This is a genomic window from Xylanibacter muris, from assembly GCF_013166605.1.
GTDB lineage: Bacteria > Bacteroidota > Bacteroidia > Bacteroidales > Bacteroidaceae > Prevotella > Prevotella muris.
In genome coordinates this window covers 1-57,671 of sequence record NZ_JABKKF010000003.1, presented here as the reverse complement: position 1 = coordinate 57,671, position 57,671 = coordinate 1, and the positions used below count along the sequence as shown (strand labels likewise).

Below are 57,671 nucleotides of genomic sequence, written 5' to 3'. Positions count from 1 at the left end.
ACAGCCAGCTACAATAAATTCCTTCATTTGGGGAAAAAGATAGACAGTTCGAATGAGGAAAGATACAAGCGGATATTCAAAAGCAGGAAAGACAGGTATCGCAGATGGCGTGACATGAGTTTCTTCTGTATGTTGGGAGTATATGCGTTGTCGGTGATAGATGCCTATGTAGATGCGGAACTATCCGAATTTGACATATCAAAAGACCTTAGCCTGAGAGTTGAGCCGGCGGTGATGACTGTTGACGGCCGGAAGTCGGTGACAAATATCGGGGCGGCGTCATTCGGATTGAACTGCAGCCTGCGGTTCTGACACCACCCTTATGCGGTATGATGGGAATCACCTTATTTTAATATAACACATACAATTCTTTAAAAAGACAATAGAGAATTTACAATGAATAAGAAAACAATCATTATAGCAGCGATGCTCTTTGTCGGAAACAGTGTCGTGCAGGCACAGACCGGCAATGATACAGATAAGGAAATAACGGTTAAAGACCAAAAGGGAAACGATGAGGTTATTGAGGTTCCCGAGGCAATGTCGTATGACCTTGACAGCCTGATGAACCTGTATATGTCCAAAACATATCTCAATGATGATAATGACTGTAATATGAAGGATGTGAATCCTGTGTTTGAGAAGGATGTGTATATAGACAGGCTAAGCCGGATTCCCGCGATAATGGAGATGCCTTATAACGATGTGGTGCAGAAGTTCATAGACCGCTACAGCGGCCGCCTGCGTCATTCTGTAAGCTATATGCTTGGCGCGTCAAACTTCTATATGCCTATTTTTGAAGAAGCCCTTGAGGCATACGGACTGCCGCTGGAGCTGAAGTATCTGCCTATAATAGAGTCGGCTCTTAATCCGAATGCCGTATCACGCGTGGGGGCGACAGGTCTGTGGCAGTTTATGCTGGCGACAGGCAAGCGCTACGGTCTGCAGGTGAACACGCTTGTGGATGAGAGACGCGACCCGATAAAGTCGTCTTATGCGGCGGCGCATTATCTCAGCGACTTGTATAAGATATTCGGTGACTGGAATCTGGTGATCGCGGCTTATAATTGCGGACCATCACAGATAAACAAGGCCATTCACCGCTCAAAGGGCGAGAAGGACTATTGGAAGATATATCCTTATCTTCCGAAAGAGACAAGGGGCTATGTGCCGGCGTTCATTGCCGCAAACTATATCATGACTTATTATTGTGAGCATAATATATGTCCGATGACTACACGTCTGCCGGATAAGGCCGATACGGTCATGGTCAGTAGGAACGTCCATCTGCAGCAGATTGCCGATGTTTGTAATATCGATATGGAACAGCTTAGGGCCTTGAATCCGTTATATAGAAAAGACATCGTTCCGGGAGCAACGGAAAAAGCATATATAAGGCTTCCTCAGACTGACGTGGGAAAGTTCATAGACCTTGAGGACTCTGTGTATAATTATAAGGCGGACATACTGCTTGGTGGCAAACGCGCGGTTGTAGAGGTCAGTGAAGATAATGTAAGCTCTACAAGAAGCTCTTCGGTGAAGAGCCGCAGGTCGCGTTCTTCCAGAAGCAGGACTTCCGGGGCGAAGACCATTACCATAAAGAGTGGAATGACATTGTCTGAAATAGCGAAGAAACATGGTACCACCGTAACCAAACTGAAAAAACTCAATGGCATAAAAGGTACAAGCATAAGGGCCGGGAAGAAACTTAGGGTAAGGTAGAAGACAAGCGTTAAATCATAAAAATCTTGAGACTATGGATGATGAGCAGAAAAAACGCGAAGAGGCGGACAATATTCTTATAAATGATGCTTTCCAACATCTTATAGATACATATTCGGCATCGAGGCACAGAAAGAAAGTAGATATAATAACCAAAGCTTTCAATTTTGCACGTCAGGCACATAAGGGTGTAAGACGATTGTCGGGAGAGCCATATATAATGCATCCCATCGCTGTGGCTCAGATAGCATGCGAGGAAGTGGGACTCGGTTCTACAAGCATTTGTGCGGCACTGCTTCACGATGTTGTGGAGGACACGGATTTCACAACGGAAGACATCGAGAACATCTTTGGCGCAAAGGTCGCCCAGATCGTTGACGGGCTGACAAAGATAAGCGGAGGTATTTTCGGAGACCAGGCATCCGCACAGGCCGAGAATTTCAAGAAGCTGCTGCTGACAATGAGTGACGACATACGTGTGATACTCATCAAGATTTGCGACCGTCTTCATAACATGCGTACCTTGGCGAGCCAGGCGGCAAACAAACAGTATAAGATTGCCGGAGAGACATTGTACATATATGCTCCGTTGGCAAACCGCCTCGGACTGAACAGGATAAAGACAGAACTGGAGAATCTCAGTTTCCGTTACGAACATCCTGACGAGTATTTGAGGATTGAGGAGAAACTCGCTTCCACACAGGCGTCAAGACACACACTTTTCGACCAGTTTACGGCACCGATAGAAAAAGTGCTGAAAAGCCAGGGGGTGGAGTATGTGATAAAGGAGCGTGTGAAAAGTCCTTATTCCATCTGGAACAAGATGCAGCGCAAGCATGTCACATTTGAAGAGATATACGACATTCTTGCCGTAAGGATTGTATTTACCCCGAAGGAACGTGACAATGAGATTAACGAATGTTTCAATATATATGTGGCAATAAGCAAGCTGTACAATATACATCCCAATCGTCTGCGTGACTGGCTTAACCATCCCAAGGCTAACGGCTATCAGGCCTTGCACGTGACATTGATGTCGAAGCAGGGCAAATGGATTGAGGTGCAGATAAGGTCTGACCGTATGGATGAGATTGCCGAGCAGGGCTTTGCCGCACATTGGAAATATAAGGAGGGTGGAGAGATTGAATTTACTGAAGACGAGAATGAACTTAATGAATGGCTTCATACAATAAAAGAGATACTCGATGATCCGCAGCCTGACGCAATGGATTTCCTTGATGCCATAAAGCTTAATCTTTTTGCTTCCGAAATATTCGTGTTTACTCCAAAGGGAGAAATAAAAACCATGCCGGCCGGTTCCACGGCACTTGACTTCGCGTTCTCTATACATACTTTTCTTGGCAGCCATTGTATAGGGGCGAAGGTGAACCACAAACTTGTGCCGTTGAGTCATAAGCTTCAGAGCGGTGATCAGGTGGAGATTCTTACCAGCAAGGCGCAACACGTGCAGCCGTCATGGATAAACTTTGTCAGTACGGCGAAGGCAAAGGCGAAGATACAGGCTATTCTGCGACGTGACGGCAGACAGATACAGAAGCAGGGAGAGGAAGTGCTGATGAGTTTTCTTAAGGCTAATGATATAGAATACAGCAATACCGTGGCAGGGGTCCTGGCTGCTTTCCATGATATTGACAAGCGTGACGACTTCTTTCAGGCTCTTGGCGAAAAAACGATATTGCTCGGCGAGAGTGATGTGAATGAGCTTAAGGGGAAGAAGAAAAGAAAAAAGGTGCCGAACCTTCAAAGCTGGAAGAAATATGTTCCTTTCCTTGGTAATTCCAAAAGCGGTAAGGATATTGGAGAAGAAAGACAGTTGTTTGTCGTGCCGGACAAGTTCAACAGGAAGAAGCCTATCTACATTACCGATGATAACATCACGCAATACAAGTTCATGCACTGTTGTCATCCCATTCCGGGTGATGATGTGCTTGGGTTTATTGACAACAAGAAACAGGTGGAGATACATAAAAGGTCGTGTCCTGTAGCAGCCAAGTTGAAATCCGGTTATGGCAACCGTATTCTTGATGCGAAGTGGGATATGCACAAAAAACTGTTTTTTGATGCGACGATACAGATACGCGGTATTGATCGCATAGGACTTCTGAACGAAGTGACGCAGGTTATTTCCCGTCAGCTCAATGTGAATATCCACAAGGTGAACATTGTATGCGACAATGAAATTTTTACCGGAGTGGTGGACTTGAGGGTGCATGACCGTGAAGACATGAAGAAAATCATTAACAACCTGAAGAAGGTGGATGGGGTTCAGGAAGCTGTGCAGATAATGTAGCAAATTATTTTTGAGGCCTCATGCGAGATATGGGATGCATGGGGATACTTTATGTAAATACCTAAAATAACCGAAACAATGAAAAGAAAATTATTACTGACATTTTTTGCTCTCATGACGATGCTCGCCGTCTCTGCGGCAAACAAGTATGACAACCCTGATACAATTGTCGTGGCGCGCGACGGAACGGGAGAGTTCCGCAACATCGCTGATGCAATAGAGGTATGCAGGGCATTTATGGACTACCATAAAGTGATATATGTGAAGAAAGGCACATATAAGGAAAAACTTGTAATCCCGCAGTGGCTGGATAATATTGAGATTCTTGGAGAGGACCGCGACAATACTGTCATAACATGGGACGACCATGCAAATATCAAGACAATGGAGAGACCGGGCGGTATAGGTACTTTCCGTACATACACATTAAAAATAGAAGGTAATGGCATAACCCTGAAGAATATCACGGTAGAGAACAACTCTCCCAGGATGGGACAGGCTGTGGCATTGCATACCGAAGGAGACCGTCTGGTGTTTATAAACTGCCGGTTTCTCGGGCATCAGGATACCGTATATACCGGTACGGCCGGTGCACGGCTGCTTTTCCACAGCTGTTATATCGAAGGGACAACAGACTTTATCTTCGGCCCTTCAACGGCATGGTTCGAGAATTGCACCATCTGCTGCAAGGCGAACTCTTATATTACGGCCGCGTCTACTCCAAAAGACATTCCATTCGGTTATGTGTTCAATAATTGCCGCATAACCGCAGACACCGGTGTGACGAAGGTTTATCTCGGACGTCCGTGGCGCGACTATGGCTATACGTTGTTCATGGATTGTGACATGGGGGGATTTATCCGTGCCGAAGGATGGCATCATTGGCAGAAGAACCGCGAGCAGACAGCGCGTTATATGGAATATAACAATAGGGGAGAGGGGGCGAATGCCGCTTCGCGTGTGGCATGGAGCCGTCAGCTCACTAAAAAGGAGGCCCGTAAAATAACGATGAAGGCTGTGTTCGCCAGAACAGACAATTGGGAACCTGTCGTTTCAACGAAGATAGGGAAGTAATTGGGGGATATAATAGATTCAAAATGAGGATACGTATATTATTTTGTTTGTTGGTATTTATTCTTCTTGATGCTGTATCTGTTTCTGCCCAGTCGGCTCAGCCTACAGATTATTATCTGTACAATATAATAACATTAGACTGTAATTTGAAGCAGGAACGGATAACGGTTACTGTAGATGACGGAGTGTCGATAGAAAAGTTGCATGATTCCTCCGGAGATATAGTTGTTTTTAAGACTCCTGCTGCGGCACTGATGTTTATTATGTATAATGGATGGGAGTTGTATAAAGAATTTTCTTCTGTCGGTGGTGCCGGCAATTCTTATTCAGGTACAGGAAGTGTTGATATTGATACAGTATATCATTGGATAATAAGGAAACCATGTACTAAGGATGATTTTGTTAATGCCGTAGCAAATGGAATTAAAGGAGTGAAATAACATAATAATACGACTAAAGTAAAAAGCGTCAAACCCAATTCAAATGAGTTTGACGCTTTTTATACTATATCCTATGAGCAGGATTTTTATATGTATTGTGTATAATATGTTTGATTACAACTGTGCGAGTTCAATCACTTTGTCGATGGCTGCGCTGAGGCCGTCGGCATTCTTGCCTCCGGCTGTTGCATAATGAGGCTGTCCGCCGCCACCGCCCTGGATGAGTCTGGCTGCTTCACGCACCATATTCCCGGCATTGAGATTATGGTTTTCCACCATGTCCTCACTTAGCATAATGCTAAGCATCGGTTTGCCGTGATCTATCGAGCCTATTATGCACAAGAGATTCTCTGCTACAGCCTGGCGGATTTTGAATACAAGGTCTTTAGCTCCTTGCGCCGACATTGGAAGTACGGCGGTTATGACTGTTGTTCCGTTGATGTTTCTTGCTTTTTCCAAAAGAGATGTCTTTGTGCGTTCTATCGTCTGCGCGTGGAACTGGTCAATCTCTTTTTTCATTGTGTCGTGTTCCTCGATATATTTGCTTATAACCCCCTGCAGGTCTTTTGCATTGTTGAATAATGAGCGTATTGCTTTCAGACCGTCCTCAATATTATACATGAGTTCCTCACATTCCTTGCCGGTTTTGGCCTCGATACGGCGGATGCCGGCTGCAACGCTGCTTTCGCTTATTATTTTGAACATGCCGATGTGGCCTGTTGCCTGGGCGTGTATACCTCCGCAGAACTCACAACTCGGACCGAAACGCACTACACGTACCTTGTCACCGTATTTCTCACCGAACAGTGCTATTGCACCGAGCTTCTTTGCTTCTTCCAAAGGAGTGTCACGGTGTTCGTCGAGCGGAATGTTCTGACGTATCATGTCATTCACAATACGTTCGACCTTGCGCAAGTCCTCATCGCCTACTTTCTCAAAGTGAGAGAAGTCGAACCTTAGTGTGTCCGCGCTCACATAAGAGCCTTTCTGCTCTACATGATCACCGAGCACCTGTTTCAAGGCATAGTCGAGCAAATGGGTTGCTGTATGGTTGGCTGCGCTTCCGGCGCGCTTGTCAATGTCCACGCATGCCATGAAATCGGCTGTGGGGTCTTTGGGAAGTTCCTTTACGATGTGTATGCTTTGGTTGTTTTCACGCTTTGTGTCTATTATCTCAACAGTTTCGTTCTCGCTTACGAGCACACCGCTGTCACCTACCTGTCCGCCCATCTCACCGTAGAAGGGAGTGTTGTCAAGAACAAGCTCATAATAAGTGTTCTTCTTCTGTGTGACCTTGCGGTAACGCATGATGTGGCATTCGTATTCGGTGAAGTCGTAGCCTACAAACTTCTGTTCACCCTGCAATATTTCGACCCAATCGCTGTTTTCCACTGCAGCGGCATTTCTTGCGCGTGCCTTCTGTTTCTGCATTTCCTCATCGAACTGCTTCTCGTCTACAGAGAAACCGTTTTCACGGCATATCAGCTCAGTGAGGTCAAGTGGAAAACCGTATGTGTCGAACAGGCGGAAAGCCTGCACACCGTCAAGTTCGGTCTTGCCGTTTTCCTTCATATCGTCCATTGCGGCATTCAGCAAGCCTATACCTTTCTCAAGTGTACGCAGGAAAGAATCCTCTTCCTCTTTGATTACGCGTGTGATGAGTTCTCTTTGTGCCGTCAGTTCAGGATAAGCGGCTCCCATCTCGTTTATGAATATGGGTAGCAGTTTATATATAAATGCCTCTTTCTGTTCAAGGAACGTGTATGCGTATCGTACCGCACGGCGAAGAATACGTCTGATGACGTATCCGGCCTTGGCGTTTCCGGGGAGCTGTCCGTCAGCGATAGAGAACGATACTGCACGCAGATGATCGGCAATCACGCGCATCGCCACATCAGTATTCTCGTCCTTACCGTATTCCATACCGGAAAGGCGTGAGATTTCTTTTATTATAGGCTGGAAGATGTCGGTATCATAGTTAGAGTGTTTGCCCTGCATGGCACGTACCAGACGTTCGAATCCCATACCGGTATCAATCACATGCATAGGCAGTGGTTCAAGGCTTCCGTCAGCCTTGCGGTTGAACTGCATGAACACAATGTTCCATATTTCGATAACCTGAGGGTTGTCCTTGTTCACCAGTTCACGTCCCGGTACGAGTGCCTTTTCTTCCGGTGTACGTGAGTCGAGATGTATTTCAGAGCAAGGTCCGCAAGGTCCTGTATCACCCATTTCCCAGAAATTATCGTGTTTGTTGCCATTAATGATATGGTCGGCCGGGACATGCTTTGCCCAGTAGGATGCCGCCTCATCGTCACGTGTGAGGTTTTCTTCCTCCGAGCCTTCAAAAACAGTGACATATAAATCTTCGGGATTGAGATGCAGCACATCCACCAGATATTCCCATGCATAGTCTATGGCCCCCTCCTTGAAATAGTCTCCGAAGCTCCAGTTGCCGAGCATTTCAAACATTGTGTGGTGATATGTATCGTGTCCTACTTCTTCCAGGTCGTTGTGTTTTCCGCTTACACGCAGGCATTTCTGTGAATCGGCGCGCCGGCGCGGCTCCGGTTCGCGTGTACCGAGAATGATATCTTTCCATTGATTCATGCCGGCATTGGTAAACATAAGTGTTGGATCGTCTTTTATTACCATTGGTGCAGACGGCACAATGGCGTGTCCTTTCGACTCAAAATACTTCTTGAATGAGTCGCGGATTTCATTTGCAGTCATCATAAGTTATTTATCTAATATTCAAAAAATCCTTTTAAAAGTTTTGCAAAGATACTTTGTTTTAGTTATATTTGCAAATGTTTTAATAACAGATTTGATAAAACAGAGGAAAACATGGCGCTTAATCATGATAAAAACTTTAAGCTTTACTTTTCCATAAGTGAGGTGGCCAAAATGTTTGATGTAAATGAAAGCACACTCAGATATTGGGAGCAGGAGTTTCCTTATCTGAAACCCAAGACAAAAGGTGCAAGCAAGGTAAGGCAGTATTCGGAAAAGGATATTGAACAGATAAGACTTATACATAATCTGGTTAAAGTGCGTGGGTTCAAGCTTGCTGCGGCAAAGAAGATAATAAACTCCAACCGTGACGGGGCAGACAAGACAGCAATGGTGCTTGAGCGTCTCAATTCAATAAAGGAAGAGTTGGCGGCAATGAGAAAGCAGCTTGATTTACTGACATGAGCATTCCCGTGTCCTGACAGAATAGTTTTCCGTTGATATACAGATAAAAACGGCTTGTTAATACATCCTGACATCATCCATTTGTATTAATAAGCCATTTTTTATTGTAACCGTGACATTTGATGTCCTGTCGTATATGTCCCTAATATATAAGGATTGTTTATTCCTCAAGATATACCATTATGCTTCCGCTGAGCTGGCGCAATGATATTTCGCATAGTTTTGTATTATACTCAGCCTCAAGAATGCGTTCCTCTGTGTCGAGCAGGCTCTGTTGCGCCTCGCGCATTTCAATGCCGGAGAGGTCGCCGAGCATATAGCGTTCGTATGCTATGTAGTGGTTTTCCTGTGCAGTGAGAAGGTTTTGGCGTTCGAGTGCCAGCAGCCTAAGATTGTTTTGATATGCCTGCCACAGGTCGGCAAGGTCGGCTTTCAGCGATTGCTCGAGGCTTTGTTGTGCGAGTTCGGCATTTTCTATGTTTATTTTAGCATTGCGGCGTTCGCTGCGCTTGTTTCCGTCGAAAATATTCAGTCCAATCTTCACTCCGAAGTCTGCTCCCCAGTTGTCTCTTGTCTTTGTGCTTCCCGTGCCGTAGATGTTGTGTGAGTAGTTGTATCCCGCTCCTAACTTTATATACGGGAAGTCGCGGCTGCGTATGCTTTTGAGATCAAGTTCTGCCAATGTCCTGTTCTGTGCGGCCTTTATAAGTGATGCGTTGTTGCGCAGGGTGGTGCTCCAAAGGGTGTCGAACGTAAGATCTGTAGTTACGTTTATTGCGGTGTCGCGTACTGTAAGACGGCTTTCAAGGTCTTTTACAGCCATCAGGCTATATAGTCTGATGCGTGATGAGGCAAGGAGCTCATGCTGCTTCACGCTCTGTGCGCTGTCTGCGTTGAAGTCTACCTGTGCCTGTTGCATGTCAAGGCGCGACGCACTGCCTATGCTGTATCGTTCGAGCACTATGCGCAGCCGTTCCTTCGACAGGGCTACGGCATGGTTGAGGTTGCGCATTCTTATATGCTGCTGTATGAAATTGTAGTATTCGGCTGTAAGGTCGGCAACATAGTCTTCGATGGCGATGCGAGTCTGTGTGGCACTTTGCCTGCGAAGCTCTTGAAGCCTTTTATAGTTTGTCTGAATCTTAAAACCGTCAAATACAGTCCATTCGGCATTCAGACCGGCCGACAGCGTATGGTCGATGGTATTGCGGTTTTTGGTGACATCGCCTGTCCCGCGTGCAGTAGTGTTGCGGTTATATGCCGAACCGTCGTATCCGGTGTTTGCTGTTATTGTCGGAAGATATCCGGCATTGGCCCGTGTCGCGCTGTTCTCCGCCATGCGTTCCTCATTCCTTACTATACGCAGGTCATAGTTATTCTTTAATCCTGTTGTTATGAACAACGGGAGTGAGGCCACTTCCGGTTTCACAGGTGTGTCTTGTGCGTATAAGGAGTTGGCTGGAGCCAATACTGCAAGTATTGACATTATATATGATATTGTCAGTATGATAAATCTCATTTGCTGTCTTTTTTAGATTGGTTCGTTGAGATGTATGAGTATATTGCCGGCACGATGAACATTGTGAGAAGCGTTGATATGAGCATTCCGCCTACTACGGCCGTGCCCATTGCAATGCGTCCGTTGCAGCCTTCACCTGATGCAAACATCAGCGGAAGCAGGCCGAGGATGGTTGATACGCTTGTCATGAGGATAGGGCGTAGACGCTGTGTGGCCGCTTCGCGTATGGCTGTAATCTTATCCTCGCCGGCTTTTTGTCGCTGATTTGCAAACTCTACTATTAAAATACCGTTTTTGGCCACAAGCCCGATGAGCATAATGATTCCTATCTGGCTGAAAATGTTCATTGTCTGTCCGCCGACAGACATGAATATTAGTGCTCCGCAGATTGCCAAAGGCACGGTGAGCATTATGATGAACGGATCCTTGAAACTTTCAAACTGTGCCGCAAGAATAAGATATATGAGCAGCAAGGCAAGGCCGAATGCGAAAAGCAGGCTTGATGAACTTTCGCGGAACTCTTTGGAGTCGCCTGCAAGTGCCGTACGGAAAGTGTCGTCGAGTGTTTCTTTGGCAATCTTGTCCATGGCGTCAAGTCCTTCGCCGATGGTCTTGCCGTCAGCCAGACCTGCAGATATTGTGGCAGACACGAAACGGTTGTAGCGGTATAGTTTCGGAGGCGCCACATCTTCTGTAAGCTCAACAAGGTTTTCCATCTGTATCATCTTTCCGTCTGAAGACCTCATGTATATGGCTTTAAGATTGTTCGGGTCGTTTCTCTGCTGTCTGTTTATCTCCCCTACAATCTCATATTGCTTACCGTTCATGTACAGGTATCCCATCCGTTGGCCGCTCAAACCATATTGCAGTGTCTGTGCTATATCCTTGGTGCTGACGCCCATCATGTTTGCCTTTTCCCTGTTTACGCTGAGCCGTACTTCCGGTTTTGAGAATTTAAGGTCTACGTCTGCCATCTGGAATGTCGGGTCATCGTAAACCTTCGCCATAAATTCAGGCAATACTTTTTGCAGTTTTTCAATGTTTGTGGCCTGAAGCACATATTGTACGGGCATAGACCCGCGTCGGCCTCCAAACGTACTTTGCTGCTGTACAAATGCGCGTGCGTCGGTCTTTTTGCGCACTGCCTTTGACAGTTTTTCCGCCACTTCCATCTGGGTGTAGTCGCGGTCTGTAATGTTTTTGAGGGTGATTTGTATGTTGCCGGTGCCTTCTCCCACACGTGCTGTTATAAACTCTGCATCGGGCATGATTGAATCTGCCAGGCGGTTTATGTCTTCAGTATAGTCGCGCATGTATTCGTATGTGACACCTTCCGGTCCGGATGTTCTTATTGTAATGCTTGAGCGGTCTTCAAGTGGCGCCATCTCAGCTGGTATGCTTGTCCACATAAGCACGCATGCGGCAAGTGCGACGCCCATTATTGCCACAGCGGTCCATCTGTGTTTAAGGAATGATGTAAGCCATTTGGAGTATATCCGGTTCATTCCGTCGAAGAACGGCTCTGACTTGCGGTAGAGCCAGTTCTTTTTCTCACGCCTTACAAGAAGCTTTGTTGCGAGCATGGGAGTGAATGTAAGTGCGGCAAACGATGAAATGATGACAGAGCCTGCTACCACAAAGCTGAATTCGCGGAAAAGCCTTCCGGTGGTTCCTTCCATGAAAACTATAGGGAAGAACACAGCCACCAGTGTTATGGTTGTTGATATGACGGCGAAGAAAATCTCTTTGGCACCTTCGATACCGGCCTCAAACGGTTTCATTCCGCGTTCAATACGTATGTATATGTTTTCAGTCATCACTATGGCATCGTCGACCACAAGACCTACGGAAAGAACGACTGCCAGCATTGACAGTACGTTTATGGAGAATCCGCATACGTACATGATGAAGAATGCACCGATGAGTGATACAGGTATCACTATGCAGGGTATGAGTGTGACGCGCCAGTCGCGCAGGAAGAGGAAAATGATGATAATCACCAGAATGAAGGCTTCATACACCGTGGATTCAACTTCGCTGATGGATGCGCGTATGAATTTTGTGTTGTCAAATCCGTAATCGAAATGCACGTCTTCGGGAAGATCTTTCTTCATCTGTTCCATGCGTTTGTGTACGGCATCGGCAATGTTGATATGGTTGGCTCCTGGTTGCGGAACCACTACCACTCCGACCATTGGCACACCGTTCATTTTCATATAGCTCTTTATGTCGCGCGGAGCCAGTTCCGCACGTCCTATGTCGCTAAACCTGACGATGCGTCCGTCTTGTTCCTTGACAACAAGATTGTTGAATTCCTCTGTGGTGTGCATTTGCCCCATTGTCCTGATGCTGAGCTCTGTTGTGTTTCCCTCTATGGAACCTGACGGCAGCTCCACATTCTCCTTATCGAGGGCGCTCTTCACGTCCATGGGTGTTATTCCATAGCCCGACATTCTTACAGGGTCGAGCCATAGTCTCATGCAGTATCGTTTTTCTCCCCATATTGATACGCTCGACACTTCCGGGATTGTCTGTAGTTGTTCCTTCACAGTCAGGTCTGCAATCTCACTCAGTTCCAGTAACGACCGTTTGTCGCTCTGTAATGCAACCATAAGAATAGGCCGTGCGTCAGCATCGGCTTTTGACACTGTTGGCGGGTCGCAGTCGCGTGGCAGCCATCTTTGTGCACGTGACACCTTGTCACGGACGTCGTTGGCTGCTGTTTCGAGGTCGACGGAAAGTTCAAACTCTACTGTTATGCGGCACGACCCCTGCTGGCTGACGCTTGTGAGTGAGCGTATGCCAGGTATGCCGTTGATGTTTTGCTCCAGAGGTTCGGTTATCTGGCTTTCGATAACGTCCGCATTGGCACCCGGATAAGAGCATGATACAGATATGATAGGATTGTCTACAGACGGGTATTCACGTACTCCGAGGGTGGTATATCCGATAAATCCGAACAGGAGGATTATCAGTGTGAGTACGGTGGCCAGTACCGGCCGGCGTATTGACAGCTCAGATATGTTCATGGTTTATTTCTTTATGGATACGATTACTTTCTGGCCCTGCCGCAGCTGCATCGTACCGCTTGTTATCACGGTGTCGCCGATGCTAAGGCCTCGCAGTACCTGCACCTGTGCGTCTGTGCGCAGTCCTTTGGTTATTTTAGCCGGTTCCGCCACTCCGTTTTTATATATGAATACCTTGTCGATGCCCATTTCCGATACAATGGCTTCGCTTGGCACTGCAAGAGTACGGTCGTATTTTTTGGTCGTAAGGTTTACGTTTACATATCGTCCCGGTACGAGTTTTCCGTCCTTGTTTGCATATATAGCCCTGATGGTGTATGTTCTTGTTTCCGGATCAACCCTTGAATCTGAGGCATATACTTCAGCCATGCGCGGTGTGAGGTCGCCCTCGGCTGTAAATGTCAGCGGTGTGCCTTGTGCCAGTGTTCCTGCATATCGCTCCGGCACGCTGAACTCAACTTTCAGCGGGCTTGTCTTGGTAAGTGTGGCTATGGTAGTTGCTGTTGTTGCGAATGCTCCGGCACTTACCTGTCTGAGACCTATTGTGCCGGCAAATGGCGCGCGCAGTTCGGTCTGTGCTATTTGTGCCTTTACTCCGTCTATTTCTGCTTTCAGGGCCGCAAGGTTTGCTTCGGCCTCCTGAAAGGATTCCTTGCTTACGGCCTCTTTTGCCAGAAGGGCTTTGGCACGGTATAGTCTGTCGTTCATAAGTTTCAGCTGTGCTTGTTTCTTGCGCAACTCAGCCTGTAGCGGAGCATCGTTTATTTTGGCAAGAAGCTGTCCTTTTGCCACGTGTGTGCCTTCTCTGAAAAAAATGTCTGTTATTTTGCCGGATGTTTCGAATGACAGGCCTACTTCTTCATCGGGTACAAGACTTCCGCTGACAAATATTCCGTCTGTGAGAGACTGCTCGCTGAGGATGACAGCCCTGACATTTAATGCCTTACCCTGGTCTTTTTTGCCTTTGGCATTTTGTGAGGTGTCTTTCAACTCCGGGTTTTCGTGAGGCATGAATGTTTTTATTCCCAGACCGGCCAGTCCTAATACTACAACGCCGACTATTCCTAATCTTACATATTTATTCATATTTTATTTTTTGACGTGTTATGAAGCGTTTTTATAAAGTATTGTAATATCTTTATTTTGACACATTTTTTATAAGAAGGCTTAATGATACGCCTTTATTAAAAGATTCTTTAACATAAGGATGATGTCAAAAAGGCAATGACGGATGTTTAATCAGTCGTAAAATAAAGTTTTGCCGGTTTCTTAATCTGTACTGCTCCGTTGGTCCTTTGGGCCACAAAGATATTATGACGTAAGACGAAGGTAGTATTCCATAAGAATAAGAAATGGCGGATGACTTCAGGAGAATAATAGATGTTAAAAGTGTATTTGGGCCAAATACACTGTGTATATATGCTGGATACACTGTGTATATATGCTGAATACACTCTGTATTCAGGCCAAATACACTTTTAACATTTGCTGTCTGTCAGATGCGAACCTGTAATCCGTGGCTGTCAGGCTTTGCTTCTGCTTTTAGTGACCATCCATACTCCCGTGAAAACAAGAATGACGGCAAACAGATGAGACAGCTTAAGTGTTCCTATTCCCGTAAGGACGCTTACCGCCACAGCCACTGCCGGCTGTACATAATTATATGTGCTTACCACTGTCGGGCGCAAAGTGTGCTGTCCTATCATGGTGAGGATATATGCGGCGTATGTGCCAATAAGCACAACATAACCCGTCTCGAGCCATGTTTTTACCGGCACCTCGGACCATTCGATAGCGGCTACATGTCTGAACGATAGCGGTAGAATTATGATGGTGGCGTAGGTGAACATCCATTTGTTTATCGTGAACACCGAGTACTTCCGTATCAGAGGGTTGAACAGCGACAAATAGAGTGCGAAGGAAAATTGTGCGAAAAGGCAAAGCAAGTCTCCGCGTATGTCACCGATTTTTGAGCTTGCGGCTGCTGCACTTGTGAGTATAAGTATAAGTGCACCGCTACACCCCATGAGTACCCCGGCAGCTTTCTTGCCGGTTATAGGCTCATGAAGGATTATGGCTGCAAGAATCATTGCGAATATAGGCATTGAGGTCGTCACAATGCTTGCGTTGATGGGTGATGTAATGCTGAGACCTATGGTATAGCAACACTGGTTGAGCACAAGTCCGAACAGTCCGGCCGGGGCGAACATAAGTATGTCGCGCAGGGGGACGTGTTCCTTGGGTGTAAACAGCGATGTTATCCAAAAGAGCGTTGCGGCTCCTGTAACCCGGAATGTGACCATGTCTATTCCTGTGATACCGTGTGTCATGGCATCTTTTCCAAGTGGAGCCATAAGCCCCCAGAATGCGCATGCTAAAAACATGCTGATGTGTGCTTTCAACTGTTGTCTGTCATCCATATCATGCTATTATTAAAAACAATCCTGAATACGTTTATATCTGTTGTGGAATGCTGTGCAAAATTAATTATAAAAAAGTGGTTTGCGGATTCTTTTCTGTTGTTTTTTTATAAAAAACATTTCCATTGGTCTGCATACTGGAAAAAAACACTATCTTTGTATATCTTTGCTTATTCATTGATACATAACTAAAAAACCTACATATATGCAGAAATATGCTGATTATATAGAGCAGATAGAGATAGAGTCGCTGTGGAGCGGCATACGTCATATAGTATGGAATCTTGATCCTAAGGTAAACATTCTCAGTGGTGTGAACGGAGTGGGAAAGAGCACAATACTGAATAAGGTCGTAAAAGGACTTATGCAGGGAGGTGAGTTCCCGAGTCATTTGCTTAAGGGGGTGCATATAAAGGTTGTGCCTGAGGATGCAAAATGGATAAGGTATGACGTGATACGCAGCATTGACCGTCCGCTTATGTCGGGTGATTCTATGAAAAAGATTGTCGATGTGACTGTTGCCACAGAGCTTGACTGGCAGTTGTATATGCTTCAGCGCAAATATCTGGACTATCAGGTGAATATCGGCAACAGGATAATATCCGTGCTCCAGGGCGGCAGCACGGATGCGGCCATAAAGGCCCAGGAACTGTCAAGGCCGAAGTTGTTGTTTCAGAATCTTATAGACGAATTGTTTGCGGAGACAGGCAAGAGGCTTATACGTACGAAAAATGAGATTGCCTTCACGCAGATAGGAGAGGAGCTTCTTCCGTATCAGCTGTCGAGCGGGGAGAAGCAGATGCTTGTCATTTTGCTTACTGTGCTGATAGAGGACAACCTGCCATACGTGCTGTTTATGGATGAGCCGGAAATAAGTCTGCATATTGATTGGCAGCAAAAACTGATAGACATGATTCTGCAGCTAAATCCCAATGTTCAGATTGTGCTTACAACCCATTCTCCTGCCGTGATAATGGGAGGATGGATAGACAAGGTGACTGAAGTGAGTGACATAACTCTATAAGGTTTATGGGCAGAAGGCTTAGGGATAATATCTCGTCGCAGTATGTAGAGGCGGCAAACAGGCTCAGGTCTAAGAAGGCAAGGCGGAAGATTGTGGCATACGTTGAAAGCTATGAAGACATTTTCTTCTGGCGCACGGTGTTGGGCAGATTCGAGGACAGCACCCGTTATTTTGAGGTTATGCTCCCCTCTCACGGAAAATTAAAGCGTGGCAAGAAGTCTGTGCTGATGAATCTTGTGGGAAATATGGTTGGTGAGAATATCCTCGCCTGTGTCGATGCAGACTATGATTATATGTTGCAGGGAAAAACCGAAGGATCGTCACAGATTCTTAACAATCCGTATGTTCTCCATACATACGTTTATGCCATTGAGAACTATCAGTGTTATGCTCCCGGGCTGCATAACGTTGCCGTGATGGTGACACTGAACGATCATGATATATTTGATTTCGGGGAATATCTTGCACTGTATTCCGAAGCATTCTTTCCTTTGTTTGTATGGTCGGTATGGATGTACCGTACCGGATATCATGGCAGTTTCTCCATTTCCGATTTCTGTCATGTGATAGATCCCGGCAGTTTTAGTATAGACAATCCATACGTTTCAATACAAAATGTGAGACGTAAGGTAAACCGGAGAATCGCCCAGCTCAAGAGTGCCTTTCCGCTTGCAAAAGAATCTTATTTAAGTCTTAAGGCAGAGATTCTAAGCCTTGGGGTGAAGCCTGAGACTGCATATCTTTATATCCAGGGGCATCATCTTTTCGATGTTGTTGTGGTTCCTATAATGAATAAGGTTTGCAGCCGTCTGCGTCAGGAGCGTGAGAATGAGATTCACCGTACGGCCACTCATAATACCCAGATGCGTAACGAATTGTCGTGTTACGAGAAAAGCATAGAAGACATACGCTCAATGTTGAAAAGAAATACCGGCTATACGGACGCTCCGGAATTTAAGAAACTTCTTGAGGATGTCGGGCGGGCGATAGGCGATGTGAAGGCGCACACCGGTGAGACAAGGGAATGATTCTTGCTGTCCCACCGGTATGTGTATGTTCAATGATGTTTATTTTATATCAAACGTATGTCTCAATGAATTTCACATTGCCGCTTATATGTACAGTGTTGTCCCATGCCGGCAGCAAAACAGTTTCCCCCTCATTGAACGTATATACGTTTCCTTTCTCGTCTGTTATAGTTCCGTCTCCGTTTATACATATTAATATGACAAAGCTGTCGAGCTCGGAATAGTCGAGTGTCATTGCCTCTTTCATGTCGTATACGGATGTGGTGAAATGTTTGCACGAAATAAGTGTCACACCCTCATTCTCTTTTGCTTTATAATGTGTGCGGTAGTCAGACTCTACATTGTAGTCGATGCATTCGGCCGCCTCAGCGGTGTGGAGTTGTCGCAGGCATCCGTTGCTGTCTTTTCTGTTGAAATCGTATATACGGTAGGTTATGTCGCTTGTCTGCTGGATTTCCAGGAGAAAGCATCCTGCACCTATACTGTGGATGCGTCCGGCAGGGATGAAGAAACAGTCGCCTTCTGCAACGTCATATTCACTTATTACATCACAGATAGAATTGTCTTTTACATGTTTCCGATACAGTTCCGGAGTAATCCCGTGCGACAGGCCGCTCCGGAGCTTTGCATTGACAGTGGATTTAAGTATATACCACATTTCTGTCTTTCCATGTTCCTTTCCATGTTTTCTTGCCGTTTCGTCATCTGGATGAACCTGTATGGACAGGTCTTTCCTTGCGTCGATGAATTTTATGAGTAGGGGAAATTCATTTCCAAAGCATTCGTAGTTATCTTTTCCTATCAGTTCGCCTTTAAGCTCGGACACCAGTTCGTTCAGCTTTCTTCCTTTATATTCCCCATCGTGGACAACAGACTCATTATCCTTAACTCCGGAAATCTCCCAGCTTTCGCCCACATTATCGATGTCGTATGTAATGTGTTTGATTTCCTTGATCCTGTTTCCTCCCCATATTGTCTGCTTAAGCAGTGGTTCGAATTTAATCACATGCATCTTTTCCATTTTTCTTCTTTTCCTTTTCTTATGTAGTAAAATCTTCTTCAGTTGTCTTTCCAGAAACTCCTTGTGAACAGTACGAGAACTGTCATTATTTCAAGTCGTCCCATTAGCATGAGCAGTGAGCATACCCAGGTGACGCTGTCGGGCAGTGAACTCCACGACATGACCGGCCCTATCTGTGTACCCAGTGTCGGGCCTACATTGCTCATGCAACTTAACGATATTGTTATTGCGTTGGTATTGTCAATTCCTATCACAATCATTATTGTTGCTGCAATCAGCGACATTAAAACATATAAGGCAAAGAACGCGAACAGCGATGTAATGTTTGATTGCGGTACGCTCAGCCCGTTTACCTTTACCGGCAGTACTGCGTTCGGATGGAGTATGTGCTTGAATTCGTTTATCATGATTTTCAGTGTCATTACTCCGCGTATACATTTGAATCCTCCACTTGTAGATCCGGCGCATGAGCCGATGAACATACATACACCGAGAATCACCCATGTTATATGAGGCCATGCACCGGCATCATCGTTGAACAGTCCTGTGGTTGTGATAAAGGATACCACTTGGAACAATGCGCTTCGGAAGGCACGCTCGAGGTCATAGCCGAGGTTGGAAATAAGCAGATACATTATCCATACAGTTGCCACGGTTATTATTATGCAGTACATGCGGAATTCGGAGTTTGCGGCAATTTCTCTTAGTTTCAGCTTGAATACGCAAGTATACAGCAATACGAAATTTATTCCGGAAAGGAATTGAAACAATATTCCGAGGTATTCAATAAGTGGTGTCTGGAAATATGCCGTGCTGTCGTTGTGAGTTGAGAACCCTCCTGTGGCTGTAGTTGACATTGAGTAGTTCACACTGTCGAACAGACTCATGCCCGCAAGCCAGAAAGCCAGCATGCATGCAAGTGTGAGAAACAGATATATGGACCATATCCATTTCGCGCTTGTGCTTAGTCTGGGATGCATTTTTGATTTTATAGGCCCTGTGGTCTCAGCCGCAAATACCTTCATGCTTCCTCCCACCATCGACGGGAGTACGGCAATGGTGAAGAATACTATTCCAAGTCCGCCTATCCATTGTGTAAGCGAACGCCAGAAAAGTATGCCGTGAGGCAGTGCTTCCACATCGTCTATGATGCTTGCGCCTGTGGTGGTGAATCCAGACATTGTCTCGAAATAGGCATCTGCAATGTTTGTAATATATCCTCCGGTTACAAACGGCAGCATGCCGAAGAAACTGAATACTACCCATGTGGCTGTCACTACAAGATAGGCGTCGCGCCGGCTCAGGTTGTTGTCTGCGTTACGTCCGAAGTAGCGGCATACGAGTCCTGCGGATATTGTAAATGTCATGGAAATGAGAAAAGCCATGATGTCATCTTCCTTATAGTATAAGGACACCATTACACAACTCAGCATGAATATGCTTTCAAGGTGAAGAAGCTGGCCTATGATTTTCCAGATGATTTTAAAGTTCAGCATTTCTGACGTTTTTGTTTTGTATGGGGGCAGGCTGTTCCCGTTTGTTCATGTTTAAAGGAATTTCCTCGGCTTGAAGAATTTCTCGACCTTTTTCAGGTTATGCTTATGGCAGAACACCATTACCGAGTCACCTGCCTGTATCTGTGAATTGCCGTTGACAAGCATTCCCACATCGTTTCTTACAAGTCCGCCTATAGTCATGCCAAATGGCAGTCCGAGATTTTTTACAGGCTTTTTGGTGACGGGTGAATTTTCTGCGGCTGTGAATTCGGCCACATCGGAATCTGCGGTCATGAGTGAGCGCATGTTTGTCACGTTTGCATCTATCATCATCTGATATATGTGTGCCGCGGCCACTGTCTTTTTGTTTATTATAGTACCGATGTCGAGGCTTTCTGCCATGCTTACATAGTCGAGGTTTTCAACCATTGCTATGGTTTTCCCCACTCCCATTCGCTTTGCCGACAGGCATGCCAGAATGTTTGTCTCTGCATTGCCGGTAAGTGCCACGAAGGCCTGGGTGTTTTTTATTCCTTCTTCCGTGAGCAGTTCAATGTCGCGCCCGTCACCGTGTATCACCATCGTGTCGTTGTCGCTTAATAGCAGGTTGAGTTTCTCACAGCGTTTTTCATCTTTCTCTATTATCTTCACGTTCATGTAATCGGGGGTGATAAGCGCTGCCCTTACGGCTGTTTTCCCTCCGCCCATGATTATTACGTTTTTCACATCAGCATAATGCTCCTTTCCCGATATTTTTCGTATGTATGGAATATAATCGACTGTTGTCATGAAATACGCCATATCAAGATTTTTGAGCACATCATTTCCCCCTGGAATAATGGTGTCGTTTTCACGTTTTATGGCCACTATGTGGTAGGGGTCGTCCGGTCCGCACAGTTCGCGTAATGGTTTGTTGAGAATTTCGCACGTTTCCCTGAGCTTTACGCCCAACATTACCAACTCACCGTTGTGCACATCCCATCGCTGCCGTACCCAGCTCATCTTAAGACCGTTGTTTATGTCTTGAGCTGCAAGCACTTCCGGATAGATGAGTGAGTCTATCCCTATATTCTTGAAAAATGGAATAAGCTTTTTGGAAAGATATTCGTAGTTGTCTATTCTTGCTACGGTTTTCTTTGCCCCGATGTTGTGGGCAATGATGCATGCGTTCATGTTCCGGCTTTCGTCCGGTGTGACGGCAACGAACAGTGCGGCATTTCCCACACCGGCATCCTCAAGCACCTTTATGCTTGTCGGTGAGCCTTGCATGGTCATTATGTCATAGTCGCTTGCCATGGTTCCGAGCCGTTCAGGGTGTTCGTCAATGAGTGTACAGTCCTGATGGTCTCTTGACAGGAGTTTTGCAAGGTGTGTTCCGGTGGCACCTGCTCCGGCTATAATAATCTTCATGTCAGTTTCTTTAATTCTGTCTTTATGCTTTCCTTGTCTATTCCCGCTATTTTCCAGAGTTCCTCCACAGTTCCGTGCTCGATGAAACTGTCGGGAAGTCCCATTCGCACAATTCTTGTCTGATGGCCGTGGTCGGCCATCCATTCAAGTATGGCAGAGCCGAAGCCTCCGTTTCTCACACCGTCTTCCACTACGATTATAGCGGGGAACTTTTTTGCCGCCTCTTCCAATAGGTTGTTGTCGAGCGGTTTTACAAACCTCATGTCGTAGTGGGCGGCAGTGAATCCAGTATACTCGCGTTCGGTTTCAGATATGGCTTCCGCCACGGTGTTTCCTATAGGTCCGAGTGACATTACAGCCACGTTGTTGCCGTCTTTAAGGCGGCGTCCGGTTCCGACGGTGATTTCCTCAAGCGGACAGTGCCAGTCTGCAAGCACTCCGCATCCGCGCGGGTATCGTATGACGAACGGTCCTTTTCCCGGAAGTTGTGCCGTGTACATCATGCGGCGCAATTCATGTTCATCCATAGGCGATGCAATGGTCATGTTCGGCACAGGGCGTAATGAGGCAATGTCGAATGCCCCATGGTGGGTGGGACCGTCCTGTCCGACTATTCCTGCACGGTCGAGACATAACACTACCGGCAGTTTGAGTATGGCCACATCGTGTATCACGTTGTCGTATGCCCGTTGGGCAAATGCACTGTAGATATTGCAGAAAGGTTGCAGTCCCTCCTTTGCCATTCCTCCTGAGAAGGTTACGGCATGGCCTTCGGCTATACCCACATCGAACACTCTGTCCGGCATTTCTCCGGCCATTATGTTCATTGAGCATCCGGTTGGCATTGCAGGAGTGACACCGACAATTCTTGGGTTTGTACGTGCCAGTTCAAGCAATGTGTGTCCGAATACATCCTGATATTTTGCTGGCTTTCCATTGTTGTCTTCCTTTATCCGTTCTCCTGTGTCGACATCAAACTTTCCCGGGGCATGCCATATTGTGGCCGCCTTTTCCGCCGGTTCGTATCCTTTTCCTTTGACGGTATGTATGTGAAGCATCTTCGGTCCGCTCATGTTTTTGAGTTGTCGCAATATTCTGACCAGTTCTTTCACGTTGTGGCCGTCAAATGGTCCGAAATATCTGATATTCAGGCCTTCAAAGATGTTCTGCTGATGACTGAAAGCCGACTTCAGGGCGTTTCCGAGGCGTATCAGACCTTTCTTGCGGTCGTCCTCGAGATAACCTTTTGAGTGGAGCCATTTCGACAGTTTGAAACGCATGTCGTTGTATGTCTCATTGGTGTTCAGCCCGATGAGATACTGTTTCAGCCCGCCTACGCTTCTGTCTATGCTCATGTTATTGTCGTTGAGAATTATGAGCATGTCGTTGGGTGTGGATGAGACGTTGTTAAGCCCCTCGAAGGCCAAACCTCCGCTCATTGCCCCGTCACCGATGACTGCCACAACATGTCTTTTCCCGTTGTTTTTCTTTTCAGCCACGGCCATGCCTAAAGCGGCAGAAATGGAGTTGCTTGCATGGCCGCATACAAAGGTGTCGTATTCGCTTTCGTTTGGTGAGGGGAATGGCATTATTCCGTGCAGTTTCCTGTTGGTGCAGAAACGCTTGCGTCTGCCTGTAAGTATCTTATGTCCGTAAGCCTGATGCCCTACATCCCATACAATTCTGTCATTGGGAGTGTCGTATACATAATGAATAGCCACCGTCAGTTCCACAGCGCCAAGGCTCGATGCCAGATGGCCGGGATTTACTGACAGTTCGTTTACAATGTTCTCGCGCAGCTGTCTGCATAGTTCCGGCAGCTGGTCAACACCCAGTTTACGAAGGTCGCTGGGGTATTCTATTTTGTTAAGAAGGCTCAAATCCTCGTGTTTCACCATCTGTATTTATTGAATAACACGGCAAAGTTAAGCAAAATAAATTGATTTTCCTGTTTTTATGTCAGATAAATTGCTACTTTTGTATATGCAATGAATTTAGCTATATATGCTGGGATTGTTGTGGAGATTATTTTGTAAGGATTGTTTGAATTTAAATTGTTACTGTAATGAGATATGGAATTGTAGGTACGGGTGCTGTAGGAGGCTATTTCGGAGGACTGTTGGCAAAAGCCGGTCGGGATGTTCATTTTCTGTTGCACAGTGATTATCACTATGTAAGGCAAAATGGCCTGAGGGTGGATTCCGTTGACGGTGATTTTATTCTTGATAATATCAATGTATACGACAGCACGTCAGCCATGCCGGAGTGTGATGTGGTGTTTGTGGCGATGAAGACGACATCAAACGGTATGTTGGCCGCGATGCTGCCTCCTCTGTTGCATGACAATACCCTCGTCATATTGATACAAAACGGTATTGGTGTTGAGGAGGATGTACAGGCGTTACTTCCCGGAGTGCGTCTGGCCGCAGGACTGGCGTATATCTGTACAACGAAAGTAGGGCCGGGGCATATATGGCACCAAAGCAACGGAAGATTGAGCATTGGGGATTACTCTTGTGGCGATGAGGCTTTCATGGATGCCGTTGTGGCAGATATGACGGATGCCGGTTTGAGAGTGAACCGTGTTGGGTATAATGAGGCCAGATGGAAGAAAGCAGTATGGAACATGCCCTTCAACGGCATGACTGTCGTGATGAATACCGACTGTGCCGGACTTATAGACTGCCGTGCCACAGAGAGGCTTATCCGCATGATGATGCTTGAGGTGGTCGGTGCTGCCCGTGCCTGCGGAGTGGAAGGAGTTGACGAAAGCTATGCCATGAGGATGATAGACATGACACGGCACATGCCATCTTATTCTTCAAGTATGAAGGCCGATTATGACAATGGACGTCCGATGGAAATTCGTTATCTTTATGCCAGGCCTATAGAGATTGCCGCCGGACATGGTTTCAAAATGCCGATGCTGAGTATGCTTGCGGCCCAGCTTGAATTTATGGACGGCCGGAAGTGAGCTTAACATAATGTCGTGTTTCGAGACGTTATATATAAAAACAGGCGGGTACGACAGCCCGCCTGTTTTTTATCCGTTTGTTGTTAATTCTTCGCGATAAAAGCCTGTTAGGCTTTGTAGTGTTCAAGGTCTTCTGTCTTGAAATTCTTGATGAAGCCGTAGTGTCCGTTTACCTCTTCTTCCGCATGGCGCACGAACACGTTTGCACTCTTCTCGAAAAGTTCCGGTGCACGGGTAGCATCCTCTATGATGAGCAGCGACATGATTATGTCGGCTGTCATTTCATATAGACGTCGTGCAAGGAAGTCTTGTTTGCACTGGTCAGCATCGTTCTTTACAATGTTGACAGCCTCTTCGTATTTTGCAACGAGCGTCTCTGTCCTTGCCTTCAAGTCTGTCATGCTGTCGCTTACTTCACGCTCAAGCATTTCCTTGATGATGCCGAGATATGTGCCGTTGGTGATATAGCGTATGGCAGCCACAACCTGCAGCTGTGTTGTACCCTCGTAGATAGAGAATATGCGTGCATCGCGGTACAGACGCTGGCTCTTGTATTCCATGATGAAGCCGGAACCGCCGTGTATCTGTATTGCATCGTATGCATTCTGGTTGGCATATTCGGAGTTCATGCCTTTTGCCAGCGGAGTGAAGGCATCCGCAAGGCGTGTGTATTTCTTCTGCTCCTGACGCTCTTCCGGAGTAAGCTTGCGTTCACGTGCGATATCATCGAGAGCTTTGTATATATCGACGTAGCGTGCTGTCTGGTACAGTATGCTGCGACCTGCGTCAAGCTTGGCCTTCATGCGTGCAAGCATGTCGTATACTGCCGGGAAGTTTATTATGGCTGTATCAAACTGCTTGCGGTCTTTTGCGTATGCCAGTCCTTCATTGTATGCAGCCTGGCTCACACCGACGCTCTGTGCGGCAATGCCGAGGCGCGCACCGTTCATAAGGGCCATGACATATTTGATAAGTCCCATGCGTGTGCTTCCGCAAAGTTCCGCCTTTGCATTCTTGTATACAAGCTCGCATGTAGGAGAACCGTGTATGCCGAGCTTGTGTTCTATGTGGCGCACTGTTACGCCTCCGTCTCTCTTGTCGTAGATGAACATAGAAAGTCCGCGGCCGTCGTGTGTCCCCTCTTCGGAACGTGCCAGCACAAGATGGATGTCTGAGTCACCGTTTGTGATAAAACGCTTGACACCGTTAAGATACCAGCATTTATCCTCTTCGCTGTATGTGGCTTTCAGCATTACCCGCTGGAGGTCGGAGCCTGCATCCGGCTCTGTGAGGTCCATACTCATTGTCTCACCGGCGCATACGCGGGGGATATACTTCTTGCGCTGTTCCTCATCACCGAATTCATATAAGGTCTCGATACAGTCCTGGAGCGACCATATATTCTGGAAACCTGCATCAGCGGCTGAAACAATCTCTGAAGCCATGGAGTATGGGGTTATTGGCATGTTGAGCCCGCCGTAGCGCCTTGGCATGGAGATACCCCAAAGGCCGGCCTTGCGTGTGGCTTCAAGATTTTCGTATGTCTTTGAAGCATAGTGCATGCGTCCGTCAATGAGGTGCGGGCCTTCGAGGTCTACGTCCTCTGAGTTTGGCTCGATGATATTGGCTGCAATGTCGCCTGTTATGTCGAGCACGCGTCTGTAGTTCTCGATAGCGTCTTCAAAGTCTACCGGAGCATCGTCGTAAGTATCTTTGTCTGCAAAGTTGCGTTCCTTGAGTTCAACGATTCGTTTCATCTCAGGATGATTAAGATAGAAATCAAACTCAGGATGATCGCTATAGTAATTTGCCATATTCTTTATTTCTTTATTGAAAAACTATTTACTGTTCTGTTTGTAGTATTTGATGAGTTTCGGTACGACCTCTTCTACTGTTCCCGTGATTACATAGTCGGCAATCTTGTTGATTGGTGCTTCCGGATCATTGTTTATAGAGATGATGATGCCGGAATCCTGCATACCTGCGATATGCTGTATCTGTCCGGATATGCCGCATGCAATATATACTTTAGGATGTACGGTCACGCCAGTCTGTCCGATCTGCCTGTCGTGGTCAGCCCATCCTGCATCCACGGCTGCGCGGCTTGCTCCCACTTCTCCGTGAAGCTCTTTTGCCAATTGGAACAGCATGTCGAAGCCTTCCTTGCTGCCTACACCGTAGCCACCGGCCACGACGATGGGCGCGCCTTTCAGATTGTGCTTTGCTGCCTCTACATGACGGTCGAGCACTTTCACGATATAGTCTTCTGCCGGCACATATTTTGTTACATCAGGATATACGGTCTCATTTTTTGCCTCACCCTCATAAACGGCTTTCTGCATCACACCGCTTCTTACCGTAGCCATTTGCGGCCGGTGGTCGGGGTTGACGATTGTCGCTACGATATTACCTCCGAATGCCGGACGTATCTGATAGAGAAGGTTTGTATAGTGTGTGCCGCTCTTCTTGTCGTCGTAGTCACCGATTTCAAGTTCGGTACAGTCCGCTGTGAGTCCGCTTGTGAGTGATGACGATACTCTTGGTCCTAAGTCGCGTCCTATTACTGTTGCTCCCATAAGACAAATCTGGGGCTGTTCTTCCTTAAACAGGTTTACAAGTATGTCTGTGTGCGGTGCCGATGTATATGGGAATAGTCCTTCTGCATCGAAAACAAAAAGCTTGTCCACACCGTATGGCAGTATCTGTGTTTCCACATTACCCTTAATGCCTGTTCCGGCCACTACTGCATGAAGCTCGACATTTAGCTGATTGGCCAGCTTGCGGCCTTTGGTGAGGAGCTCTTGGGAAACCTCGGCAACGGTTGTGCCTTCAATCTCGCAATATACGAATACGTTATTCATTGTTTATCCAATAATCTTTTCATTCAACAATTCAGTTATCAGATCCTCTATGTCGGTGTCGCTGCCGGTGAGGGTCTTGCTCTCCTTTGCCTGGAATACAATATTCTTCACAGCCTTGACCTTGGTCGGCGAGCCGCTCAGTCCGCACTGTTGCGGATCCCCGTTGACATCGGCCACAGACCACTGTGTAAGTGTGAGATAAGGACGTTCTTCGTAAAGATTCGCATACGGCATATCCGTAGTACGTTCAAGCGGAGCTGTGGCTCTCTTGTATTTCATAACCAGTTTTGCATTACACGGGCGGCATGGAGCGGCGCTTCCGTTAACGGTAACTACCACTGGCATCGGTGTCTCAACAGTTTCCACACCTCCGTCTATATGGCGGCGTATGGTCAGTCTGTTGTTCTCGCATTTCATTATTTCCTCTGCGTATGTTACCTGTGACAGACCCAGCTTCTGTGCTACCTGAGGTCCAACCTGAGCCGTATCACCGTCGATAGCCTGGCGTCCTCCTATGATAACGTCTACATCGCCAATCTTTTTAATGGCAGTGGCGAGTGCGTAGGATGTGGCGAGTGTGTCAGCGCCTGCGAACAGACGGTCGGTAAGGAGCCATCCTGTGTCTGCTCCACGGTATAATCCCTGGCGGATTACTTCTGCTGCACGGGGAGGTCCCATGGTAAGAATGCCTACGGTAGAACCAGGGTTCTGCTCTTTAAGACGCAGAGCCTGTTCGAGTGCATTCATATCTTCGGGATTGAAGATTGCAGGCAGTGCGGCACGGTTTACGGTGCCTTCTGCCGTCATGGCATCCTTGCCTACGTTTCTTGTGTCTGGTACTTGCTTTGCAAGCACAACAATTTTCAAACTCATATTTGTTTCCTCTGTTATTAAGTTTTTATTGTCTTTTTATTATTATGTTTTAGGTGTGAAATGCACAACTATATATACTAATGTGCAAAAGTACCGTTTTTTTGTTATACTGCAAAGAAAAAGGCACTAAAATGTTGGTTTCTTGCATTCCTCCCCTGTGTTAATCCTTGTCTTTGACATGTGTTATATGTATTTCAAAGACCGGACATTGTACATATTGCAAAGCGATGTCCATGCACAGTATAAGATACGATATGTCACATTGCTCATTTGACTTGACGAAAACGTTCTTTTAGTGCCTTTGACTGTTTTGTTTTTCCTGATTTATGTATTGAATATATATAAAATACGTATTACATATTTATTATGTCTTTTTTTGTCAGTATTTTCACTTCTCCGTAATTCTTCAGTTTTTCAATATCTTCCTTATTTAGTTTGCCTACAATGAATATGGCGCGGTTTGCAGGTTTTACATTGTTTACATAGAAATTATATACGTCATCTGTTGAGACTTTGCGTATGCTTTCCGCAAATTCCTTGTTTGTGTCGTATTTATAGCCTTTGAATATGTCTTCCGCCACATAGTCTGCCTTGCCGCGGAATGACGGGTAATTGTTGTTCATGTTGTTCAGGTATGACTGCTTTGCTATTTCTATCTGTTTTTCTTTGACAGGCATATTGTTCATGAGGCTGTCTAATACAGATAATGCGGCAAAGGTCTTGTCGGCCTGTGTCCCCATTTTTGTTATGAATGCGGTATGCTCTTGCGGATGTGTATTCTTTGGAGTCAGTTGTACTTCTCCGCCTGCATAGTAGGCGTATGAGCGGATTTCCCTTATTTCCTGAAACATCAGCGATGACATGTCTTTACCGAAATAGTTTCCCCAAATTATCATTGGCGCTCTTTTGTCCCATGTATCGGCCTTGGGCAATTGTGTGTATGTGCCTATGATATTCTGTCGGGCTTTAGGTGTAAGATATACATATACTGTCGGTTTATCCACGGAAATATATTTTCTGAACGTGTCTTTATGTCTGTTCATGGCTTTTCCGGGATTAAGATATTTGCGTATAAGTCTTTCTACGGTGCTGTCCTCTGTGCGTCCGGTGTATGTTATGTCACATTCGTAGTTCTGCAGCTCCTTATAGGTGTTGATGAGTTTCTCGCCTGTGAGATTATTTATTTCGGATGATGTCGGTGAATATTTCAGATATGACGACTCGTTGCCGAACATCACTTTTTCCATCATCGCATCGGCAACGTTTGTATAGTCCTTATCGAAAGACTTTATTGCGATTTTATAGCTTTTCTTTTCATCGTCAAGCTTTTTCTTTTCCGGTTTCACGTTGTTCATGAAATGACGGAGCAGTTTAAGGGTGTTTTCGAGCTGTGATTCGAATCCGCTCAGACTTATTGTGAAAGTCCCGTTGCCGGCATACTGCTCCATTGTCGTTCCTATTTTCTGCAGTGACTTGCCGAATTCTGTCTTCGACAGCGAATCTGTTCCTAATGTTTTTATGAAGCTTTCCGCTGTTTCAAGAATAGGCTTGTCTATTGTGCCACAGCGATATTTTATGTTCATTGTGAATATGTTGTTCATCGGGTTGTGAGCGGTGTACAGTGTGGCAAGCGGGCCGAGTTCTATTCTGTTGACATCTTTTTGAAAATCAATAGTCCTTATTTCTATAGGCTTCACCGGTATGCTGTCGAGAGCTTTGGCATATTCGGATTCTACATCGGTGTTCTTCGGTTTAACGGGCTTGTATCCCGGTTGGGTAAGTCTGTCTTTTGAGTAAATACCGAATTTCTTGACCATTCTTATGTAGTTGTCGTTGATGTATTTTCTGGCAACTCTGACGATGTCTTCCTTTGTTATACGGTTGATTTGTTCTTCAAGCGCAAGATAATCGTTCCAAGTGTCCAGTTGGGTGAATACCGATACCATCATGTTTGCTCTCTTGTTCATATTCTCAAGATTGGTGTGGAAGTTTCTTATGCTTTCCATCTTCAGATGGTTGAGTGTTGTTTCAGAGAAATCACCGTTTTTCAGTCTTTCTATCTGTTTGAGCAGGAGTCGTTCCGCTTTTTTCTTGGAACCGAACGGGATATTCGGGATGACACCGAGTATTACCGCTCCCGCGTCTTTTTGTGGCATTGCCATGGCGGTGGCTCCAAGCCATTTTCCTGCATCAGCAAGTGAGTCGAGCATGCCGGTTTCCTGTTCGTTTGCAAGAAGCTGAAGTGCAAATGTCATCACCACATCGTCCTTGTCCATCGCCTTTGGACCACGATAGCAAAGGCCGGTGGCTTTAATAATAGGTATTGGAAGTTTCAGACCAATGGTGGTTTTGCCGTCGAAAGGTTTGGGTTCTGCTGTCTGTCTTTGCGGTGCGTTGCCCGGTTTTATGTGCCCGAAAGTCTTTTCAAGCAGCGGTTTGATTGTTTTGGTATCAATGTCGCCACACAGTATAAGTCCCATGTTGCCTGCCACATAATACTTGTCGTAGAATTCCTGCATCTCGCTTAGTTTGGGATTTTTCAGGTTGTCCGTGCTGCCGATAATCGGGTATTCGTAAGGTGTGCCGGAATATACAGCAGACATGAATTTTTCGATAACAGGCATGACCACGTTGTCCGAATACATGTTCTTTTCCTCATATACCGTTTCCAGTTCCCCCTGGAATAGCCTGAAGACAGGTGATATCAGGCGTTCGCTGTTCAGTTTGCACCATTGTTCTATGAATTGCGGCACGAACGTGTTGTAGTAAAAAGTGTGGTCGTATGATGTTCCGGCATTCAGTCCTGAGCCTCCGTATTTTGCTATGAGATTGCTGAATTCGTTGGGAATGGCGTATTCGGAAGCTTTTATGCTCAGCTCGTTTATATGTTTTTGTATTTTTATGCGTTCAGTATTGTCGTTTGTCCGTGATAATATGTCATATTGTGCTGATATGGAATCGAGCCATGGTTTTTCTGCCTTATAGTCCGTGGTGCCTATTTTGTCTGTTCCTTTAAATAGTATGTGTTCAAAGTAGTGTGCCATGCCTGTATTGGGACAGTCGTTGGACCCTACTTTCACTACTACTGCTCCGAACACCTTAGGTTGGGAGTGGTCTTCGTTAAGCCATACAGTCATGCCGTTGGTCAGTTTCAGCTCCTTTACTTCCAAAGCAGATGATGTCTGCGGATTGAACTGCAGGTCTGTGGTTTCTGTTGTGGATGAAAGAACGTTTCCTGTAATAATCAATGCTGCGGCAAGAAGTGTTGTCTTTTTACCGTTGTTATGCCTTTTTGTTATTGTCATATTAAATGTTTATGTTTAGTCTGTTGCAAAGGTAATGTTTTTTAAGAATATATGTATGGCTAAAGGTGTTTTTTGTACAAAATGTTTTTGTAATGAACCGTCATACTGCCATGATTGTATGGTAAATTCATAGGTTCCACGCTGATTATGGTTTTATCATTGTTTTGCGCGGTTTGCGATAATATATACCATGGTATGATGGCTGGTGTGTGTGAGTATGCGATTGCGTGATTGTATTACATGTGAAAGGCGGATGAATGATAAATGTTTTTGGGAAAAATGCTTGCTGTTTCATCTGAATGGTTTATCTTTGCAAAGTACATAAAAAACTATATATTATGGTTCATCGACAGATTCTAAAGGAGAAAGCTGCAAAGTATTTGGTTTGTTTTAATGAAAATTGTCCGCTGCATGCTCATTGTCTGCGTTGGCAGGTCAGCCGTTTTGTCTCAGATTCACGGCTTGTTATTTCTTGTATAAATCCCAACCTGTCACAGGCGGTGGAAGGGAAATGCCCTGCATACCGTAATGACACGCCACAACCTGTTGCAAGGGGTATGGTTCATTTTTATGATGATATGCCCCGTAAAACTGAAGTTGAGATAAAGACTAAACTGATAAGCCGCTATGGCCGGACCGGTTATTATGATATGCGTAGGGGGACGCGCCAGATTACAGCGGAGATTCAGGAGGAAATAAGGCAGGTATGCTGTAGCTGCGGCTGGACTGTGAAACTGCGGTTTGACGGCTATTCGGAAGAACTTGTCTGGTAAATGTTAATTGCCATTATTATGAGTTTTGTTTTATTTTCCTGATACATGTTGTAGTTTCACTGATTCTCAGTATCTTTGCATTATGGATTTAAAAGATAAGCGTATAGCCGTTTTGCTTTCCGGTGGTGTAGACAGTTCTGTTGTGGTATATGAACTGGCGCGGAAAGGCCTGCATCCGGACTGTTTTTATATAAAGATAGGTCCTGAGGAGGATGAGGAGTGGGATTGCTCCTCGGAAGAAGACCTTGAGATGGCCACAGCTGTGGCCGCCCGTTATGGGTGCAGGTTACAGGTGGTTGACTGCCATAAGGAATACTGGGAAAAGGTGACAAGTTATACAATGGATAAGGTAAGGGCAGGATTTACCCCTAATCCCGATGTTATGTGTAACAGACTGATAAAGTTTGGCGCTTTTGACGAGAAGATAGGCCATGGCTACGATCTGATAGCCACCGGGCATTATGCGTGTACCGAGATTATCGACGGGCATAAATGGCTTGTGACGAGTCCGGATCCCGTTAAGGATCAGACCGATTTCCTTGCCCAGATATATGACTGGCAGTTGCGCAAGGCGTTTTTCCCGATTGGACATTATATGAAGGACGAGGTGAGGGATATTGCCGTGCGTGAGCATCTTATCAACGCAAAACGAAAGGATTCTCAGGGTATATGCTTTCTTGGAAAGGTAAACTATAATGACTATATACGCCGTTATCTTGGAGAGAATCCCGGTGATGTGGTGGATTTTGAGACAGGAAAGAAGTTGGGGCGTCATAAAGGGTTATGGTTTCATACCATAGGGCAGCGTCACGGACTTGGTTTCGGAGGAGGTCCCTGGTATGTTGTAAGAAAGGATGTTGAAAGAAATATCCTGTATGCCAGTAGGGGGTATGAGCCAAGCACTGCCTATAAACAGGATTTCTCCATACATGACTTTCACTTCCTTACAGTGAATGAATTGCCGGAGAATGTCACTTTCAAAATACGCCATACACCTGAATATCATCCGGCTGTATTGGAGAAAACATCATCCGGCTGTTATATCATACATTCGTCAGAACCCATTCAAGGGGTGGCTCCAGGTCAGTTCTGTGTAATCTATGATGAACGGCATCATTGTTGTTTCGGTTCGGGCGAGATTGTGTTTTAGACCTTATATATAAAGACAATTCTTCCTATATGTATGGATGTGCCTTCAGTGCGTGTCATGCGTAAAATAAAATAGCCCCTCCGACTCCCCTAAGGGGAGAGAATGGAAGAGTCGGAGGGGCTGAGGGGCTCTTAAACATCGCAAAACGATGTCCTTATTCGTAGGTAAGCGTTTTATTTATTTCTGACTCTTGCTGACCTTTACAATCTTAGTCGGTGCCTGTTCCTTGTTGCGGCGGTTTGTCACTGTGATTACGGCCTGTGCAAGGTTGATGAATGCCTGTCCTGTCGCGGTTTCAATGTCGCAGGCCGCAGGTTCTCCTGCATCTCCGCTTTCGCAGATGCTCTGCACAAGCGGAATTTGTGCAAGCAGCGGTGTTCCCATTTCCTCGGCCAGTCTCTTGCATCCTTCCTTTCCGAAAATATAATATTTGTTCTCAGGTAGTTCTGCCGGTGTAAACCATGCCATGTTTTCCACAAGTCCGAGAATAGGAACGTTCACCTTTTCATTGCGGTACATATCGATGCCCTTGCGTGCATCGGCGAGCGCAACTTTTTGCGGAGTGCTCACAATCACCGCTCCTGTGATGGCCAGTGTCTGCAACAGCGTGAGATGAATGTCACTTGTTCCGGGTGGTGTGTCAAGTATGAAGTAGTCCAGTTCTCCCCAGTCTGCGTCGGCAATAAGCTGCTTCAGGGCATTCGATGCCATGCCACCCCGCCAGAGTGTTGCCGTGTCGGGATTTACGAAGAAACCGATGCTGAGAAGTTTCACTCCATATTTCTCTATAGGCTCTATAAGGCTGCGCCCGTCTTTCTCTACCGCGTATGGACGTTCTTCCTCGACATGAAACATTTTCGGCATCGACGGGCCGAAGATGTCTGCGTCAAGCAGACCCACTTTGTAGCCGAGTCGGGCGAGGGATATTGCCAGATTGGCAGAAACAGTGCTTTTGCCGACACCTCCCTTTCCGGAGCTCACTGCAATCACGTTCTTCACCTGTGGCAGTAGTTTTCCTACTTCCGGACGTGGCTTTGACGTGTATTCCAAGCCTATTGTCACTTCCACCTCTTTACCTATATGGTAGTGTATTGCAGCTTCGGCCGCTTTGACAGTCGATTTGAGAAACGGGTCGGTCTCCCTTGGGAAGATAAGTGAGAATTCCACTTTCATTCCGTCGATGTGCATGTTGTCGGCCACCATCCCGCTTTCCACAAGATTCTTTTTTGTGCCGGGATACGTTACTGTGGCAAGCGCATCGAGAATAAGTTTCGGATATAAAGTCATATTATATTATTATTTTTATATTGTGCCGGTAATATTGTAATACCGGTAATGCAGTTGCAAATATCGTGCCTGAAAGCTTATTGTCCATTGTGTTTTTGTCTGCGTGTGTGGATAATATCTACAAATCTTTGTTTTTCATGGTGTTTTGTTTGTTCTCCATAATCTTTTTGCATACCTTTGTTCTGTGATAACGATTTTATATTTATATATGAAGAATATGATTATGTATTTTATTAAGAGATCCGGTATTGTTTCCGCAGCCTTGCTTTTGTGCATGTCAGCCAATGCTGCGGCGATATCCGATTCGACAGGAGTGGACAATGATGAGCCTGTAGCGGTTTTGAATAATACGACCAGAAGCACGACCACATATATAGGCTTTGATAACGGTTACAGCCAAAAGGTTACCGATAAGATAACTTCACGGTTGAGGATTACAAAAATCAGCACACAGGGCCAGGAGGCTGAATATGTCTTGGATATAGCCTTGATTTCGTATAAGCGTATGCCTGTGAAAAGCAAAGGTAAGGCCGTGTTTTATGTAGGCGGAAAACCTCTCGATATATATAATGTGGGAATGTATCAGGATAAGGCTGATATGAATAAATACCGTCGTTTTCCAAACAGGGTCAGTTTCCGTATGCCGGAGTCACAGATGAAGCGGCTTGCTTCCGGGTCGATCACAAAGATAGGCTTTGCCAATAACTCGGGAAAGATATGGAATCTGACAATAAGAAACAATGGATTTACTCAGGCCCTTGTGCGTGCCTTGGGCATGGTGGGAGGCTTTGATAGTGCGGTGATCTGACAGATAATATGTAAAACACCGTTGTGCCTCAGGAAATTTCCTTGCGGATTTCCTGAGGCACAACGATTTTTACCGGCTGCGGTTTCCGATACTTTTCCGGTTTTATTCCACTGTCTGTCATTCATGTTTCTGCAGACCGCTTCTTTTGTTGCGTTTATAGCTCCTGTAGTCGTCTAATGGTATTTCGATATCAGGTTCGGTAAGCTCTCCGTTGTGTGGCAAGCTGAATTTCATGTATCTGATGTTCAGGCCGCGCTCGATCCACTGTGCTTCATAATATGTCTGTATTGAGAGGATGGTGCGTGTCTGTTCATCGAAGCCGTCGGTGTGATAGAGGTCTTCTGTTCTGAAGAGTATCGGAAGATTGTTTCTGTTCACCATGTGGGTGGTGTAGGTGAAGAGAAAATTCGAGTCGGTCTTGATGTGTATTGTTCCGTTGTCTGCGAGGAAACGGCGGTAACGTTCCATGAAGAACGTGCTGCTCAGGCGTTTTCTCGGGTTTTTCATTTGCGGGTCGCTGAAGGTGAGCCATATTTCCTGCACTTCGTTCTGAGAGAAGAAGCGGTCGATTACTTCTATGTTGGTGCGCAGGAAAGCCACGTTGTCCAGTTTTTCGGCTAAGGCCTGTTTTGCTCCGGTATGCATGCGTGCCCCTTTTATGTCGACTCCGATGAAGTTTACGTCGGGAAAAAGTTTTGCAAGTCCCACGGTATATTCTCCTTTTCCGCAGCCCAGCTCAAGCACTATAGGATTGTTGTTGTGGAAATACTGTTCATGCCAGTGGCCTTTCATTTCAAACGGTATGTTTTCAATGACAGAATACGGATATTGAAATACATTGTCGAATGTTTCCATCTCTGCGAATTTCTGTAGTTTTCCTTTGCTCATTGCTTATCTTTATATGTTTCGGGTGTTTTGCTAAAAATAACGGGCCGATAAGGAGTAAAGCTTCTCATCAACCCGTTAAAGATATTGTGTAATCACAAGACACAAGATGGATTGTGCCGTTGCGGGTACTACGTCATTCTTATTTGCCGGCAAGCGGTGATGCCTGTGTGTATGTGCGTGCGCCAAGTTCCTTGTCGAGCATGTACAGACCGTAGCCGTTGTCCTTAATCATCCTGAGGTTGTCGATGATGTTCTGGGCGGTTTCCTCTTCTTCCACCTGCTCGTCGATGAACCATTTCAGCATGCTCTGTGTGGCATAGTCTTTTTCTTCTGTCGACAACGCGTAAAGCTCGTTTATCAGTGATGTGACTTTTTGTTCGTGTTTAAGTGTGCTTTCGAATACGTCGAGCAGGTTTTCCCATGTTGTAGGAACCTCGTCAATGGCCTTCAGGGTTACGTTGCCACCGCGCTGGATAACGTAGTTGAAGAAAATCTTTGCATGGTCCTGTTCTTCCTGAAACTGTACTTCAAACCATTTCCCCATACCGGGGTTACCGTTGGCGTGGCAGTATGATGCCATTGACAGGTACAGATATGCAGACCAAAGCTCTGCGTTGATTTGACTGTTGATAGCGTTTTCTATATTCTTTGCTAACATAATAGTGTTGTTTGTTTATTGTTATATTGGTTATTCCTGTTATTGCATTTTAAGTTTTTCCATCTGCTCACACTCTTCATTATATTTGAGTTCGGCCATAAGGTCTTCATAGAACTCCATACGTGCCGCATACCAGTAGGGAATCACGAAGAAAAGTCCCAGACCGCAGGGAATGAGTCCGAGTATGAACCATCCGAGGTAGCTGAGGTCGAGAAGGAACAGTCTCATCTTGTTGCCTTCCATAATCATCATGCTTCGTTCTATGGCCTCATTGTAGTTCGCCTCTTGAGGATCTTCTTTCATGCAGAATATGGTCATTGCATACGAATAAGACTTTATGATTCCTGGAATGACAAGAAGTAGTGTCCAAAGAATAGTGTAGATGCCCTGAAGCAGCAGTGTTCCGTATACAGGAACGATCCTTTTGCCGTAGCCTTCAAACAGATTCGAGAATTTTGTCCCCCATTCTCTTTTCAGGTCGAAGAACATTCCCATGAATCCGTATCCGAGAGGGAGAATCAGTAAGGTGGCAATTATGCTTGCAAGGTTTCCTTTTATCTGATAGGTAGCCATTGCTTCCTGGTCTGTAATGTCCGAAGGGGCGGAACCGGCAATCAGATGTAGGGTAATCAATTGTACGATTAGCCCGATAAGAATGTATACAACACAGGCTCCTATCATGAGACCCCATTTATTGTCGAGTGTTTTCCACGCTCTGTCTCTGTACTCCTTGCTTGTGGCAAATTTAAATTTTGAAAATTCTGTCATGTTGGTAATGTGTTAAATTGTTATTAAAAATTTTTTAGTTCAGTCTATGACAACGGTAGTCCATCCGTGCTTGTCTTCTGCCGTGCCATACTGTATGGCGCGCAGCAGATTATACAGGCGTGTCGATACCGGTCCCGGCTTTCCGTCTTCGCTGAATGTGAAACGTCTGCCGGTGTCAAGGTCGTCTATATATGAGATAGGTGATATGACGGCTGCTGTTCCGCATGCACCCGCCTCTTCGAAGGTGTCAAGTTCATCTTCGGGTATCGGCCTTCGCTCCACTTTCATTCCAAGGTCTTCCGCCAGTTGCATCAGACTCTTGTTGGTGATGCTTGGCAGGATGCTTGTCGACTTAGGTGTTACGTATGTGTTGTCTTTTATTCCGAAGAAATTGGCGGCTCCGCACTCATCCATATATCTCTTTTCTTTCGCGTCAAGGTAGAACTCGCAGGCGTAACCTTTCTCGTGTGCGAGGGCATTGGCCTTCAGTGATGCGGCATAGTTGCCACCGACCTTATACATACCGGTGCCGAGCGGGGCGGAACGGTCGTAGTCGCGGATGATCACGTATGGGTTTGTTGAGAATCCGCCTTTGAAGTATGGGCCTACGGGAGTGACAAAAATGATGAACAGGTATTCCGTGGCAGGGTGTACTCCCACTTGCGGACTCATGCCTATGAGCAGAGGGCGTATATATAATGTGGCCCCGCTTTCGTATGTCGGAATATATTCCTGATTGAGCCTTACGACCTTCTTCACCATATCACAGAACAGGTCTGTCGGCACTTCGGGCATAAGTATTCCGCGGCATGTCGACTGCAGGCGTGCTGCATTTTCATCCATGCGGAATACACGGACTTTCCCGTCGGGACATCGGAACGCCTTCAGTCCTTCGAAAGCTTCCTGTCCATAGTGAAGACATGTTGCCGCCATGTGCATGTTGATATACTCTTCGGAGCTTACTTCTATTTCGCCCCATTTTCCGTCACGATAGTAGCAACGTACGTTGTAGTCTGTCGGCCTATAGCCGAAAGACAGGTTTGCCCAGTCTAAATTTTTCATATATTAGTATATTTATATGTATTGCAAAAGTAATGAAAATATTTTAATTCATGGCAGTTTATTGAATAAAATAAAGATAAAATGGAAATATATTGGGAATTATAATATTTTTATATATATTATTGAGTTATGGAGAATTCAGGATTGTTTATCATTAGCCCGTTTTATTTTTGAATCAGTAGAAAACCTGTGGGGATTTTCTATTTTTGGATTTTCTCCTGCATTTTCTCGCCATGGTAATGTCTAAGCATGTTTTGCATTGCCCATTAGGCTGTTGTTTTCCGCCTGACACATGCCAAAGGCATGTCCCTACTTTGGGCAGGGTCCTGCATACCCATCTTATGCTTCCACATATCTTTCCTTTCTCTTCCCTTTGGGGAATCGGATGGGCTCTTCCAGTCGAGTATGTAAGAAGAGTAAAGAAAATGCCGGAGGACCAAATGCATTCATATAATTCGTTGAGTGTATTTAGGCTACATACACAGTGTATGTAGCCTATGTACACTGTGTATGTAGCCTAAATACACTTTTAACATCTGCAGTTCATTTTTGAGTTGTTGTATATTCTTATGGACTTGAGTTTTTGTTTGTCTGTCGTCAGGCACATTTTCAGGAATGAAAATGTAATATCAGCCTTTTTTGTTTCCTTCGAGAATCTTTTTTATTTCTTTGTCGGTCTTTGTCAGTTTGTCTTTGCATAGCTTTATGAGCTTTTGCGCCCTTGCGAGTTTCTCACCGAGAGAGTCTATGCTGAGAGTGTTGTTTTCCATTTGCCTTACGATGCTTTCTATTTCGGCCATGGCCTCTTCGTATTTCATTTCTTCTTTCATGATAATTGTATTTTGTGTGATGAAACAATTGTATGCTATATTATTTCCGATTTTATCGTACCCTTTTCGAGTCTTGTCTCAATGACGTTTCCCTGTTTCAGTATAGCAGGATCTCTCACCGGCATGCCGTTTAGCGTGGTGATGCTGTACCCCCGTTCGAGCATGCGTTGCGGGTTCAGCAGTTCCAGACGCTGGCTGAGAATGTTCAGTGAGTGCATCCGGTTTGCCGTTATTTGTCCTGCGGCGGGAACGAGACTGTTTGCCAGAGTATCCAGACGGTGGCGTTCGGTGTTTATAATCATTCCCGTTGCGGACAGAATCCGTGTATACAGCAGTTCCGTTCTTGATTCGTTACGTGTCTTTATTACAGAGTATAGTGCTGGAATTCTTTCTTTAAAGCCTTCGAGCCTGTGCTGTTCGGTGTCTGTCATTGCTGTGGCATATCGGGTGAGTCTCTCGCTGTATGCCGTTATGCGGTCGTCAACGTTTTTAAGTCTGTCTATCAGCAGGGCGGCTGCGGCCGTTGGGGTCTTCACTCGCGTGTGAGAGACCATGTCGAGTATGCTTTCGTCTCGGTCGTGTCCTATGCCTGTGATTATCGGCAAGGGAAAGTTTGCCACATTCTCTGCCAGCGCAAGGGTGTCGAATCCGCTCATGTCGCTTGTTGCCCCACCGCCTCTTATTATTACCACACAGTCGAAATCTCCTATATGTCCGTATATGTCGTCCAAGGCTCCTATGAGGCTCTTTTCCACTCCTTCGCCCTGCATTATTGCCGAAAAGAGGCGTAATGTGAAGCAGAAACCATATTCATTGTTTTCAAGCTGGTTACGGAAATCTCCGTAGCCGGCGGCATTTTCGCTCGATATCACCGCTATGCGTTGGGTGAAGAGCGGTAGCCGGAGTTCCTTGTTCAGGTCGAACACTCCCTCTTCCTTCAGTATCCGTATTATCTCCATGCGCTTTCGGGCCATGTCGCCGAGGGTGAAGTCGGGGTTGATGTCGGTAATGATCCATGAGAATCCGTATGCCTCATGAAACTGCGGGTATACTTTCAGCATCACTTTCTGGCCCGGACGCAACGGCTGTCCGGTGATGCGCATGAAATAGGGCAGGAGCATGTTCCATGTGCGGCTCCAGCATTTTGCCTGTGCCTTTGCCGTGGGGGTGTTTGTCGACGGATCTTTGTCTGTAAGCTCCATGTAGCAGTGGCCTCTTACTTCCCTAAGCTCGGATATTTCCGCTTCCACCCAATACTCTCCGTCCATAGACGTTTCTATGGCATGGCGCACTATCGAGTTCAGTTCAAACAAAGAAAATGTTTTTTCTTTTATCATATAATTCTCGGTTTTTATCGGGAATAGTCCGAATGTTTCGGCAAAGGTAAGCGTTGTCGGCCGTATATCCAAATATTGACATGTAATTCTTGTTTGTGCGGCAGTGCTTTTTGTATATGGCTGAAGTTGACTGCAGACAGGATGCGGAAGCAAAGCATACTTTGAATATGTAGAGGCGAGGCGTTTATTGGAAACAAACGTTTTCGATAAGCAGATGAGCAATGTGATATATCAAATATTACACTTTGTAAGGACACCGCTTTGCGATTTATCCGATGTATACTACAAACCGAGCTTATTCATTGCGGGATGTTTTTACGCCTGACACATGCCAAAGGCATGTCACTATATGTCGGGTGAATGCAATAAAACGGGCGTTTGTTTTCAAATTCTCCGTTAAAAGCTTATTCATCAAATGGCTGTATCCAACCTGTGAAAATCTAAAATACATTGTTTAAATTTCCGTGCTTTCAATAATAATGAGTATCTTTGCATGACAATTATTAAAGATAATGCTGCATTTCAGCAGTTTAACGACCGGGTAATACATGAAAAGAATAGGACTTATCAGCGATACACATGCGTATTGGGATGACCGCTATTTGAAATATTTCGAACCGTGCGATGAGATATGGCATGCGGGAGACATAGGCTCTTTGGAAGTGGCATCGCGTTTGGCGGAGTATCGGCCGTTCAGAGCCGTGTATGGCAACTGCGACGGAGGAGACCTCAGAAGGATGTATGGCGAGAGGCTTCGCTTCAAATGTGAGGATGCCGACGTGCTTATCAAGCATATCGGAGGATACCCGGGCAACTACGACCCGAGCATACGCGGACAGATATATGCATCACCGCCACAGTTGTTCATATCCGGACACAGCCATATACTTAAGGTCAAGTATGACAGGACCCTCGGTCTTCTGCATATAAATCCCGGTGCGGCCGGACTTCAAGGATGGCACAGGGAACGCACGATCATAAGACTTACGGTTGAGGGAAATAAATTCGGCGACTGTGAAGTAATTACGTTGGGAGACCGTCATACAAGAGAATGAATTTGTAAAACTTAAAACAAAAGAGTATGAAGAATATTATCATCACCGGTGGGGCCGGTTTCATAGGAAGCCATGTGGTGCGTCTGTTTGTCAACAAATATCCGGAATATCATATAATCAATCTTGACAAGCTGACATACGCCGGAAATCTTTCAAATCTGAAAGATATAGAGGATAAATCCAACTATACGTTTGTAAAGGCCGATATATGTGATTTCGATGTAGTGCTCGGTCTTATGCGCGAATATGACGTTGACGGAATAATACACCTTGCCGCAGAGAGTCATGTCGACCGTTCTATAAAGGATCCTTTTACTTTCGCGCGCACAAACGTTATGGGCACGCTGACACTGCTTCAGGCTGCAAAGGTATATTGGGAGTCGCTGCCCGGAGGATATGAAGGAAAGCGTTTCTATCATATCTCTACCGATGAGGTGTACGGGGCATTGGAACTGACGCATCCGGAGGGGCGGACATCGGAAATATCAGCCCATGAGGTCTACGGTGACGAGTTCTTCCTTGAGACCACAAAATATAATCCTCATTCTCCGTATTCCGCATCGAAGGCTTCGTCTGATCATTTTGTGCGTGCGTTTCACGACACATACGGCATGCCTACAATCGTGACCAACTGCTCAAATAACTACGGTCCATACCAGTTTCCTGAGAAACTCATACCTTTGTTTATAAATAATATCCGTCACCGCCGTCCGCTTCCTGTGTATGGTAAGGGCGAAAATGTGCGTGACTGGCTGTATGTCGTGGATCATGCGCGAGCCATAGATGTAATATTCCACAAGGGAAGGATTGCCGAGACATATAATATCGGAGGTTTCAACGAGTGGAAGAACATAGATATAATAAAGGTGGTGATAAACACAGTCGACCGTCTGCTCGGCCGTAGCGAGGGAGAGGACATGAATCTCATCACTTACGTGACCGACCGCAAGGGGCATGACATGCGATATGCGATAGACTCTACCAAACTGAAGAATGAACTTGGTTGGGAGCCGAGCCTGCAGTTTGAGGAAGGTATCGAGAAAACGGTGCGCTGGTATCTCGACAACCAGGAATGGATGGATAATATCACCAGCGGTGAGTATGAGAAGTATTACGAGAGCATGTATGCCGGTCGCTAAAAGGCGGGGATGTGAGTGTATAAAAGAAGGTGGAACGTATAAATAAAATATAGGGTTGTTTTATAAATGGATAAGCTGTCGCGTGAACTTAACACGTTTCTTGTGCGTATGGGCATGTGTCCGGAGAGTATAGGCCAACAGACTGTGCATTATATGGAGCATATCTTTCATCTGCTTGACCCCGTCGACGAGCAGGCTGTGGCAAGATATTATGGCCTGTTCGGCGAAGTACAGCTGTCGCTTGCCGAGATTGCACGGGGGCGCGGCATGACGGAGGAGGATATGATGGCGGTGATAGACAGCTGCATACACAGGCTGGCTGTAACCCCGGAATGGCAGATGATAAAGAATACATTAAAACACTGAATATTATGGAAGAGAATAAACCTACGCATTGGGATATGATAAATCAGACTTCCTCTGATAAGAATCTCATGTTTGTCTTTTTAATTGTACCTGTGCCGATAATATACCTGTTTCTTACAGGTAGGTTTCCCATTATTGTTGCAGGACTGATTACCGCTGTCATTTGTATGACCTATATCTTTGTCTTTTTATTTTTCTATACGAAGAAAAACGGAGTGGGGCTTTATGCCAAAGCAGATGTGAATGTGGATGACGGAAAGATAGAATTCGTCTATTCTCTGTTGTTTGGTTTGAAAAAGCTTTCGTACGAATATAATATAGATGAACTTGAGGGGTATTATATTGCACATGACACAGTGGTACCGGACGACAGTTCAGATGAATTTGTATATGCGGATGTCGCATGGCTGGTCAAGGATAAATGTCTTGTGCATGAGATAGTGGACCGTTATGAGGATTTTGACAGTTTCTTAAGCGTATTGAATCTTAAATGCCTTGGAGAACTTGAACCGAAAAGTATCAGTGAGCGTGGAGAACTTATAATAGATTACGATTGAATAATATATAAAACTCAATATATGAAAAAGATATTGTTATTAGGCTCGGGCGAGCTGGGTAAGGAGTTCGTCATAGCAGCGAAACGTGCCGGACAGTATGTAATAGCATGCGACCGTTACGACAATGCACCGGCAATGCAGGTGGCAGACGAGAGGGAAATTTTCAGCATGCTCGACGGTGAGGCACTGACAGCGGTTGTAAACAGGCATAAGCCCGATATCATTGTGCCGGAGATAGAGGCAATACGCACCGAACGTCTGTTCGACTTCGAGAAACAGGGCATACAGGTGGTGCCGAGTGCAAGAGCCGTGAACTATACCATGAACCGCCGTGCCATCCGCGACCTTGCGGCAAAGGAACTTGGGCTGCGCACGGCCAAATATTTCTATGCAAAGACCTTCGATGAATTTAAGGCTGCCGCCGATGAGATAGGCTTTCCTTGTGTCGTGAAACCGCTTATGTCGTCATCGGGCCACGGCCAAAGCTATGTGCATAACGATGACGAGTTGGAGCAGGCCTTCAAGGATGCCATGGAAGGAAGCCGCGGTGACGTGAAAGAGGTAATCATAGAGGAGTTTATAGATTTCGATTCGGAGTTTACACTGCTCACCGTTACTCAGAGAAACGGCCCCACATTGTTCTGTCCTCCTATCGGGCATGTGCAGAAAGGCGGCGACTACCGTGAGAGCTGGCAGCCGTATAGGATTTCAGACGAGGCTCTTGCCAAGGCGCAGCATATTGCGGATGAGGTGACAAAGGCACTTACTGGCGCAGGTATATGGGGAGTGGAGTTCTTCCTCACAAAGCAGGGAGATGTGATATTCAGCGAACTGTCACCGCGTCCGCATGACACAGGTATGGTCACACTCGGGCATACTACAAATCTAAGCGAGTTCGAACTGCATTTCCGGGCCGTCATGGGACTGCCTATAGCAGGCATACATCTCGAGCATGCCGGGGCGAGTGCCGTTGTGTTGGCAAAGGAGGATTCTGATTGTCAGCCGGAGTTCAATCTTATTGATGCCCTGAAGGAAGACCATACGCGTGTGCGTATCTTCGGAAAGCCCGACCAGCACGTGAACCGCAGAATGGGTGTCGTACTTTGTTATGGAGAGACAGATGCCGATATCGATGCCTTGCGCGACAAAGCCAAGCGTCTTGCAGCTACGGTCATAAAATAACATGGTAGGGATATGAAGGTATCTGAAGCCTGTCTGACAGATATAAAGAAGATAACCGATTATCGCGGGAATCTTTCTGTTGTCGAGGAATTGAAAGATATTCCTTTTAAGATAGCACGGGCATATTGGGTATATGATGTGCCGGGAGGAGAATGCCGTGGCGGTCATGCCCACAAGACACTGAAACAGTTTCTTGTCGCGTTGAGCGGAAGCTTCACCGTAACCCTTGACGACGGTACCGAGAAACGTACTTTTCTGCTTAATCATCCGTATCAGGGACTTCTGATAGAGACAGGTATATGGCGGACAATGGACGACTTCTCGTCGGGTGCTGTCTGTCTGGTGCTTGCCTCGGAGGTTTATGATGAGGATGATTATATACGTGAATACGATAAGTTTCTGGAATATGTGAGCGATGCGGATCATTGAGACATCGGCGGAGGAATACCGCAAACGGTTCGCGGTATTCCCCCATATATATAATAGCGTGGAGTTTTCTGAACTGAATAGTCGCAAGGCAGAAAGTCTGCACTATCTGTTGTTTGAGAATACGAAACTGCGTTTTGGGATTATACTCGGAGAATATGAAGACGGTTTGTATTCTCCTTTTTCTGCACCTTTCGGAGGTTTCACATCTGCAAAGCCGCAATGTTTTGAGTTTATCGACGAGGCTGCAGGTTTGCTGAAGGCTTATTCCGCGGACATGGACAGACGTGTTGTGATCACGCTTCCTCCCGAGTTTTACAATGTGCCGCGGTTTGCTGCGGAAGCAAGCTCGCTGTGGCGTGCCGGACGTGTAAGGACTCCGGAGGTGAACTATCATTTTCTTCTGTCTGATTTCTCCCGCTATGACATGGTCTTGGAACGGAATGCAAGGAAGAACCTTCATAAGGCCATGGCCGTTGGCATGGAGTTTCGGAGGATAGAGAGCGGTGATGCAGCGGGAATACGCAGGGCATACGGTGTGATACAGCGTAACAGGGCCGAACAGGGATATCCGTTGCGAATGTCTTATGAGGATGTTGTCAGGACAGTGGAAGTTATACCGGCTGATTTCTTTATTGTCGAGCATGGCGGTTGTGACGTGGCTGCGGCTCTGGTGTTTCATGTGGCAATAGACGTCTGTCAGGTGATTTACTGGGGCGATTTGAGGGAGTATTCCATGTTGCGTCCGATGAACTGGCTTGCTTATCGTGTGTTTGAGTATTATCACAAGTTTGGAATAAGAATTCTCGATATCGGTCCGTCTACGGAGCATGGGGTACCCAATTACGGTCTGTGTGCTTTTAAGGAGAGTATTGGATGTCGCAGTTCTTTGAAATTGTCATTTGAGATATAGTTGTATATATGATTGAGTATCTGGAGTTGAGAAAGGTGACCGGGCTTTATTCCGATGAGATAGACGAGGCCGTGAGACATGTCGTGCATGGCGGATGGTATTTGAACGGTGAGGCTAAAGCCGGTTTCGAGAAGGCCTATTCCCGGTATATCGGCACGGAGCATTGCGTGGGCTGTGCCAACGGCCTTGATGCTCTCACGCTTATATTAAGGGCATATATCGAGTTGGGTGTGATGGAGCATGGTGATGAAGTGATAGTGCCGGCAAACACCTATATAGCAACCATCCTTGCAATAACGGCCAATGGGCTTGTGCCGGTGCTTGTTGAACCGGATGCGGACACGTTTCAGATTGACGGTGGTATGATTGAATGTGCCCTGACCGGACGTACGCGTGCCGTGATGATTGTGCATCTTTACGGCAAGTGTGCATATACGGATGAAATAAAGGGAATTTGCGTGCGCCATGGGTTGAAGCTTATCGAGGATAATGCCCAGGCTCACGGCTGTGTGCCCACGGCGGTTCAGGAATGGGAGAACTGCATGTCAGGTGAAACGGTTATTACGGCGAATTTCCATGCCGTACGGACGGGGGCGCTTGGCGATGCGGCTGCACACAGCTTTTATCCGGGAAAGAATCTCGGCGCGCTTGGCGACGGAGGGGCGGTGACCACCGGTGACAATGAGCTTGCAGATATGGTGAGGACTTTGGCCAACTATGGCTCATCGGTAAAGTATGTGTTCGATTATGAGGGGATGAACAGCCGTCTTGATGAGGTCCAGGCTGCCGTGCTCAGTGTGAAGCTCCGGCATCTCGACCATGATAACGCGCTAAGGCGCAGGGTGGCAAGGAGGTATATTGAGGAGGTAGATAACCCGTTGCTGCGACTGCCGGAACCCGATTTCATGAAGAGCAATGTCTTTCATATTTTTCCAGTTCTGTGTGAGAGGCGCGATGAACTGCAGGCCTGGCTTCGGTCTGAGGGTATAGGTACGGTGATACATTATCCTGTTCCTCCGCATAAGCAGAGATGCTATGAGAGAATGAACGGTCTGTCGCTTCCTGTCACCGAGAGGATTCACAGGGAGGAATTGAGTATTCCGTGCAATCAGGTTCTTACAGATAATGAGGTAGGGATGATAATCGATGCGCTGAATGCTTTTAAATGAACTTTGCGATAGTGTCGTTTTCTTAAACCCAAGTCTAATGACCGTTGAGGAAAAAAGGCTGCGTGCTTTCGAAAAAAACAAGGAGTGAGGAATTAAAATGGCATATCCTGCCGGTTTTCCTCACTCCTTGTTTTTGTTTAAGAGAATCTTGTTAATTCTTTATTCTCTTTACGGTTTTACCATTGTTATATTTCATTATGTATATCTGTCCGCTTCTTGGTGTGGATGTTTTCTGTCCGTTGAGGTCATACATGGCTTTTACGGAGTCGTCCGCTTTACTGTCATCTACAGTGTCGATACCTGTTGTGCCGTTGAGTGTCAGGTTATAAGTATTGAATGAGCTGAGATCGTTGCTGATGACGCTTATTGTCACGTATGTCTTGTTTGTCTCTTTGGTAATGTTCTTCACAACGATGGCGCCTTTTCCGTTTGTCGTGGCCTGAATGTCATCCTCCGTCACTTCCATTCCGGTACAGTCATCGGTCTGGATGGCTGTAGAGTTGTCGGCAGGGTTGTATGTTCCGCTGTTGAGATCGATTCCCTTACCCTTTATTGTGAGGTCGGTGAGCTTGCAGTTGTATATGAGGTTCAGGTCATCTACGTATAATGAGTCAGTGCTTCCTTTTCCGGGTGCGGCGTTGGTGGATATTGTTACGTGTATGGCTTTGGCGTTGACACCGTTCTCTTCATAGATGAACGGCACTGTTATCTTCTGCCATTCATAGTTGTTGCTTTCGATGGTGTTGTTGGTAGCCTTGGCAATGACGTTTGTATATTCTTTGTCTTCCGGGTCGCGATAGAATGTACCGTCGGTAATCACTGCATTTATCGTTGCGTATGGGAAGTCTGCCTTTTCCTCTTTCTGCTTGAACTTTGCCCATATTGTAAGGCTGTCGGGCCTACCTCCCATAAGAGAGTAGAAGGGGTCGCCTTTGTCGTCTTTGTCTGTCGTGCTCATGTCGCTCCATGAGTAGTTTGCCAAATCTGCAGCCGTAGTGCTTCCTGTGTTTATGCGTCCTGTGGTCACTGTTCCGTTAGCAATGGTGAATCCCATGTCTACAGATGTTATCAGAAGACTCTTTTCGCCTGTTGTTCCCGGGCGCACGATGTCGCTTATAAATGTATGTGGCGCATATCCTGCAAGATAGACCATTGTAGGATTGCCTGATGCGCTCATGAACGAGTGCCAGTAGTCTGGTTCGTCGCTTGTGGTGGGCTCGCCTCCAAAAGGAGAACTTAGTGTTGCTGTGTGGAAATTCTCGAAGTCGGAGTTGCCTATATGGAAAGTTTTGCTGTCGAAAACTACCTTTATGTTCATTCCCATTGATAAAAACGGAATGTCAATAGAGGCTGACAGGTTTTTTCCTTCCTCCATGGTAGCGTCCACACTTACAGGGATTATTCCGAGCATCGGACCCATCCAGAAATTTATGTTTGGGTCGTTGCCTTCAGTGATGGTTATGTTCTGTGTCGTATTCAGACCGGTCTGTCCGTTTAATTCCGTTGCATCAGTGTTCTCGAGCCTGATGTTTCCTATACCCATAGCGTCTGCACCTGTGCCTAACATGAAATTGTTCAACTCGAGTGTATACTTACCGTTATCCTGCTTGTTTACGGATATGGTTGCTTCCTGAGACGGAGACGCGCTTCCGTTTATAACTACCATAAGACGCCCGTTGTAGTCTGTGCCCATGGCTGCAATGGATGCGCACGCTACTGTTAGCAGAGTAAAAAATTTCTTCATAATGTTCTTTTTTTGTTAATAAATACTTGTATGTTTTTCTTATTTCAGATAATAGGTTATGCCAAGTGTCCCGAAGATCGGGAATAATGTCTGTTCTATTGTCTTGAACGAGCTTTTGTGTATTCCGGTGACGCCCCATTGGATGTCGGCGTATGCTCCCCAACGGGTGCTGAACTGCCAGTCGACTCCGGCATCGACACCATATTGTATGTGGCGCATATTATCGCTGAAATCGTATGAACCCCGTGACTCTTCAGTGTTGCCTATTTCTATTTTCTCTCCTGTCGGGGTCATCCTGCGAAGGTATCCGTCATATACGTAACCTTTGAAAACCCTTGTAGATACGTATGATATGTAGGGTCCGAGTTTCAGTCTAACCTTGTCACTGATGTCGTAGGTTGCCATCACAGGCAGTGTGAGCATCCATTCTTCGCATTCCGTCACGAGGTTGCCGGTATAATATCCTTCCAATTCATCTCCCCCCTTGGTCATCACCATGTGATAGTTCTTCACGGTGGCGTCGACTTCCATGCCTTTGCTCTCTGTGTGGATGCCTGTGAGTATGCCCCATTTGCCGGTTATTACTTTTTGCGCGTCCACCCCTAATGAAAAGTTGGGTTGCATCTTGTATTTGTTCATGCTCCGTATGGTTGCCGGCATGCCTATCGGAGCCGTTCCTCCTATGTTATATCCGAAGCGTGCGGTGTATTTCCATCCGCTTAGCATATTCTCCGCATTTGCGGGAATGCATAGAAATGTGAGTATCAGTCCTTTTATAATGTTACGTATCATGGTCTACTTTGTTTTCTCGCAGATTATTTTCACCTTGTCTATATATAGCGTGCTGCCGATGGCCCCCTGGAAGTATGCTCCCTGGTCGCTGGATGAGAATACTATGGCGAGACTGTATTTGAAGTTGTTGATATCTTCCATATCGATTTCGTTTTCATAGTAGTCGAACGAAAGGTCGAACTCTGTCCATTCCGATGTCGGGCGTACTTCCGGCATGATTGCTTTTGCCACGATCTGTTCGCTTGTCTGTACATTGTCTCCATACAGCACTACAGGATTGCCATCATTGTCGTGGTTCTTGTATAGTATGGCGTATATCGCGCCTTTGTCCACGCGGCCTTCTTCTATGTTTCCGTATCTGTCCTGAAACTTCTCGCCGGGGAAATACTTATAGTAGCCTGTGAATCTTACAGGTTTCTTGTCGAACGGCAGCCCGAAATGCGTGCTTCTAAGTGCATCTATTAATGCTGTCTGGGTGATGAATGAGCCTAAGAACAGATTGCCGGCTGCCATAGGCATTCTTGCACCTTGTCCTAATGGACCGGTTTTTGTTGTTGTGAGTTTTACGCATTTGCCGTCATATCCGTCGGCATTGGGTGTCGTAGGATATTCGTCGGCCTTGGCCGAGGGCGATGCCATGGAGAATCCCCCGTTGCCCGATGCCCAGTTGTTGGCTTCTGTTCCGTCTTCTTTCAGGTCGCTCCATTTATAATATTGTTTCTTTGTCTGCGGGTCGGTGAAGAGAAAAACTCTTTCGAAATCGTATGCGATAGTATCCCTTACAGTTCTGTGTTCTTCTGTGAATGCAACATTGTATATGCGTTGCCAGTCTTTGTCTTGAGAAGTCACGGTATATGCAAGCGGCCCGTTGCTGAAATCATGCATCGTACCACTTTCAGGAACAATGGTCGCCCCTTCGGTTGTGATGAACATAGGTGCAAGTCTTGTCCTGTCTGTTCCTGGTCTTACTTTAAATATGATTGTGTTTTCTGCAGAATACACCTTTATTACAGTGTCACTGAGGTTCCATGTACTTTCTTGGGGATTTTCGTAATGAATCCATGCCTTTTCAATGTCGCATTCTGCATTAAGTGGTTCTTCCTTGAAGCATGAAGTGATGCCGATACATAAAACAGCTGTCATGCCCATATATTTTAATATCCTCATAATGTTTCGAAAACTTCTTTGTTGGTTTGCAAAAATACAATAAAAAAGCCGCATGATAAAAAAATGCAAATAAAACTTTTATCATGCGGAGAGTTTTTAACCATTTTTGTGTACATTCAGGCTAAGGAATGCGACTTATTTGAAATAAAATGTATACGTTTTATCGCTTTTATTTTGCAGAGAGTTAATTTCATATAAAACACTGTCATTCTGTAATTATTACAGTAACGCCTCTTGCGGCCTGTGCTCCCATGACCAACGCCTGTGCTATATCTGCTGTTTTTGACGGTCCGCTGATGAAACAGCCGTAGCCGTAACCGTTCATTTTTATTCTTGAATATGCTTCGTGCATGTTGTTTACGATGTTCTTGCCGCTTATTATTATAACGAGATATTCGGATATGAAACATACCGCACGTTCTTTCATGGTCTGTGGTATCCATATACATCCGTTTTCGGCCACTCCTATTTGCCCTTTTATTATTCCCACGTCGGTTCCGTTCAGCTCGTGTGCTTCAAGTATGTCGGGGTTTTTCGAGGCTATGGTTATTTCCGGCAGATTGGATGCAAATATCTTCGCGTCAGGATACAGCTCTTTTATTATGCTATTGATGTCTTCTCCCGGCACTGCCTTTACTACCTTGCCGCCTACGGTTTTACTTATTTCCTCGAATTGCTTTATGACGTCAGGATATTGTATGCCTTTGATTCTGCTGATGTCAGGCATGTCGTATGATTTTCTGATGTTTTCTCTTATCCTTGATAGGATATCCTCTTTTCTGCTCATTTTATTTTCCCTTTCTTCCACATTGTTTGAAATGATTCTTTTGCGAACTTCGGCATTTCCCGTCCTTTTCCCCATGCGTTGAGACTGTTATATAGTGCAGGGCGCGGAGCGTGATTGGCTATTGGGGCAAACTTCAGTGCCATATTGTATAACGCCGGATGGCCGAACAATGTTTTCATGCCTCTGCTCATGGTTTTCTTCATCGGGTCGGCTTTGCCGAGGGAGTCGAGATTTTGCCGCCACAGGTATATCTGTTCTGACAGATTTACTTTTACCGGACATACATTGTCGCAAGAACAGCAGAGAGAGCATGCGCTTACGTTGTCTGTATATTTATACTTGTCGCGCAGCATGCCTAAGTTTATGCCGATGGGGCCGGGGATGAAATACGTATATGAATATCCTCCGCTGCGGCGGTATACCGGACATGTGTTCATACACGCCCCGCAACGCATGCATTTCAGTGTTTCCCAGTGCTCGCTGTCGGCTATTATGCTGCTTCTTCCGTTGTCGACAAGTATTATGTGCATTTCCGCTCCGGGCCGTGCCTTTCCGAAATGCGATGTGTATGTGGTTGTGGGTTGGCCTGTGGCGCTTCTTGCAAGCAACCGCTGGAAGATAGACAGCGACTGATAGTCTGGAATGACTTTTTCGAGACCTATTGCCGCAATGTGAAGCTTAGGGATGGCTACCGACATGTCGGCGTTGCCTTCATTCGTACATACCACCACTTCGCCGGTTTCGGCTATTCCGAAGTTCGCGCCTGTCATTCCGGCCTGGCTTTCAATGAATTCGTTGCGCAGGCTCATGCGGGCGCAGTATGTGAGATAGGTAGGGTCATAGTTGTCTTTTTCACTGTCCAGTTTTTCTTCAAACAGCTGTCCCACTTCTTCCTGAGTGATGTGTATCGCAGGCATGACGATATGGCTCGGCTTGGATTCCATCAACTGTAGGATGCGTTCTCCGAGATCTGTTTCCACCACTTCTATTCCGTGTTTTTCAAGATAAGGATTCATCTCGCATTCCTCTGTCAGCATGGACTTGCTTTTCACCATCTTTCTCACATTGTGGTCGCGCAGGATTTTCAACACAATATCGTTGAACTCATCGGCATCTTTTGCCCAGTGCACAATGGTTCCGTTCTTTTCAGCGTTATTGGCAAACATTTCAAGGTATTTGTCCATGTGGGTGATGGTATGTTTCTTTATTCTGCTTGCTGTTTCCCTCAATTCTTCCCATTCTTCGAGACTCATGGCCATGGTGTCGCGTTTCGCTCTTACCGACCAGAATGTGGCGTCGTGCCATTTTGCCTTGTCTGCATTATGCAGAAATCTTTTTGCTGCTTTTGTATGTTGTGTGCTCATAGTCCTGCTGATAATATCTGTACTGCATGAATGAATTCTATCTTTTTGCCCAGGCGCTTGGCTATGCCCTGCATGTGCATCATGCACGAGCTGTCAGGGCCTGTGATGTATTGTGCTCCCGTGGCAATGTGTCTTTCTAATTTGTCCGTACCCATCTGTACTGATACTTCAGGTTCTTCCACGGAGAACATTCCTCCGAAACCACAGCATTCGTCAGGTCTTTCCGGTTCTTTTATCGTTATTCCGTCGACAAGGCTGAGAAGATTCTTTATTTTGGAATATTTCGGAATATTTCGCTCGCTTGGGGATGAAAGGCCTAACTCACGTACTCCGTGACAGGAGTTGTGTATGCTTACCGTGTATGGGAATTTTCCCGGAAGGGCTTTCACCTTTAATACATCGTGCAGAAATTCTATCACGTCCATAATCTTTTTTGAAGTTGTGCACTCATGCTTGCCTTTAAGCAGATGGGGGTAGTTTATTTTTACGAATGCCGCACAGCTTGCCGACGGGGCCACCACATAGTCGAATTCGGCGAATGTGTCGTCGAGTTTCGTGGCTATTGTTTCTGCCATTGATTCAAAACCGGCATTGGCCATCGGCTGTCCGCAACATGTCTGGTTGAGCGGATATGTCACGTCAAGTCCTAAATGTTTGAGAAGCTTATATGTTGCCACACCCACTTCGGGATAAATGGCATCTACATAGCATGGGATGAATAATCCTATTTTCATTTTTGAGATTGTTTTATATGTTGTAGATTATTAAAAACCACAGGGCAGTGACAACAGCTGGTACATCAGCGTGCGTGCCATACGCTCATGTCCTTTGTCGTTTGGATGCAGGCGGTCGTTGTCCGCGTTTTTGAAGTATTGTGCGTGTTCGTCGGCCATAGGATATAGGCCGCACAGCGAGTTAAGGTCTATGACGGGCACGGCCCAGATACTACCGGCTTCTTTCACCGAGTTTACGTATTCGTCAAGATATATGCCGCTTCGGTTGCAGTAGTCTTCCGAGGGTTGCCAGTTCTTTTCGTTCGGATAGAATCCTGAGCGGTGGATCGGGGTCAGAAGTATGATTTGCTTTGTTGGGTATGTGCGTTTCAGGTTTGCCAGTGCAATGTTTATGCGGCCGCGATATGTCTTGTCGTTCATTGCCATGTATCTGTGCTTGCGGTCTACAAGATGTTTTTGTTCGTCTATGCCTGCCATCACTTTTTCTTCTTTTTCTTCATACCATTCGCCTATAGGTACGCCCTTGTTGTAGTCGTTTGTGCCCATAAAGATGATAATGGCATCCACATTGTCGCCATGGTCTTTTTTCAGACTGTTTGTCTGTCGTAGAATATCATTCCATTGTCTTCCGCTCACTCCGTATACAAAAGGTGTGATTCCAAGCCAGTCTTGGAGGAATCCCCAATATTTCTTTTTCGATGCATTGTTGCGTGGATCGGTTATCGAATCTCCGAAATAAGCCACTTTCTTTCCGTTCCACGGATGTGTGATGGCTGTTTGAGATATTGAGGGCATGGTAATGATTGCACATAGAAACAGGCTTAATATCTTTCTTTTCATAGTCGTATGATATTTATATTGTTTTTGTAAATCCTATATCGATATGATTGCTGTATGGCACGTCGATAAATATATTATTGTTTCCATTAATGTTTATTGCATCTGCAGATGTTTCATTTTGTGGCCGCCCCATATCTTCTCACCGACTTGTATGAATCCGACGGATCTGTATAGTCTTTCCGCGTTGGGATTGTTGCAGTCTACGAGCAGGCCGCTTATTCCGATTCCAGTTTCCTTTGCTTTGGCATGTGCTCTTTTCAGAAGTTCTTTTGCTATTCCTTGTCCCCTGTATTCGGGGAATACGGCTAATGAGTCGAGATAGAGTTCACCGGCCTGTGTTTCTTCCTCCATATTGCTGAAGTCGCGCCCGAAAACTTCTTTTATGCTGTCGGTAAACACCCGACGCAGTTCAAGAAGTTTGCCTCCATCGTAACTGACGATGGCTCCTGCTATGTTTTTGTCGGCATCTATGGCGCATATCGTGTTTTTATAGCTGTATTGTGTGTCTGTCCTGCTTACGAGTCTGACCATGAGTGAGTGAAACTCTTCAAGGCTGTGGTTCTCTCCGTAAAAATGTTTGCAGCATTCTTCTGTCATTGCCGTTATTATTACTTGTGCTATTTGCTGGGCGTCTTCTATTTGGCCGTTGCGGAAACTTATTGTTTTCATATAATAAGTATAATAGAAATTACATTGATTTATATTTTTACAAAAATACTCAAATGTTTTCATGCTTACAACTATTTTATTTATTTTTATGAAAACAAAATGTAGTAAGTTTGGAAATATCACTATCTTTGCATGAAATAAGTTTTTACAGGGGAATCCGATAAAACCTGTTGCGTTCGGTTTGTGTTGCCTTGTAAATATTATGAAGTGTATAAAAATAATTAATTAAATTTTGGGAATATGAATTACAACAATCATGATTTTGAAGAAGTTGTGCAGAGAGGTAGAGGATGGGATTTGGCTGAGGCTTATCCTGTGCTGATGCGTAAGGTTTATTTGTGGATGACATTGGCTCTTGTCATTACCGGTGCCACTGCCTATGGTGTGGCTACCACACCGTCAATACTTATGGCTATAGCAACAAACAAGATTTTGTTCTTTGGCTTGATTATCGCAGAGTTTGGGCTTGTTATAGGTCTCTCTTCTGCACTGAACAGATTATCACTGACAACGGCAACGTTAATGTTTGTTGTTTATTCGGTGATTAACGGTGCCACGCTGTCCTTTATATTTCTGGCATATACAATGTCATCGATAACGAGTGTGTTTTTCATTACTGCCGCTACATTTGCCGTAATGTCGGTCATAGGATTGACAACAAAGGCGGATCTCACCTCGCTTGGAAAACTATTGTTTATGGCACTTATCGGTCTTATCATTGCCACTGTGGTTAATATCTTTATAGGAAGTACCGGTATGCAGATGATTATCAGCTACGTGGGCGTGTTGATATTCGTTGGGCTTACTGCTTATGATTCTCAAAAGATAAAGCAGATGTTGGCTGAGGCAGGAGATACAGGGGAAGTAGGGCAGAAGCTTGCTCTTATTGGAGCTTTAAGCCTTTATCTCGATTTTGTAAACCTGTTCCTGTATCTTCTCAGAATATTCGGCAAGCGTGAATAATAATCTTTTGTTATATCTCGGGCATTGAAGGCCAAATGCTTATCTGATGCTTTGTGGTATTAATTGGATATATCATCAGGTTCTTGTTTTTTAAAAGACGAGAACCTGTTTCTTTTTAGCCTATTGCCTATAGTATTATGCTATAGTATATTGGTATGGTTTCTATTTGAATATGCGTAATGCGGTTCCCGTGTGGTTGCTTTAAATTTCACTGTATGGGTTTGAGCAATCTTTGTGTATAGATCTAATCGTTTATCAATATAACTTGAATGTTTTTCTTATAGCCTTCATTTTTCTCTTTGTTTTGTAATAAAAAATCCTATTATATCCTTAGCTTCCTTTCCGTGATTTTCTTGGATTTTGTAACTGTCTGATATACAGGATGTTCGTGTCCGTTGGAACAGGCTCCGGAAAAGGGGGTGTCATTCTCTTTCCGTGAATAGCCTGTTCATGACCGGTGAATGGCATGTTCTCTGGCGATGAACATGCCATTCACCGTAAGAGAATATTACATGCGCTTGTCTGTGTAATGTTTTTT

The 57,671-nt window shown here is 45.7% G+C and carries 49 protein-coding genes (1 of these 49 running past the window's edge); 21 read left to right on the top strand and 28 right to left on the bottom strand.

Annotated features, from left to right (window positions below):
* From HPS56_RS04255 to HPS56_RS04235, 5 genes are all read left to right on the top strand, one after another.
* On the top strand, positions 1-312 hold the 3' end of the coding sequence (locus HPS56_RS04255) for a DUF5683 domain-containing protein (RefSeq protein WP_369800272.1). 402 nt of this gene lie to the left of the window's left edge; 312 of the gene's 714 nt are visible here — the last part of the coding sequence; the start codon falls outside the window, past its left edge; it ends in the stop codon at positions 310-312.
* Between the two features lie 84 nt (positions 313-396).
* Entirely contained in the window at positions 397-1,722 is a 1,326-nt protein-coding gene (locus HPS56_RS04250; protein ID WP_172274390.1) for a lytic transglycosylase domain-containing protein, read from the top strand.
* A gap of 34 nt (positions 1,723-1,756) precedes the next feature.
* Positions 1,757-4,033 carry a RelA/SpoT family protein gene (locus HPS56_RS04245; RefSeq protein WP_172274388.1) on the top strand — a complete coding sequence of 759 codons (2,277 nt, stop codon included), beginning with the start codon at positions 1,757-1,759 and terminating at the stop codon, positions 4,031-4,033.
* A 78-nt stretch (positions 4,034-4,111) separates the two neighbouring features.
* Positions 4,112-5,107: a pectinesterase family protein gene (locus HPS56_RS04240; protein WP_172274385.1), complete on the top strand. Its 996-nt coding sequence runs from the start codon at positions 4,112-4,114 to the stop codon at positions 5,105-5,107.
* A 47-nt stretch (positions 5,108-5,154) separates the two neighbouring features.
* Positions 5,155-5,547 (top strand): hypothetical protein, encoded by a 393-nt coding sequence (locus HPS56_RS04235; RefSeq protein WP_172274383.1) that lies wholly within the window; start codon positions 5,155-5,157, stop codon positions 5,545-5,547.
* 114 nt (positions 5,548-5,661) lie between these two features.
* Here the strand turns inward: HPS56_RS04235 and alaS are convergent, their stop codons facing one another.
* Positions 5,662-8,283, bottom strand: coding sequence for an alanine--tRNA ligase (alaS, locus tag HPS56_RS04230; RefSeq protein WP_172274380.1), 2,622 nt, complete (start codon positions 8,281-8,283; stop codon positions 5,662-5,664).
* 111 nt (positions 8,284-8,394) lie between these two features.
* Here alaS and HPS56_RS04225 point away from each other — a divergent pair, with 111 nt between their 5' ends.
* Positions 8,395-8,745 carry a MerR family transcriptional regulator gene (locus HPS56_RS04225; protein ID WP_172274378.1) on the top strand — a complete coding sequence of 117 codons (351 nt, stop codon included), beginning with the start codon at positions 8,395-8,397 and terminating at the stop codon, positions 8,743-8,745.
* Positions 8,746-8,905: 160 nt separating this feature from the next.
* On the opposite strand, the gene HPS56_RS04220 is transcribed toward HPS56_RS04225, so the two are convergent.
* The 4 genes from HPS56_RS04220 to HPS56_RS04205 all read right to left on the bottom strand — a co-directional run bounded on the left by HPS56_RS04220 (position 8,906) and on the right by HPS56_RS04205 (position 15,713).
* Positions 8,906-10,264: a TolC family protein gene (locus HPS56_RS04220; protein WP_172274375.1), complete on the bottom strand. Its 1,359-nt coding sequence runs from the start codon at positions 10,262-10,264 to the stop codon at positions 8,906-8,908.
* Positions 10,261-13,293 (bottom strand): efflux RND transporter permease subunit, encoded by a 3,033-nt coding sequence (locus HPS56_RS04215; RefSeq protein ID WP_172274373.1) that lies wholly within the window; start codon positions 13,291-13,293, stop codon positions 10,261-10,263. The genes HPS56_RS04220 and HPS56_RS04215 overlap by 4 nt, the downstream gene beginning before the upstream one ends.
* A gap of 3 nt (positions 13,294-13,296) precedes the next feature.
* Entirely contained in the window at positions 13,297-14,379 is a 1,083-nt protein-coding gene (locus tag HPS56_RS04210; protein ID WP_172274370.1) for an efflux RND transporter periplasmic adaptor subunit, read from the bottom strand.
* Between the two features lie 437 nt (positions 14,380-14,816).
* Positions 14,817-15,713 (bottom strand): DMT family transporter, encoded by an 897-nt coding sequence (locus HPS56_RS04205; RefSeq protein ID WP_172274368.1) that lies wholly within the window; start codon positions 15,711-15,713, stop codon positions 14,817-14,819.
* 205 nt (positions 15,714-15,918) lie between these two features.
* Here HPS56_RS04205 and HPS56_RS04200 point away from each other — a divergent pair, with 205 nt between their 5' ends.
* A complete protein-coding gene (locus HPS56_RS04200) occupies positions 15,919-16,737 on the top strand; it encodes an AAA family ATPase (RefSeq protein ID WP_172274365.1) in 819 nt (272 codons plus the stop codon).
* A 5-nt stretch (positions 16,738-16,742) separates the two neighbouring features.
* Positions 16,743-17,765: a DUF4435 domain-containing protein gene (locus HPS56_RS04195; RefSeq protein ID WP_172274363.1), complete on the top strand. Its 1,023-nt coding sequence runs from the start codon at positions 16,743-16,745 to the stop codon at positions 17,763-17,765.
* A 49-nt stretch (positions 17,766-17,814) separates the two neighbouring features.
* On the opposite strand, the gene HPS56_RS04190 is transcribed toward HPS56_RS04195, so the two are convergent.
* The 4 genes from HPS56_RS04190 to dxs are packed head-to-tail and all read right to left on the bottom strand — an operon-like array spanning position 17,815 to position 23,590.
* Positions 17,815-18,777: a type I phosphomannose isomerase catalytic subunit gene (locus HPS56_RS04190; protein ID WP_172275113.1), complete on the bottom strand. Its 963-nt coding sequence runs from the start codon at positions 18,775-18,777 to the stop codon at positions 17,815-17,817.
* Positions 18,778-18,824: 47 nt separating this feature from the next.
* On the bottom strand, positions 18,825-20,282 hold the full coding sequence (locus HPS56_RS04185) for a TrkH family potassium uptake protein (protein WP_172274360.1): 1,458 nt from the start codon (positions 20,280-20,282) through the stop codon (positions 18,825-18,827).
* A gap of 51 nt (positions 20,283-20,333) precedes the next feature.
* The gene (gene trkA / locus HPS56_RS04180; protein WP_172274358.1) at positions 20,334-21,692 is read right to left on the bottom strand and encodes a Trk system potassium transporter TrkA; all 1,359 of its coding nucleotides are present in this window, start codon (positions 21,690-21,692) and stop codon (positions 20,334-20,336) included.
* Positions 21,689-23,590 carry a 1-deoxy-D-xylulose-5-phosphate synthase gene (gene dxs / locus HPS56_RS04175; protein WP_172274356.1) on the bottom strand — a complete coding sequence of 634 codons (1,902 nt, stop codon included), beginning with the start codon at positions 23,588-23,590 and terminating at the stop codon, positions 21,689-21,691. Before dxs ends, trkA begins: the two co-directional genes overlap by 4 nt.
* Before the next feature lie 167 nt (positions 23,591-23,757).
* Between dxs and HPS56_RS04170 the strand changes: the two genes are divergently transcribed.
* On the top strand, positions 23,758-24,666 hold the full coding sequence (locus HPS56_RS04170; RefSeq protein ID WP_172274353.1) for a 2-dehydropantoate 2-reductase: 909 nt from the start codon (positions 23,758-23,760) through the stop codon (positions 24,664-24,666).
* A gap of 107 nt (positions 24,667-24,773) precedes the next feature.
* Here HPS56_RS04170 and HPS56_RS04165 read toward each other — a convergent pair whose 3' ends face one another.
* From HPS56_RS04165 to HPS56_RS04150, 4 genes are all read right to left on the bottom strand, one after another.
* A complete protein-coding gene (locus HPS56_RS04165; RefSeq protein WP_172274350.1) occupies positions 24,774-26,480 on the bottom strand; it encodes an acyl-CoA dehydrogenase family protein in 1,707 nt (568 codons plus the stop codon).
* Between the two features lie 24 nt (positions 26,481-26,504).
* Complete coding sequence (locus HPS56_RS04160; RefSeq protein WP_172274347.1) at positions 26,505-27,527, bottom strand: electron transfer flavoprotein subunit alpha/FixB family protein; 1,023 nt, start codon at positions 27,525-27,527, stop codon at positions 26,505-26,507.
* A 3-nt stretch (positions 27,528-27,530) separates the two neighbouring features.
* Entirely contained in the window at positions 27,531-28,400 is an 870-nt protein-coding gene (locus HPS56_RS04155) for an electron transfer flavoprotein subunit beta/FixA family protein (protein WP_172274345.1), read from the bottom strand.
* Positions 28,401-28,753: 353 nt separating this feature from the next.
* Positions 28,754-31,705, bottom strand: a complete 2,952-nt coding sequence (locus HPS56_RS04150) for a M16 family metallopeptidase (RefSeq protein ID WP_172274343.1) — start codon at positions 31,703-31,705, stop codon at positions 28,754-28,756.
* A 338-nt stretch (positions 31,706-32,043) separates the two neighbouring features.
* On the opposite strand from HPS56_RS04150, the gene HPS56_RS04145 reads away from it, so the two are divergent.
* Complete coding sequence (locus HPS56_RS04145; protein WP_172274340.1) at positions 32,044-32,478, top strand: DUF6078 family protein; 435 nt, start codon at positions 32,044-32,046, stop codon at positions 32,476-32,478.
* 82 nt (positions 32,479-32,560) lie between these two features.
* Positions 32,561-33,628 carry a tRNA 2-thiouridine(34) synthase MnmA gene (gene mnmA / locus HPS56_RS04140; RefSeq protein WP_172274338.1) on the top strand — a complete coding sequence of 356 codons (1,068 nt, stop codon included), beginning with the start codon at positions 32,561-32,563 and terminating at the stop codon, positions 33,626-33,628.
* Positions 33,629-33,805: 177 nt separating this feature from the next.
* On the opposite strand, the gene HPS56_RS04135 is transcribed toward mnmA, so the two are convergent.
* Positions 33,806-34,915 (bottom strand): Mrp/NBP35 family ATP-binding protein, encoded by a 1,110-nt coding sequence (locus HPS56_RS04135; RefSeq protein ID WP_172274335.1) that lies wholly within the window; start codon positions 34,913-34,915, stop codon positions 33,806-33,808.
* A 208-nt stretch (positions 34,916-35,123) separates the two neighbouring features.
* Here HPS56_RS04135 and HPS56_RS04130 point away from each other — a divergent pair, with 208 nt between their 5' ends.
* Positions 35,124-35,723: a hypothetical protein gene (locus HPS56_RS04130; protein ID WP_172274332.1), complete on the top strand. Its 600-nt coding sequence runs from the start codon at positions 35,124-35,126 to the stop codon at positions 35,721-35,723.
* A 117-nt stretch (positions 35,724-35,840) separates the two neighbouring features.
* Here the strand turns inward: HPS56_RS04130 and trmB are convergent, their stop codons facing one another.
* The 6 genes from trmB to xseA all read right to left on the bottom strand — a co-directional run bounded on the left by trmB (position 35,841) and on the right by xseA (position 41,266).
* Entirely contained in the window at positions 35,841-36,611 is a 771-nt protein-coding gene (trmB, locus tag HPS56_RS04125) for a tRNA (guanosine(46)-N7)-methyltransferase TrmB (RefSeq protein WP_172274329.1), read from the bottom strand.
* A 139-nt stretch (positions 36,612-36,750) separates the two neighbouring features.
* Complete coding sequence (locus HPS56_RS04120) at positions 36,751-37,269, bottom strand: ferritin (RefSeq protein ID WP_172274326.1); 519 nt, start codon at positions 37,267-37,269, stop codon at positions 36,751-36,753.
* Between the two features lie 39 nt (positions 37,270-37,308).
* Complete coding sequence (locus tag HPS56_RS04115; RefSeq protein ID WP_172274323.1) at positions 37,309-38,037, bottom strand: DUF975 family protein; 729 nt, start codon at positions 38,035-38,037, stop codon at positions 37,309-37,311.
* Positions 38,038-38,076: 39 nt separating this feature from the next.
* Positions 38,077-39,099 carry a branched-chain amino acid aminotransferase gene (locus tag HPS56_RS04110; RefSeq protein WP_172274320.1) on the bottom strand — a complete coding sequence of 341 codons (1,023 nt, stop codon included), beginning with the start codon at positions 39,097-39,099 and terminating at the stop codon, positions 38,077-38,079.
* Between the two features lie 629 nt (positions 39,100-39,728).
* The gene (gene xseB / locus HPS56_RS04105) at positions 39,729-39,932 is read right to left on the bottom strand and encodes an exodeoxyribonuclease VII small subunit (RefSeq protein ID WP_172275111.1); all 204 of its coding nucleotides are present in this window, start codon (positions 39,930-39,932) and stop codon (positions 39,729-39,731) included.
* A gap of 32 nt (positions 39,933-39,964) precedes the next feature.
* The gene (gene xseA, locus HPS56_RS04100; RefSeq protein WP_172274317.1) at positions 39,965-41,266 is read right to left on the bottom strand and encodes an exodeoxyribonuclease VII large subunit; all 1,302 of its coding nucleotides are present in this window, start codon (positions 41,264-41,266) and stop codon (positions 39,965-39,967) included.
* 548 nt (positions 41,267-41,814) lie between these two features.
* On the opposite strand from xseA, the gene HPS56_RS04095 reads away from it, so the two are divergent.
* The 8 genes from HPS56_RS04095 (at position 41,815) to HPS56_RS04060 (ending at position 48,073) form a co-directional block, all read left to right on the top strand.
* A complete protein-coding gene (locus HPS56_RS04095) occupies positions 41,815-42,321 on the top strand; it encodes a metallophosphoesterase family protein (protein ID WP_172274314.1) in 507 nt (168 codons plus the stop codon).
* 26 nt (positions 42,322-42,347) lie between these two features.
* Complete coding sequence (gene rfbB, locus HPS56_RS04090) at positions 42,348-43,460, top strand: dTDP-glucose 4,6-dehydratase (protein ID WP_172274311.1); 1,113 nt, start codon at positions 42,348-42,350, stop codon at positions 43,458-43,460.
* Positions 43,461-43,526: 66 nt separating this feature from the next.
* Positions 43,527-43,826: a hypothetical protein gene (locus HPS56_RS04085; RefSeq protein ID WP_172274308.1), complete on the top strand. Its 300-nt coding sequence runs from the start codon at positions 43,527-43,529 to the stop codon at positions 43,824-43,826.
* A 5-nt stretch (positions 43,827-43,831) separates the two neighbouring features.
* A complete protein-coding gene (locus tag HPS56_RS04080; protein WP_172274305.1) occupies positions 43,832-44,383 on the top strand; it encodes a hypothetical protein in 552 nt (183 codons plus the stop codon).
* Between the two features lie 21 nt (positions 44,384-44,404).
* Complete coding sequence (gene purT / locus HPS56_RS04075) at positions 44,405-45,565, top strand: formate-dependent phosphoribosylglycinamide formyltransferase (protein WP_172274302.1); 1,161 nt, start codon at positions 44,405-44,407, stop codon at positions 45,563-45,565.
* A gap of 12 nt (positions 45,566-45,577) precedes the next feature.
* Positions 45,578-45,994, top strand: a complete 417-nt coding sequence (locus HPS56_RS04070) for a sugar 3,4-ketoisomerase (protein ID WP_172274299.1) — start codon at positions 45,578-45,580, stop codon at positions 45,992-45,994.
* Complete coding sequence (locus tag HPS56_RS04065; RefSeq protein ID WP_172274296.1) at positions 45,981-46,904, top strand: GNAT family N-acetyltransferase; 924 nt, start codon at positions 45,981-45,983, stop codon at positions 46,902-46,904. The genes HPS56_RS04070 and HPS56_RS04065 overlap by 14 nt, the downstream gene beginning before the upstream one ends.
* Before the next feature lie 8 nt (positions 46,905-46,912).
* Positions 46,913-48,073 carry a DegT/DnrJ/EryC1/StrS family aminotransferase gene (locus tag HPS56_RS04060; protein ID WP_172274293.1) on the top strand — a complete coding sequence of 387 codons (1,161 nt, stop codon included), beginning with the start codon at positions 46,913-46,915 and terminating at the stop codon, positions 48,071-48,073.
* Between the two features lie 151 nt (positions 48,074-48,224).
* Here HPS56_RS04060 and HPS56_RS04055 read toward each other — a convergent pair whose 3' ends face one another.
* From HPS56_RS04055 to HPS56_RS04020, 8 genes are all read right to left on the bottom strand, one after another.
* Positions 48,225-49,817, bottom strand: a complete 1,593-nt coding sequence (locus tag HPS56_RS04055; protein WP_172274290.1) for a calycin-like domain-containing protein — start codon at positions 49,815-49,817, stop codon at positions 48,225-48,227.
* 39 nt (positions 49,818-49,856) lie between these two features.
* Positions 49,857-50,609, bottom strand: coding sequence for a porin family protein (locus HPS56_RS04050; RefSeq protein WP_172274287.1), 753 nt, complete (start codon positions 50,607-50,609; stop codon positions 49,857-49,859).
* A gap of 3 nt (positions 50,610-50,612) precedes the next feature.
* The gene (locus HPS56_RS04045) at positions 50,613-51,776 is read right to left on the bottom strand and encodes a PCMD domain-containing protein (protein ID WP_172274284.1); all 1,164 of its coding nucleotides are present in this window, start codon (positions 51,774-51,776) and stop codon (positions 50,613-50,615) included.
* Between the two features lie 205 nt (positions 51,777-51,981).
* Positions 51,982-52,563 carry a LutC/YkgG family protein gene (locus HPS56_RS04040; RefSeq protein ID WP_172274281.1) on the bottom strand — a complete coding sequence of 194 codons (582 nt, stop codon included), beginning with the start codon at positions 52,561-52,563 and terminating at the stop codon, positions 51,982-51,984.
* A complete protein-coding gene (locus HPS56_RS04035) occupies positions 52,560-53,927 on the bottom strand; it encodes a lactate utilization protein B (RefSeq protein ID WP_172274278.1) in 1,368 nt (455 codons plus the stop codon). Before HPS56_RS04035 ends, HPS56_RS04040 begins: the two co-directional genes overlap by 4 nt.
* Positions 53,924-54,661 carry a (Fe-S)-binding protein gene (locus HPS56_RS04030; RefSeq protein WP_172274275.1) on the bottom strand — a complete coding sequence of 246 codons (738 nt, stop codon included), beginning with the start codon at positions 54,659-54,661 and terminating at the stop codon, positions 53,924-53,926. The genes HPS56_RS04035 and HPS56_RS04030 overlap by 4 nt, the downstream gene beginning before the upstream one ends.
* 30 nt (positions 54,662-54,691) lie before the next feature.
* A complete protein-coding gene (locus HPS56_RS04025) occupies positions 54,692-55,501 on the bottom strand; it encodes an SGNH/GDSL hydrolase family protein (protein ID WP_172274272.1) in 810 nt (269 codons plus the stop codon).
* Positions 55,502-55,594: 93 nt separating this feature from the next.
* A complete protein-coding gene (locus HPS56_RS04020) occupies positions 55,595-56,170 on the bottom strand; it encodes a GNAT family N-acetyltransferase (RefSeq protein WP_172274269.1) in 576 nt (191 codons plus the stop codon).
* Between the two features lie 240 nt (positions 56,171-56,410).
* Here HPS56_RS04020 and HPS56_RS04015 point away from each other — a divergent pair, with 240 nt between their 5' ends.
* A complete protein-coding gene (locus HPS56_RS04015; protein WP_172274266.1) occupies positions 56,411-57,133 on the top strand; it encodes a Bax inhibitor-1/YccA family protein in 723 nt (240 codons plus the stop codon).
* The last annotated feature ends 538 nt before the right edge of the window (positions 57,134-57,671 follow it).

Coding starts and splice junctions, on each gene's coding strand:
- HPS56_RS04250 (WP_172274390.1), top strand. CDS start 397: ATGAATAAGAAAACAATCATTATAGCAGCGATGCTCTTTGTCGGAAAC.
- HPS56_RS04245 (WP_172274388.1), top strand. CDS start 1,757: ATGGATGATGAGCAGAAAAAACGCGAAGAGGCGGACAATATTCTTATA.
- HPS56_RS04240 (WP_172274385.1), top strand. CDS start 4,112: ATGAAAAGAAAATTATTACTGACATTTTTTGCTCTCATGACGATGCTC.
- alaS (WP_172274380.1), bottom strand. CDS start 8,283: ATGATGACTGCAAATGAAATCCGCGACTCATTCAAGAAGTATTTTGAG.
- HPS56_RS04225 (WP_172274378.1), top strand. CDS start 8,395: ATGGCGCTTAATCATGATAAAAACTTTAAGCTTTACTTTTCCATAAGT.
- HPS56_RS04220 (WP_172274375.1), bottom strand. CDS start 10,264: ATGAGATTTATCATACTGACAATATCATATATAATGTCAATACTTGCA.
- HPS56_RS04215 (WP_172274373.1), bottom strand. CDS start 13,293: ATGAACATATCTGAGCTGTCAATACGCCGGCCGGTACTGGCCACCGTA.
- HPS56_RS04210 (WP_172274370.1), bottom strand. CDS start 14,379: ATGAATAAATATGTAAGATTAGGAATAGTCGGCGTTGTAGTATTAGGA.
- HPS56_RS04205 (WP_172274368.1), bottom strand. CDS start 15,713: ATGGATGACAGACAACAGTTGAAAGCACACATCAGCATGTTTTTAGCA.
- HPS56_RS04200 (WP_172274365.1), top strand. CDS start 15,919: ATGCAGAAATATGCTGATTATATAGAGCAGATAGAGATAGAGTCGCTG.
- HPS56_RS04195 (WP_172274363.1), top strand. CDS start 16,743: ATGGGCAGAAGGCTTAGGGATAATATCTCGTCGCAGTATGTAGAGGCG.
- HPS56_RS04190 (WP_172275113.1), bottom strand. CDS start 18,777: ATGCATGTGATTAAATTCGAACCACTGCTTAAGCAGACAATATGGGGA.
- HPS56_RS04185 (WP_172274360.1), bottom strand. CDS start 20,282: ATGCTGAACTTTAAAATCATCTGGAAAATCATAGGCCAGCTTCTTCAC.
- trkA (WP_172274358.1), bottom strand. CDS start 21,692: ATGAAGATTATTATAGCCGGAGCAGGTGCCACCGGAACACACCTTGCA.
- dxs (WP_172274356.1), bottom strand. CDS start 23,590: ATGGTGAAACACGAGGATTTGAGCCTTCTTAACAAAATAGAATACCCC.
- HPS56_RS04170 (WP_172274353.1), top strand. CDS start 23,758: ATGAGATATGGAATTGTAGGTACGGGTGCTGTAGGAGGCTATTTCGGA.
- HPS56_RS04165 (WP_172274350.1), bottom strand. CDS start 26,480: ATGGCAAATTACTATAGCGATCATCCTGAGTTTGATTTCTATCTTAAT.
- HPS56_RS04160 (WP_172274347.1), bottom strand. CDS start 27,527: ATGAATAACGTATTCGTATATTGCGAGATTGAAGGCACAACCGTTGCC.
- HPS56_RS04155 (WP_172274345.1), bottom strand. CDS start 28,400: ATGAGTTTGAAAATTGTTGTGCTTGCAAAGCAAGTACCAGACACAAGA.
- HPS56_RS04150 (WP_172274343.1), bottom strand. CDS start 31,705: ATGACAATAACAAAAAGGCATAACAACGGTAAAAAGACAACACTTCTT.
- HPS56_RS04145 (WP_172274340.1), top strand. CDS start 32,044: ATGGTTCATCGACAGATTCTAAAGGAGAAAGCTGCAAAGTATTTGGTT.
- mnmA (WP_172274338.1), top strand. CDS start 32,561: ATGGATTTAAAAGATAAGCGTATAGCCGTTTTGCTTTCCGGTGGTGTA.
- HPS56_RS04135 (WP_172274335.1), bottom strand. CDS start 34,915: ATGACTTTATATCCGAAACTTATTCTCGATGCGCTTGCCACAGTAACG.
- HPS56_RS04130 (WP_172274332.1), top strand. CDS start 35,124: ATGAAGAATATGATTATGTATTTTATTAAGAGATCCGGTATTGTTTCC.
- trmB (WP_172274329.1), bottom strand. CDS start 36,611: ATGAGCAAAGGAAAACTACAGAAATTCGCAGAGATGGAAACATTCGAC.
- HPS56_RS04120 (WP_172274326.1), bottom strand. CDS start 37,269: ATGTTAGCAAAGAATATAGAAAACGCTATCAACAGTCAAATCAACGCA.
- HPS56_RS04115 (WP_172274323.1), bottom strand. CDS start 38,037: ATGACAGAATTTTCAAAATTTAAATTTGCCACAAGCAAGGAGTACAGA.
- HPS56_RS04110 (WP_172274320.1), bottom strand. CDS start 39,099: ATGAAAAATTTAGACTGGGCAAACCTGTCTTTCGGCTATAGGCCGACA.
- xseA (WP_172274317.1), bottom strand. CDS start 41,266: ATGATAAAAGAAAAAACATTTTCTTTGTTTGAACTGAACTCGATAGTG.
- HPS56_RS04095 (WP_172274314.1), top strand. CDS start 41,815: ATGAAAAGAATAGGACTTATCAGCGATACACATGCGTATTGGGATGAC.
- rfbB (WP_172274311.1), top strand. CDS start 42,348: ATGAAGAATATTATCATCACCGGTGGGGCCGGTTTCATAGGAAGCCAT.
- HPS56_RS04085 (WP_172274308.1), top strand. CDS start 43,527: ATGGATAAGCTGTCGCGTGAACTTAACACGTTTCTTGTGCGTATGGGC.
- HPS56_RS04080 (WP_172274305.1), top strand. CDS start 43,832: ATGGAAGAGAATAAACCTACGCATTGGGATATGATAAATCAGACTTCC.
- purT (WP_172274302.1), top strand. CDS start 44,405: ATGAAAAAGATATTGTTATTAGGCTCGGGCGAGCTGGGTAAGGAGTTC.
- HPS56_RS04070 (WP_172274299.1), top strand. CDS start 45,578: ATGAAGGTATCTGAAGCCTGTCTGACAGATATAAAGAAGATAACCGAT.
- HPS56_RS04065 (WP_172274296.1), top strand. CDS start 45,981: ATGCGGATCATTGAGACATCGGCGGAGGAATACCGCAAACGGTTCGCG.
- HPS56_RS04060 (WP_172274293.1), top strand. CDS start 46,913: ATGATTGAGTATCTGGAGTTGAGAAAGGTGACCGGGCTTTATTCCGAT.
- HPS56_RS04055 (WP_172274290.1), bottom strand. CDS start 49,817: ATGAAGAAATTTTTTACTCTGCTAACAGTAGCGTGCGCATCCATTGCA.
- HPS56_RS04050 (WP_172274287.1), bottom strand. CDS start 50,609: ATGATACGTAACATTATAAAAGGACTGATACTCACATTTCTATGCATT.
- HPS56_RS04045 (WP_172274284.1), bottom strand. CDS start 51,776: ATGAGGATATTAAAATATATGGGCATGACAGCTGTTTTATGTATCGGC.
- HPS56_RS04040 (WP_172274281.1), bottom strand. CDS start 52,563: ATGAGCAGAAAAGAGGATATCCTATCAAGGATAAGAGAAAACATCAGA.
- HPS56_RS04035 (WP_172274278.1), bottom strand. CDS start 53,927: ATGAGCACACAACATACAAAAGCAGCAAAAAGATTTCTGCATAATGCA.
- HPS56_RS04030 (WP_172274275.1), bottom strand. CDS start 54,661: ATGAAAATAGGATTATTCATCCCATGCTATGTAGATGCCATTTATCCC.
- HPS56_RS04025 (WP_172274272.1), bottom strand. CDS start 55,501: ATGAAAAGAAAGATATTAAGCCTGTTTCTATGTGCAATCATTACCATG.
- HPS56_RS04020 (WP_172274269.1), bottom strand. CDS start 56,170: ATGAAAACAATAAGTTTCCGCAACGGCCAAATAGAAGACGCCCAGCAA.
- HPS56_RS04015 (WP_172274266.1), top strand. CDS start 56,411: ATGAATTACAACAATCATGATTTTGAAGAAGTTGTGCAGAGAGGTAGA.